We start from the raw sequence: 56,873 nt of genomic DNA, 5'->3' as shown, positions 1-56,873 counted from the left end.
TTTTGAGCCGTTCTAAAATGTTTGTAGTGCGTGATCCATATGGGATAAGACCCCTTAGCATCGGTAGATTAAAAGATGGTGGATATATAGTAGCTAGTGAGAGCTGTGCCTTTGATCTAGTGGGTGCTACATTTGTGCGTGATGTGGCTCCTGGGGAGATGATTATCTTTGAAGAGGGTAAGAGTGCGTTTAAGAGTATTGAGCTATTTGAGCCAAAAGATCCTAGAATTTGCGCATTTGAATATATATATTTTGCTCGTCCTGATAGCATAATAGATGGCAAAAATGTCTATGAGATTAGGAAAAAACTAGGTGAAATTTTAGCCGATAAATCAACCTGTAAGTCTGATTTTGTCATTCCGGTGCCTGATTCTGGTGTGCCAGCGGCCTTAGGATATGCAGCTAGGAGTAAAATTCCATTTGAGATGGCAATAGTTAGAAATCACTATGTGGGTAGGACTTTTATAGAGCCAACTCAAGAGATGAGAAATCTTAAGGTTAAATTAAAATTAAACCCTATGAGTAGCGTTTTAAAAGGTAAAAGCATTGTGGTTATAGATGATAGCATTGTGCGTGGGACAACTAGCAAGAAGATTGTAGAGCTTTTACGCAATGCTGGAGCTAGAGAAATTCATATGAAAATCGCCGCTCCAGAGATCAAGCACCCTTGTAGATATGGCATTGATACTCCAAGCTATGAAGAGCTCATTAGCGCTAGAATGGACGCTATGGATGTTTGTAAATTTATTGGTGCTGATAGTTTGGAGTTTTTAAGCATTGATGAGCTAACTAGCGGTCTAGGAAATGAGCGTAAATATTCGCTTGTAAGCTTTGATGGGGATTATTTTGTAAGTTAGCTTTAAAGTAAATTTGGCTATCTCTAGCCAAATTTGTAATTAATGCTTTGATAGATAGTTAGTATCATACAAGTTATTTACGAAGTCATCATTATTCATCATACCTATATGAAAATCTTTAGTTGTTTTAATACCTTGGATAATTAACTCATCTAAAGCAACCTTCATCTTAGCAATAGCTTTATCTCTATTAGCATCATAAACTATTAGCTTACCTATCATACTATCATAATATGGTGGGACGCTATACCCTTCATAAATATGGCTATCCATTCTGACATTTCTACCGCCAGGGGCTACATATTTTGTGATTTTACCAGGATTTGGAGTAAAACTCTTTGGATCTTCAGCAGTTATCCTACACTCTATAGCATGACCGCTTAGTTTAATATCCTTTTGGTCTAAGAGCTTCTCGCCTTGGGCTATGCGGATCATCCACTCTATAAGGTCTAGCCCACTACACATCTCGCTTACGCAATGCTCGACTTGAAGTCTTGTATTCATCTCAATAAAATAGAATTTATTATCCTTTTGATCATATAAAAATTCAAATGTCCCAGCACCAGCATATCCGATAGCCTTAGCCGCTTTTACTGCTGTTTGGTGTAATTCATCTCTAGTTTTTTCATCTAAAATTATAGCTGGGCTCTCTTCTATTAATTTTTGGTGGCGGCGTTGCATTGAGCAATCCCTTTCGCCTACATGGACTACATTACCATACTCATCGCCTAGGACTTGAACCTCTATATGGCGAGGATTTGAGATATATTTTTCCATATACATTGTGCCATCACCAAAAGCACTCATAGCCTCACTTTCAGCTGACCAAAAGTTTTTTTCTAAATCCTCTTCTTTTTCTACCACTCTCATACCGCGACCGCCACCACCTGCGGCTGCTTTTATGATAACTGGATAGCCGATTTGAGCGGCTAATTTCTTAGCTGTTTCTATATCTTTTATCGCACCATCACTACCTGGAACAACTGGAATTCCAGCTCTCATCATAACTTGCTTAGCTTTGCTCTTATCACTCATTAAAGCCATAGCTTCCACGCTTGGGCCGATAAATTTGATATTGTGCTTATCACAAATTTCTACGAAATTTTGATTTTCGCTTAAAAATCCATACCCTGGAAATATCGCATCAGCCTCGCTAATCTCACACGCTGTGATAATAGCTGGAATGTGTAAATAGCTCTCGCTACTTCTAGCCCCACCTATACAGATACTAGCATCAGCGTATTTGACATAAAGGGCGTCCTTATCAGCTGTAGAATGCACCACAACTGCCTCTTTACCCATCTCTTGTATAGTTCGAAGTGCTCTAAGAGCTATCTCTCCACGATTTGCTATTAAGATTCGCTTAATCTCTCTCATAGTTTCTCAACCTCAAATAGCGCCATGCCAAATTCCACTGGCTGACCATCTGCGATTAAAGCCTTTGTAATCCTACAATCAAACTCCGCTTCAATCTCATTCATAATTTTCATAGCTTCTATAATGCCGATAATATCGCCTTTTCTAACTGTTTGACCTACTTTTACAAAACTTGGCGCACCTGGGCTTGGAGCTATATAAAATGTGCCTACCATCGGTGCATTTAGGGTATCTGTGGCTGATGTGGTTACTGTTTTTTCATTTACTACCACATTAATTGGTGCTGGTGCTGGGATTGGAGGACAAACTGGAGCTGGAGCTACTTGTTCGCAAGGTTCATATTTTTCTAATTCAATTGCAAAATCGCCATTTTTAATTTTGATTTTATTAATGCTTGTCTCATCAAAAAAGCTCATAAGCTCTTTAATTTCATCTTTTGTCATAAATTCTCCTTAAATTGAGTAAAATCTCATAATTTTACCTAAAATATATAAATAATAAGCTAAACTTTAGTTTAAAGTAGAAATTGATATAATGTAGTGATTTAAATTTAAAAGGAAAATTATGGGTTTAAAAAGCGATAAATGGATACGTCAAATGAGTTTAGATCACAAGATGATAACGCCATTTTGTGAAGAGAATATAGGTCGTGGAGTCGTAAGCTACGGGCTTTCAAGCTATGGGTATGATATTAGAGTTGGTAATGAGTTTAAAATTTTTACAAATGTAGGTGGGACTGTGGTAGATCCAAAAAATTTTGATGAGAAAAATGTGGTGGATTTCGTAGGAGATATCTGCATTGTGCCTCCAAATTCATTTGCGTTAGCTAGGACTGTGGAGTATTTTATAATGCCTAGGGATACTCTAGCTATATGCCTTGGCAAAAGCACATATGCAAGGTGTGGAATAATTGTAAATGTAACCCCATTTGAGCCTGGATTTGAAGGTCATATAACGATAGAAATTTCAAATACAACCCCACTTCCAGCTAAAATTTACGCCAATGAAGGGATAGCTCAAGTGCTATTTTTACAAGGTGATGAGATTTGTGAGGTAAGCTACGCTGATAAAAATGGCAAATATCAATCCCAAACAGGAATAACCCTACCAAGAATATTACAATAAGGGCTTAAAATGATGGTTTATAGCAGACAAAAGATAGATGATGATGATATACAAGCTGTGGTAGAAGCACTAAAGAGCGATATGCTTACTTGCGGTAATAGAGTGAGTGAATTTGAAAGTGCTTTGTGTGAGCTTACTGGGGCGAAATTTGCTGTGGCGATGAACTCAGCTACTTCAGCGCTCCATGCTGGTTATATCGCACTTGGTGTGAGTAAAAATGATGAAGTAATCACCACGCCAATTACCTTTGCGGCTACGGCAAATGCGGCTATAATGTGCGGAGCAAATGTCAAATTCGCTGACATTTTACCAAATGGAAATATAGACCCAAAATCTATAAAACCTTTGATAAATGATAAAACAAAGGTTATTACCGCGGTTGATTTTGGTGGTTATCCAGCGGATATAGATGAGATTAAAAATTTGACTAAAAATAGCCAAATCAAAATCATCGATGACGCTAGCCACGCCCTAGGAAGTAGCCGTGATGGGAAGATGGTAGGGAATCTAGCCGATGTGAGTATATTTAGCTTTCATGCGATTAAACCAATTACTACATTTGAAGGTGGGGCGCTGCTAACTAATGATGAAAATATCGCCACATCAGCTAAACTCACACGCTCACATGGCATTATCAAAAAACAGGCTTGGAATATGGATATGATAAAGCTAGGATACAACTACCGCTTAAGCGATGTAGCGTGTGCTTTGGGGCTTAGTCAGATTAAAAAACTTGATAAATTTATAAATAGGAGATATGAAATTGCTAAGATATATGATGATGCTTTTAAAGGCTCAAAATATCTAAAAACTATAGAGATACCAAGCAATATAAGAAGTGCTAGACATCTATATCCAGTGCTTTTAAACTCAAATTTATGGTGCGTAAAAGAGGATATTTATAATGAGCTTCACGCTAGGGGAATTGGCGTACAAGTGCATTATAAACCAACTTATCAATTTAGCTTTTATAAGAATTTATATGGAGAGATTAGGCTTAATGGGGCTGAAGATTTCTATAGGGCTGAGCTTAGCTTGCCATGCCACCAGATGATGAGCGATGAAGATGCTAGATTGATTATATCAAATTTAAATGAAATAATGGAAAAATATAGGTCTAGATGTGCGATTTAACTAAATTTAGGATTAAACTAATCCTAAATTTAAACCGCACTACTCTCTAGCGTCTGCTAAAACTAAGCCAAAAAGCACATTTATCCCAGCTTTTGCTAATACCTTTTTAGCCTCTAGCATACTAGAGCCAGTAGTTATAATATCATCTACTAAGATTACAGGATATTTAATCTGCTTTAAAAGCTGAAATTTGCGTGGATTTTTACGGCGAAACTCTAGAGATTTTCCAGCATATTTGACTTCATTTGTAGCTCGTAAAGCTCTATAAATAGGGGATAATTCTGAATTTGATAGGGCTTTGGCTAAAATTGCAGTGTGAGAGTAGCCACTTTTTATATTATCATCAAGCGCTACTACTGCCACCTTACTCCCAAAGCTAAACTCACTAGCAAATTTAGCTAAACTAAGACTAGCCAAATGCGAAATAACAAAAGAGCCATGCAAATGGTGCTTAGTAGCTAGCAACTCCTTAATATCGCTATATTTATAAAAATAATATACCTTAAATCCATCTACTAATCTACAGCCTTGCTCATACTCGCTAAGTATATTTTGGCAATCTTTACATATCATTTTAAACGATATTTTAGCACATTTAAGGCATCGCATCAACTAGATAAAATAGCCTTGATACTAGCTTCTACCATATCTCTTAACATATCATTAATAAATGGCTCAAATGCCGATGGAATAGGAAGTGGAGTATATCGGCTTTGGGGTTGAGAGATTGTCTTAGTGATAACCTTATCGCCATTTTTAATCTTGATTATCACCTTACTTTGACCTTTTAAATTCTCCCCACTATAGCCACTTAGATTAGCACTAAATTGCACTATCTCTATATCCACGACAATCTCATCGCCATCGCCATTTTTTCCTAATGCTTGATTTAACGCTTTAGCAAAGCTATCTTCTAAGCTTTGAGAGAGTATCACACTATGCTCTACGCTCCCTTTAGAATCTGTAATGGTGGCTACTATACTTTTATTTGGTCTTGTGTCAGTTATGCTATTTATAAGCACTTTTTTATGTATATTCTCACTAGTAACACTATAATCTTTAAGTGTTAAAACCGAGCTAGAACTAGTACAACTTGCTAAAATCAAGATAAAAATAGCAAAAATAACCACTCTCATATCTTAACCTTTAGAAATTTGATACCTCTTGGGCTACTTTATTAGCCGATTGTTTGATAAGCAAATTCATAAACATATCAAAATCGGATGATTGACTAGCATTTAGGTCGCTCACACTCTGAGTTGTAGTGATTAATATCGTTCTTTTTTTATTTATATTTTTGATATTTAGCGTTCCTGATAGCTTGGAATTTAAATAGTTCGCCCCTGGGCTATATGTGCTTCTTATATCGGTAAAATCAAAATCCACTCTATAAGTATAAGGCGATTTGCTGCTATTTTCTACATAAATTCCACGAGATTTTAACTCAGTTGTTAACGCCGCGTAAAAAACTGAGGCGAAATTTTTATCAAATTTAACATTTTTGCCATTTATTTTAACAGATTTTTGCGAATCTGCTAAATCAACCACTTTGTGGATATAGACCTTTTTTAACGCTGCTGATGTATCGATAGTGCGGCTATTTTCACAACAATTAAGCGCTATATCGCTTCTATATAATCTACCATCTATAGTAGTCTCATAGCCCTTTTGTGAGCATGGTTCGCACTTGGTATTTATGCGAAATATCGTATCATAAGACTTCGCACTCTCTGTCCTAGCCGTGCTACTATTCATAGCACAACCACCAAAAATCATCGCCAAAACCAAAATCAAAATTTTTCTCATTTGCTCTCCCTTATAGATTTTATACTTTTAGCCCCTAAGCCGTAATTTTCCATATCTATCTCATCAATGATTACTACGGTGTTAGCTTTGTTTCTACCTAAAATTTGACTTACTAAATCCGTTACGCCCTCTATTAGCTCCGCTTTTTGCTCGGTTGTGGGTTCGCCATTTTCTTTAGTAACCCTAATATTAATATATGGCATTGCTCTCCTTAATCAAAATACTTAGCAAATTCCGTGCCATTTAAATTTAATCTATCTTAAGCACGCTTAAAAATGCCTCACTAGGCAAAGTAACCTTGCCAATAGCCTTCATACGCTTTTTACCCTCTTTTTGCTTTTCAAGGAGCTTTCTTTTGCGAGTTATATCGCCACCATAGCACTTTGCGGTTACATTTTTACCCATTGATTTGACTGTCTCTCTAGCAATTATCTTGCTACCTATACTTGCTTGGATAGCCACCTCAAAAAGCTGTCTTGGGACTATCTCCTTCATTGCTTTTACAAAGTCTCTACCCTTGCTCATCGCCTTTTCTTCAGGAACTATGATGGAGAGAGCATCGACTGTCTCGCCAGCTACTTTTATATCTAGTTTAACTAAATTTCCAACCCTATACTCGCCTAGCTCATAATCAAAACTAGCATAGCCTTTTGTAGCACTCTTTAGCTTATCATAAAAGTCCATAACTATCTCATTCATCGGTATATCATACTCTAAAAGAACTCTTGAAGTGGTGATATAATCCATCTTAGTTTGGATAGCACGGCGTGAATTTAAAAGAGTGATGATATTGCCTAAAAACTCACTTGGAGTGATAATAGTAGCCTTGACATATGGCTCTTTTATATGCTCTATTTTATTAGTTGGTGGTAGTTCGCTTGGATTTTGGATATTTAGCGTAGTCCCATCAGTGCATACTACTTGATAGGTTACAGTCGGAGCTGTGGCTATGAGATCAAGATTAAACTCACGCTCTAATCTCTCCTTTACCACCTCCATATGAAGTAAGCCCAAAAATCCAACTCTAAAGCCAAAGCCAAGAGCTGCTGAAGTCTCTGGCTCATAACTTATAGAGCTATCATTTAATTTAAGCTTATCTAAAGCATCCCTTAAATCTTCAAATTTATCTGTATCTATAGGATATAATCCAGCAAATACAAACGGCTTAGCCTTCTCAAATCCACCTATTGGCTCTGTGGCTCTATTTTTAGCTAGTGTGATGGTATCGCCCACACTCACACTTGCTACATCTTTTAGACCTAAAACCACTACCCCTACTTCTCCAGCTTTTAGCTCATCTGTTTTAATAGGTAAAACTGGATTTGGATACATCAGATCTAATACAATATGCCTTTTATCTGTTCCCATCACATAGACTTCATCGCCCTTTTTAACGCTTCCATCATAGACCCTTACAAGAGCCAAAGCACCTAAATAATTATCAAACCAACTATCGTAAATTAACGCTTTTAATGGCAAATTCAAATCCGCTTTTGGTGGTGGAATTTTGCGAATTATAGTTTCTATTAGCTCTTTTATCCCAACTCCGCTTTTTGCACTCACCTCTAAAGCATTAGAGCAATCAAGCCCAATTATATGCTCTATCTCATTTTTTACTCGTTCAGGATCAGCTGCTGGGAGGTCTATTTTATTTATAACTGGAATAATTTCAAGATTATTTTCTAAAGCTATATAAACATTTGCTATAGTTTGAGCCTCAACACCTTGAGAAGCATCCACTACAAGAAGTGCCCCCTCGCAACTTGCTAAACTTCTACTAACTTCATAGCTAAAATCCACATGCCCTGGAGTATCAATCAAATTTAAAATATAATGCTCTCCATCAAGGGTATAGCTAAGCCTTACAGATTGTGCTTTTATGGTAATTCCACGCTCTTTTTCTATATCCATTGTATCCATTACTTGAGAGCTCATAGATCTCTCATCTACAGCACCGCACTGGCTAATAATGCGATCAGCTAGAGTGCTTTTACCATGATCTATATGGGCTATAATGCTAAAATTTCTTATATTTTTCATAATATTCCTAACTATTTGATATAATTTCTGGCTCCCCAAATAGCCGTTTTAACTCTTTTAAATTTATCTCTTCTTGGCTTAATGATGATTTTAAACTCAACACACCACTTGGCTCATTAATGGCTTTTGGCCCACTATTTTGCGTTTTTGGCTTGTTAATTTGCTGGGTTATTGGTGGCATTGGGGCACGACTTAAAGCGCCAATCTCTTTTGGGGCAACTTTTTGCACATTGAGCTTTATAGAGTCTCCATAAGACGCCTTAACAGCTGGTAAAATCACATCATTATAGTGCTTTCTAGCAAGATCCAGCTGCTCATTACTCATAGCAAATTCAAGCGTCAAAACGCCATTTTCTAAACCTTTTAAACTAACGCACTCATCAAATAAAATACCCAAATCATAGCTTTTATCATATAAAAAATCTACAAAATTTTGATAATCACTCTTTGGCTGGATTGGAGTAGATCTATTTTGTGGCTCTAAATTTGGAGTTATGGGCTTATTTTTTAGCTCCGTTATAGCATCATCTATACTTCTTAGATTAAATGCTTCAACCATCATAAATAAGGTGATAAATAGCACAAATTCAGGATCTGCTAGATTGCTTAGCATTGATTTTGCTTCGCTTAAAATTCTAAAAAATCTCTCAAATATAAGCAAAGAGTATTGGCTATTTTGATGGATAAATTTATATTTTAAATTCTCTATTAACTCATCAATTATCGAGCTAGAATCATAATTTTGTAACTCATTTAAAAGCTTTAAAAGCTCATTTTTATCCCTTGAATTTACCACAGCAAATATCTCATCAATCTTATCTGGATCAAGTAGCCCTAGCATATCTACAATGACCTTGTGTGTAAGCTTTTCGTGTGAATAAATAATCGCTTGATCAAGCAAGGTAAGAGTATCTCTAAGGCTCCCACCGCCACTTCTAGCTAATACTTCTAAGGCTCTTTCTTCAAATTCAATTCCCTCTTTATTTAGTATAAATTCTAAATGCTTAACCACACTAGCTTTAGCTATAGAGTGAAATCTAAAGTGCTGAGTCCGTGATAAAACAGTAGCTGGAAGTTTTAGCGGATCAGTAGTCGCTAAAATAAATTTAACATAATCAGGTGGCTCTTCAAGCGTCTTTAAAAGCGCATTAAAGGCCTCTTTGGTTAGCATATGAACCTCATCAATGATAAATATCTTAAATCTCGCACTACTTGGTGAGTATTTTGTCTGCTCGATTAACTCTCTGATATCATCGATTTTACGATGACTTGCTGCGTCCATCTCTATGATATCCATATGTCGATTTTCATTAGCCATTATACAATTTGGGCAAACTTCGCACGGATGAGCGCTTATACCCTTTTGACACAATAAAGCCTTAGCAAAAATCCTAGCACTACTAGTTTTGCCACTCCCTCTAAGCCCCGAAAATAGATACGCATGGCCTAATCTATTAGAGTCTAAGGCGTGAGATAGGGTATTTGCCACCACATCTTGACCTATTAATTCATCAAAGCTCTTTGGGCGATATTTGAGTGCTAAAGCTTTCAAATTTAGTCCTTATTCGTTCATTATGCTTAAAAGCTCTTTATTGTTCTTGGTTTTTAACATTTTAGAGTATAGAAATTTAAGAGCCTCTATATCATCCATAGTAGCTATAATATTTCGTATAGCCCAAATTTTGCCTAAATCATCGCTACCTTGTAGCAATTCATCTTTTCTAGTGCCAGATTTGAGTATATTTACAGCTGGATAAATTCTGCGATCTGAAATGGTGCGATCTAAGATAATTTCGCTATTACCCGTGCCTTTAAACTCTTCAAATATCACATCATCCATTCTAGAACCTGTATCAATCAAAGCAGTCGCTACTATCGTTAGACTTCCGCCATTTTCTATATTTCTAGCTGCACCAAAAAATCTCTTTGGCTTATGAAGAGCATTGGCATCCACGCCACCGCTTAAAACTTTACCGCTACTTGGCGTTACTGTGTTATACGCCCTCGCAAGGCGGGTTATACTATCTAGCAAGATTACTACATCTTTACCCATCTCTACTAGCCTTTTGGCCTTTTCGATTACCAATTCAGCTACCCTTACATGATTTGACGCTGGTAAGTCAAAAGTAGAGCTAAAGACCTCGCCACGCACGCTGCGTTGCATATCTGTAACCTCTTCTGGACGCTCATCTATTAAAAGCACTATTAGCTCAACTTCTGGGTGATTTCTAGTAATGCCGTGAGCTAACTCTTTCATAAGCTCGGTTTTACCCGTTCTAGGTGGTGCTACTATTAGACCTCGTTGCCCCTTGCCAATTGGAGTAAAAAGATCAAGCACACGACCTGTAAGCTTCATTGGATCATACTCTAATTGAATTTTTTGATTTGGAAATAATGGAGTTAGGTTATCAAATAATGGCCGCTCTTTTGCTTCGGCTATGGATTTATAATTTATAGCTTCTATTTTTAATAGAGCATAATACTTCTCTTGCTCTCTTGGTTCTCGCACCTGCCCTGTGATAATATCGCCAACTCTTAGGGCAAATTTTTTAATCTGGCTTAGGCTGACATATGTATCATTAGCAGAATCGCTCAAATTCGCATCAGTAGAGCGTAAAAAGCCATATCCGCCCTCTACAATCTCTAAAATTCCAGTAAATAAGATAAATCCACCTTGCTTGGTTTGTGCTTTTAAAATTTCAAATACAAGCTCTTGGCGACGAAATTCTCTAGGATTTTGCACACCTACTTCTTCAGCGATTGCTACTAAGCTATCTAAATCTTGAAGTCTAAGCTCTTCTATCTTATAGCCATCAACTGGCGTATGGGTGCGAGTGTGCTGTTTTTTGGTTTGTTGAGTAGTTTCCTTGCTTTCCATTAGTCCTCTTTAAATTATGAATAAATAGCGGTTACAACGAATAGAATTGTAGTTTTAAAGCCTTAATTTTATACAAATTTTATTAAATTGTCAAGGCAAAATTTAAAAATAAAATTTATATATTTTTAATATAATTATTTTTATATTTTATATATCTTTAAATAAAAAAATTTTTTAATTATATTCACAATTAAGCCAAATAAGGATAAAATGCCACACAAAAAGGAGAGAAAATGGCATACTCCAAAAAAGATCTAATCTCTACAAAAGATCTTAGTAGCGATGATATATTTCAAATTTTAAATTTAGCCAAACATTATAAAAATTTAAATCTACAAAATGAGAAAAAATCCCCACTTTTAAAGGGCGTTACGGTTGTAAATTCATTCTTTGAAAACTCCACTAGAACTCGCACAAGCTTTGAAATCGCAGCCAAAAGGCTCTCAAGTGATGCTATTAATTTTACCGCTAGTAGCTCAAGCACCAATAAAGGAGAGACGCTAATTGATACAATCAAAAATATAGAATCTATGAAAACTGATATATTCATTATGCGTCATAGTAGCTCAGGCGCTGCTAAATTCGTAGCTTCTCACACTCCAAGCTGCGTTATAAATGCCGGCGATGGATGTAATGAGCACCCCACTCAAGCCTTGCTAGATCTATTTACTATCTATGAAAAATTTGGCTCATTTGACAATTTGAGTGTATCGATAATCGGCGATATAGAGCACTCTAGAGTAGCAAGGTCAAATATCTATGCTATGCAGACTCTAGGTATCAAAGTTAAGCTATTTGGCCCACCTCAAATGATGCAATATGCTAGAGTTTTTGGCTGTGAAATTTGTAAAGATATGGATGAAGCGGTGCGTGATAGTGACGCTATTATCATGCTTAGAATTCAGCTAGAAAGAAGCGATGATGAGACGCCTTTTCCTAGTATTAGAGAGTATAGTAGATATTTTGGCCTTAGTAAAAGCAGAATGAAACAAGCCAAAGATAACGCTATAATCCTTCATCCAGGCCCAATAAATCGTGGAGTAGAGCTAAATAGCGATGTAGCAGATGATACTAGAATTTCTAATATCTTATCCCAAGTAGAAAATGGCGTGGCGATTAGAATGGCAATATTAGATATAGTATATAAAAATCTCAAAGGATTATAATGAGAACTTTGATTAAAAATGGAATGATAATCAACGCCAATGATAGTAAAAAGGCAAATGTATTAATAGAAAATGACAAGATAGTTGATATTACTCTAGATGAGCCAAAGGCTGATAATATCATTGATGCTAATGGCAAACTCATAATGCCTGGACTTATTGATATTCATGTGCATTTTAGAGATCCTGGATTTGAGTATAAAGATGATATTATAAGTGGTTCTGAAACTGCTGTAGCTGGGGGTGTAACTGCTTGTTGCCCTATGGCAAATACAAATCCAGTAAATGATAACGCCACAATCACTAGAGATATGATAAAAAAGGCTAAAAAACGAGGCCTAATAGACCTAATGCCAATAGGAGCCATAACAAATGGTATGAAAGGTGGCGGTATCACTGAGATGGGCGAGATGAGCGAGGCTGGATGCGTGGCATTTAGCGATGATGGATTGCCAGTAAGCTCTAGTGATGTTATGCGAGCTGCGCTTGAGTATTCAGCATTTCATGGCTCATTTATTATAAACCACTCTCAAGATTGCTCACTATGTAGAAATGGACATATGAATGAGGGGTTAATGTCTATGAAACTAGGCATAAAAGGTATGCCAAGAGAGCAAGAGGAGATTATGATAAGCCGCGATATGCTCCTAGCTAAGCTAACTGGCGGACATATTCACATAGCTCATGTAAGTAGCGGATGGAGCTTAAAACTCATCGAAACTGCCAAAAAAGAGGGTATAAATATAACTTGTGAAGTCTGTCCACACCACTTTACATTTGATGATAGCTACCTTGAAGGCTATGATACAAACTACAAAATGTCTCCACCACTTCGCACTAAAGATGATGTCAAGGCGATGAGAGAGGGGCTAAGAAATGGTATAATAGATATAATCTGCACAGATCACGCTCCACACCATTTAGATGAGAAAGAGAGGGAATTTGATAAGGCTCCATTTGGAATTTTAGGTCTTCAAACCTTAATTCCGCTTACTTTAAATTTAGTTAGAGATGGAGTTATAAGCTTAAATAAGATGGTAGAGCTTACAAGCCTAAATCCAGCTAAGCTATTAAAACTCAATGATAGGGGCAAAATCGAGATAGGATATTTGGCTGATATTGCCATAGTTGATCCTGAATTTGAGTATATTTATGATGAAAATTTAAATAAATCCAAATCCAAAAACTCACCACTTTTAGGCAAAAAACTAAAAGGAGCCGCTATAAAAACTATAAAATCAGGAAAATTAGTATATGATTTTCCAAATGTGGTGGCGTGATGAGAAGTGCATTTACTATGATTGAGCTGGTTTTTGTGATTGTGGTACTAGGGATTTTAGCTAGTATTGCTGCGCCTAAATTTATAGCTACTAAAGATGACGCAAGTGCTATGGTCTCTGCTACTTTGCTAAAAGATACCATTGTTCAGCTAACAGCATACTATACGATAAATGGCAAACTTCCATCTGGTGAGCTAAAATCTCAAAGCAATTTAGATAAACTAGCCCCAACTTACAAAAAATCATATGATAAAAATGAAGCTTGGATAAGGTGCCTAAATATCACGCTTGCAAGCGATACTATTAGTGTTGATGATGCTAGTAATTCAAGCGAGCCATTATGCAAAACTTTAGTTAAAATTCCAGCTGTTAAGGATTGGATTGATAATAATATCACGCTAAGTGGTGGTGGAATATTTGATTAATAATCTGCGTAAATGGCTATAAATTTTAATAAATTTCTAACCATTTAGCCTTTTGGCGAATTTGCTCTTATTACCTAAATACACAAATGTCAGCACCTCAGCTACTGCTTTAAATAGATTAGCTGGAATTTGATCATCTACATCGCACAAGCGGTATAATTCACGAGCTAGTGGCGGATTTTCCACTATTTGCACCCCATGCTCAATCCCAATTTGCCTAATACGAAGTGCCAAATGATCTGCTCCCTTAGCTAATACAATAGGTGCAGACTCCTTATCCTTATCATAGCGGATCGCCACAGCATAGTGGGTTGGGTTGGTGATAATGGCATCGGCTGCTGGGATATTTTGCATCATACGCTTTTTGGCTGCTTGCATCTGTAGCTGACGGATACGTCCCTTAACTCTAGGATCTCCATCCATCTGCTTATACTCATCTTTTACCTCTTGCTTAGACATTCTAAGCCCTTTGAAATATTGATACCTTACTATAAATATATCAGCAACTGCAATAATCAAAAAAAGCAATAGCATAATCCCAGCTAAAATAAACATCTTATCTCTAAGCCATACAAGCTGGTCAAACATCGTATAAAACATCGTATAAGGAAGCTCTGTGATAAACTGCAAAAATACATAAAAAGCACAACCTAATATGGCTGAAACTTTAATTAAAATTTTTGCTGTTTCAACTGCCTTTTTAAGCGAAAAGAGATTTCCAAGACCTTTGATTGGATCAAGCTTAGAAAAATTTGGCATTAAAGGCTCAGTGGTAAAAATAAAACCAAACTGCATAACATTTGAGATAATCCCAGCAATCATCACGCAAATAAGCAAGGGCAAAAGTATAAGCAAACATTGAAAAATAGAGTGGATAACAATTTTAAAAAATAGCTCTCTAGTAAGTGGTGTGCCGATAAGATCTTGATAATATAGATATAAATTCATCACCCTATCGCCCATAAATCCCATCAAAGCAATAAGAGCTACGCACCCCACAAGCAAGGTGACAAATCCACTAACATCTTGGGATTTAGGGACATTTCCTTTATTCCTAGCATCCTCAATCTTTTTAGCGGTGGCTTCTTCGGTTTTTTCTTGATCGTCTGCCATCTAGCCTACTTAATTTCTATTAGCATAATCTTCATACCCAAATTCACGCCAAACCACCACATCACCACTCTCATCAATCATAGCTAAGCTTGGGAGTTTAACGCCATTAAAAGTGGTGTTTTTTACTATTGTGTAGTGAATTTGATCTTCAAAAATTATCTTATCGCCAATATTTATAGGATTATCAAATTTATAAATTGGATCCCCAGCTTCAGCTCCGACAATATCCCCAGCTAAGCAAGTTGCCCCACCAAATCTATAGCTAAATTTGCCATTTTGGCTCTCATTTCTAATCTTTGGACGATATGGCATTAAGATAGTATCTGGCATATGGCACTCAGCTGAAGCATCTATAATGCAAATTTTTTGCTCATTATCAACTATATCTAGCACAGTGGCAATCAAAAATCCACACTCCCAGCCCACAGCTTCACCGGGCTCGATATAGACTTCAACATTATACTTTTTAGAAAAATTCTTAATAAGCCTAATAAGCAATTCTACATCATAACCAGCCTTTGTGATATGATGACCACCTCCAAAATTTACCCACTTCATACGCGATAAAATCTTACTAAACTGCTCTTCAAAAGCCTTTAAAACCATCTCCAAGCTCTTAGCACTCTCTTCACAAAGTGCGTGAAAATGGAGCCCATCAATCCCATCTATATTATCAAATTCAAAATTCTCCCTAGTAATACCCAATCTAGAAAATCTACCACACGGATTATACATATCAGTTGGGCTAGCTGAGACATTTGGATTTACTCTTAGGCCTATACTTGCGTTACTATTTTTAGCCTTTGTAGCAAAGTGTCTCCACTGGTTAAAACTATTAAAAACCACATGATTACTAATGCTTAGCACCTCATCGATCTCATCATCTTTAAAGGCTGGAGAGTATGTGTGTATCTCCTTAAAACCATGCTCTTTGGCATATTGAGCTTCGATTAAGCCACTACAAGTAGCACCACCTAATATAGATGAGGTAAGTGGCATACCAGGAGAAAATGCAAAACCTTTAAGAGCACAAAGCACCTTAGCTCCGCTTGTTTGAGCGACATAATTAAGCAGATTTAAATTTGATTGAAGTTTGCTCTTTTCACAGACATATGCTGGAGTTTTGATATCTTGTAATCTCATATTATTCCTAAATTTAATTGGGGTATTATATCAAATTTAGATTAAGATATTTTTAAGCCTTAAGTGTAAATTTAGATGAGATTGCCACTATATCTTTTGAATTTACTAAAGCCAAAATAGCCTCTTTAGCATGAGATAATATCCCATCAAGCTTTTTCATCTCATCGCTATCAAACTTGCCTAAAACATAATCAATCACGCTTTTATCACTACGACCTATACCTATGCGGACTCTATCATAGCCATTGCCTATTAGTTTATCTATGGATTTGATGCCATTGTGGCCACCACTACTGCCACCATTTTTAAATCTCATCGCCCCAAAAGCTATATCAAGCTCATCATGAACGACAATAATCTGGCTAGGCTTATAAAAATCATTTACAGCTTTTAAGGAGTTACCACTAGCATTCATATATGTAGATGGTTTAAGAAGGAGAAGGGAGCCTTTTTTATATAGCTCACCTTGAAATTTAGCTGAACTTACATCGCTATAACCGCCATCTTTAAGCATAAGGTCAATTAGCATAAATCCAACATTATGGCGAGTATTTTCATACTCTTTGCCAATATTGCCTAGCCCAGCTATTAGGGTCATTACTTAGCTTTTACTACACCTAAAACGGCTACACGACCCGCATCTATAATGCGAACATTTTGTGGAGCCTTAATATCACGAACTAATATTGTATCATCTATATCAAGTGGAGATACATCTACTTTAAAGCTATCTGGAAGGTCTTTGCCTTTACATTTGACTTTTAAACGCTTTTTAGATTGTAGTAAAACACCTTTGTTTTTAATACCAGCTGGAGTGCCAACAGGAATAACTGGGACTAAATATTTTGATTCAACATCTGGTAAGACAACTTTTAAATCAACATGTTTTAAAATACTTGTTACTGGGTGTTTTTGATAATCAACCACTACAACATTATAGGTTTTACCACCTACACTTACATCAAATTTCAAACCGCTTTTAGCCTTTACAGCTTTGATAAAATCATTTACTTTAAAAGCAGCATTGATATTTTCAATACCTTTTGCGTAAATGTTGGCGATTAGATAACCATCTTTTCTAAGAGCTTTAGTGCTTCTTTTGTCAATACTCTCTCTAACAATGCCTTCTAACATTATCTTTCCTTAAAATAAAATAGTTGGCAATTATAGCCAAAAAATATAAATTTAAACTTATGATAGCGACGCTAAAATCTCATCAAAAGCCGTTACAAACGCCTCTAAACCATCATCTAAAAGCTCTGAACAAACTCTATTATAATCTATACCAAGCACCTTTGCATTTGCCATAAATTTAGATATTTCATCATCGCTTGGCAAAGCTTTAGCCCTAAAATCGCCACTAGCGATAAAAGCTTTGATGGTATCAAGTGGCGCTGTATTTATAGAATTTGGATATAAAAGCTCTTTGATATAGTAATCTGCTGGCAAACTCCCATCCTTAACGCCTGTGCTTGCAAATAGAGTTCTTACATTACTCTGATTTGCATTTTGGATTTGATTATATATGCTTGTTGCGTTATAAATCCCAAATTTAGCTCTATCTTCGAGCCTATCATCAAGCAATCTATCAAAGCGACTTACAAATACGCTAATTACCCCTTGTGGCAAAGTGGTTTGCGGAAATCTTTTGCTATATTTTTTCGTTCCTTCTTTAAATGCCTCTAGGCACTCTTTGGCTTGAGAATTAGAAAAAATAAGCGTAGCATTGACATTAATTCCTTTTTTCATTAGCTCACTCATCGCTTCAAATCCAGATGAAATAGCTGGGATTTTAATCATCACATTTGGCATTTTAATTGTATTATATAGCCTTTTGCCCTCTTCTACAATATCGCTTGTTAAAATTAAATTTGGATCTATCTCGATACTGACAAAGCCATCATCGCCTCTTGCGTAATTACCAAGCAACTTAGTAGCTGCCATTTTAATATCATTTGTAGCTAAAATTTCATATAGTTTTTTTGGATCTTTTTTTCTAAATTTATCCTTTAACTCACTATAGGCTTTTGAGCTACAAATAGCATTTTTAAATATGCTTGGATTGCTTGTAGCGCCGTTAATTACGCTATTTTGGATTAGCTCTGTAAAATTTGAATTTATAAAATCACGCTCTAAAAAATCACACCAAAGAGAGAAATTAATCTCTTTCATTTTCTACCTTTATATAATCTTTTTAATCTCGTTTAAGTCTTTAATATCTATTATATGAGTAGCAGCGTCTTTTAATACCTGATTTGCACAAAAGGCAATACCGGTGCTAGCTTCTTTAAACATAGATATATCATTTGCCCCATCGCCCACACAAGCTACTTCATCTTTATTTAAACCTAAAAAATCTTTAAGTCTTTTAAGCATCTTACCCTTAGAGTCGCCAAACATCATCTCTCCGCCTACATTGCCAGTTAAAATTCCATTTTTATGGTGGAGTTCATTGGCAAAATTTATATCAAAGCCTAGTTTATTTTGTGCTATATCTGTTGCTATATGAAATCCACCGCTAAATACAACTATCTTAATATTTTTGGATTTTAAATATGAGATAATATCACTTGCACCAGTGATAAATGGTAAATTTGAAGCAATTTCTAAGGCTCTATTAAGCTCTAAGCCCTCAATCAATCTAACTCTTTTTATAAGACTTTCATAAAAATCAAGCTCACCTGCCATAGCTCTAGCAGTGATCTCGCCCACCTCTTTTTCTTTACCCATCGCTCTTGAGAGGATGGTAATAGTCTCACCATCCATAAGAGTAGAATCAAAATCAAAAACACAAAGTTTTATCATTTAAATGCCTTAAAAATCACGCTTTAATAAAGATTCAACCTTTAATATAGTTAAGATATTATTATCTCTTTTACCGATACCTTGTATCATTCCTTTATCTTTAGCTAGAGTTTCAGGCGGCTGGTCTATTTGATTTGTATTTATTCTAATAGCCTCTGTAAGCCTATCTATGACAAAACCAGCGATATTTTCGCTATCTTGCATAACGATATATCTGGTATTTGCTGTCATTTTACTAGGTTCAAGATTAAATCTAATTCTTAAATCTATCAAAGGGATAACACTACCCCTAAGATTAAACACACCAAGCACATATGGTGGCACACTAGGAACTCTAGTGTATTCAATTGGCTTGATAATCTCTTTTATATATAAAATTGGAATAGCAAACTCCTCATCACCAACGATAAAGCCTACGAGTTGTTCTATCTCTTCTCTATCTTTTATATTTTCAGGTTCGCTTATTTGCTGTTTTTGCCTTTGTAAAACTTCACCTAATTTATCGCTCATTTTACTTCCTTACACTAGCTTTATATTTTTTCTTACGACATTTTCTAAGTATTCTGGAGAGTATGGTTTAGTAATATACTCAGTCATACCTACTTCTACGCCCCTTAAGCGGTCGCTTTTACTTGTTCTACTTGTAACTGCAATTAGTGGCAAATTGCGATATTTAGAGTATTTTCTAATCTCTCCAGCCAATGTATAACCATCCATTCTAGGCATCTCAATATCTATAAGCATTGCATCTATGCTGTGATCTCCTGATTTGACAATATTTAACGCTTCAATACCATTTGTCGCTTCTATCACAGTTACACCAATTGGTTCAAGTGATTTTTGCATAATTGTCCTATCCATCTTAGAGTCATCAACAATTAAAACTTTATAATCACTTGGTTTTTCTTTTTTAGCCATTTGAGCGTTTGATTCCATACTAGCTCTAATATCTATTTTAATCTCTTTTGCCATATCCATTATCATACCAACATCGACAATTAGTGTTACCTTACCATCACCCCTAATGGTACCACCAGCAATTCCGCGAATATTTTGTAAATAATTTCCAAGAGATTTAATAACGATCTCCTCTTGACCAATCAAGCTATCAACTATAATACCAAGCTTACTATCAGCAACATTAATTACAACTACATATGTTTGATCGCCGCTTTCAAATATCTGCTTAACACCGAATAGATCACTAAGTCTAACAAGGCTAAGAACTTCATCTCTAAGTCTAAGGACATTTTTACCCTCGATTGTATAGATATTATCTACTGGGACTCTTACTGTTTCTTTAACGCTTGCTAGTGGGATAGCATAGAATTCCTCTTGAGAGCCTACTAATAGGGATTGTATAATTGCTAGAGTTAGTGGAATTTTAAGCTTCATAATTGTGCCTTTTCCAACTTCGCTCTCTATATCAATTATACCATTTAATTTCTCAATATTTGTCTTAACGACATCCATTCCCACGCCACGACCGCTAACATTGGTAACTTGCTTAGCCATAGAAAATCCTGGCTTAAATATAAGCGAATATGCCTCTTTATCGCTCATACTATCTATTTCTCTTTCTGTGATTATGCCTCTTTCAAGAGCTTTCATCTTCACAGCTAAAGCATCAATCCCTTTACCATCATCTACTATCTCAACAACGATATGATTTCCCTCATTATAAGCTTTTAGTTGGATTACGCCTTTTTCAGGTTTTCCAGCTGCTAACCTATCTTTAGGATCTTCAATGCCATGGTCGCAAGAATTTCTAATTATATGAACAAGCGGATCGCCGATCTCTTCGACAATTGATTTATCAAGTTCTGTCTCTTCACCGCTTATTTCTAGATCAATTTGTTTGCCTAGCTCACGGCTTAGATCACGCACCATTCTTGGGAATTTATTAAATACCTTAGCAATTGGTAGCATTCTTGTTTTCATAACAGCAAGTTGAATATCAGTAGTTACTAAGCTTAATTGGCTTACAACTTGATTTAACTCTTCTAAGAACTTCTCTCCTTCATATCTCTCTTCTACATCATCATAAATTTTAAGGAGTCTATTTTTGCCAAGAACTAATTCACCAATCAAATTCATCAAATTATCAAGTCTTTTTACCTCAACCCTAATAGTTTGCTCTACTGCTGATGAGCTAGAGTGGGCTGGAGTTTGCTCTTTTGATGATTTTGGAGCTTGTGGTTTAGGCGATTGGGCTTGCTCTTTTGGAGCTGGTTGCTCACTGCTTTGCTTTTGTTTTTCTCTTCTGGCTTGATCTTCGGCTTTGCGAACTTTAAGAAGTCTTTCAATTTCAGCTTCTACCTCATCTTCGCTTAAGCTATTTACATCTACTTCTGGCTCAGCTTCTTGCTCTTGTGCTGGAGCTTCTTTTGTTTGAGCTGGGAGCTCTTCTTTTGGCTCATCTTTAGTAGTAGATGCACTGCTAACCTCTGGAGTTCTACCTTCGTTAATGACTGTAAGTCTATCGCATATATCAGATATACTCACACCAGCATCAGTATCATTTCCACGCTCTCTAATACTTCTTAAAAGTGCTTTCATCATATCAACTGATTCTAAAACCACATCCATAATATCTGGAGTAATCTTTAACTCCCCATGGCGAGCTTTATTTAACACATCTTCCATATGGTGAGTAAGTTTTGTTAAGACATCAAAATTTAAAAATGATGAGCTACCTTTTACTGTGTGAGCAACACGGAAAATACGATTTAATAGCTCTAAATCCTCAGGATTAGACTCTAGCTCAACCAAATCATGATCTATTTGCTCAATAAGCTCAAATGCCTCAACTAAAAAGTCTTCTAGTATTTCTTGCATATCATCCATAAATCACCTCTTAACTAATATATTTTTTGCGTGATTCAATCACTCTTGAAACAGCTGAATAAAACTCTGTGGCATTAAATTTGGTTAAGAATACATCTCCGCCAGCATCTTTGCCATGAATTTCGCTAAATTCATTACTCAATGATGAGTTAAAGATAATAGGAATATTTGTAAATCTCTTATCATCTTTTACATTTGCAGCGAAGTGGAATCCATCCATTTGTGGCATCTCAACATCGCTTATAATCACACGAAGATTATCTTCTAAATCATCTTTATACATTGAGTATAGGTCGTTTAGTTTCTCTAGCCCTTCTACGCCATCTTTGGCCTCAACTACTCTTAAGCCCATCTTAGTAAGTGCTTCGCTAACAAGCCTTCTAGCAGTCAAACTATCATCTAAGATAAGAGCAACGCCACTAAATTTATGTATATCGCCAACTTCAACTTCCATTTTTGGCTGATAAATTCCAAGCTCTTCTACAATGCTCTCAAGATCTAAAATCAGCAAAACATCATCATTTTCTATTCTTGTTACGCCAGTAATTTTGGATTTATCCAATGTCCCAGTACCGGCACTTCCAGCAAAATTAGCTGGCTCTATATCTTTCCAATTAATGCGTCTAATTCTCTTTGCTTCATGGACGATAAAACCGATAAAAATATTGCTAAATTCAGCAATGATAACTCTAGGTTTTAAAATTGCCTCTTTTGGCTCTTCAATCTGCATCCATTTAGCAAGATTGATAACGGGGATAACAACTCCACGAAGGTCAAAAATCCCCTCAATATAATCAGGCACACCTGGTAGTTCGGTGAGATTTGGCATCTTTATGATCTCTTTGACCTTAGCGACATTAACGCCATATATACCTTCATATATAGCATCTTTGCCTTGTTTTAAGATACGAAAATCAACAAGCTCCATCTCATTCGAACCCGTTTTTAAGATATTATCATCAAACATTTGGGCTCCTTATAAGTTGAAATTTAATTTCATCGGCGTATTCTACAATAAAATATCTACGCTCAGACGCAAAACAAGGTAAATTTATATAATCTTTTGAATTTATCTTAAATTTAACACCTTGATGATAGTGCCCCTCGATAATAATATCAGCCTTATATTTATCTATTTTTTGAGTTATAATCTCTTTGAAATTTGGTATTTTATAGGATAAATTCTTATCTTTTTGAGTAGATAAAATCCACTTAGTTATCTTAAATTTAAAAATCCCATCAAGAAAATCCATAAATTTTAAAAATATACAATTACGCAAAAATTTCAATATATTTTGCGTAAAAAATCCCAAAAATATATCCCCATGAGCTATGGCCACACGCTTATTATCAAGGGTAAAAATAGCTGGTTGCGATGAGATAGGATATAACATAATATTTGGGAAAATTGAGCCAAGATTAAAGTCGTGATTACCCTCAAAATAGTGTATTTGCGTCTTTGTAGAGAGTAAATTTAACTCATCAATCCACTCCTTATAAACCACTTGAGTATGGCGCGCAGAGCTTAAAAAATCAAAAATATCACCAACTAAAAATATCTGCGGTGGTATCTTTAAAATGCCTTTATTAAAGGCTTTAATGAGTTTTAAAAACTCAAAGCGTTTTATATTTTCATGAGCATCAGCTATAAAAATCGCCCCATCTAAAATTCTCATATAGAATTCCCAATAACTGGCAAAGCAACCGCCTCATCTATCCCCATTATCAAATTAGCATTTGCTAAGGCCTGAGATGAAGCACCACGAAGTAGATTATCTATGCTAGAATTTATCCAAATTTTCCCATCTTTATTCATAGCAAAAATATCGCAAAAATGCGTCCCAGCTACATCTTTTATAGATACTGGCTCTGTGCGAATGCGTATAAATCTCTCATCTTTATAAAAATCTTTTAAAACACTCAACGGATCAATACCCTTAAATTCAGGTTTTAAATACCCATAGCTACTTACTAGCATTCCACGACTAAGCGGGATTAAATGCGGCACAAACATCACATCAATATCAGTATTATAAGCCAAATTTAAATGCTCCTTAATCTCATCACTATGCCTGTGAGTAAGTGGCGAGTAAGCGTTCATATTCTCATTTACGCTGATGAAATGGCTACTAGGCTTTAGGCTTTTTCCAGCTCCGCTTAGACCACTTTTAGCGTCTATCATCACGCCAAATTTACTATCAATCATATTAGCAAATGGCAACAAAGCTAAAAGCGAACAAGTAGGATAACACCCTGGATTTGCTATTAAATTTGCGTTTTTGATCCTGTCTCTATTTATCTCCACTAGTCCATAAACGGCCTCTTTTAGCCCATCTAAATCGATATGAGAGCAGTAATTTTTCTCATAATTTTCCTGGCTTACTCTATAATCAGCTGAGAGATCTACTATCTTTACGCCACTTTTTCTAAGTTTGCTAGCTAAACTCATAGCCTCTTTATGCGGCAAAGCCAAAAATACCAAATCGCATCTAGCTTTTATCTCATCAGCATTTGCCACCTCAATTGGCATATCGATCACGCCTTTTAAACTACTAAAGCTATCAGATAACTTCCCGCTACTACTAGTCCCAGCATAACAAAGCTCAAAATTTGGATGAGCCACCAGCATTTTAACCAGCTCAAGCCCGGTATATCCGCTAATACCAACTACCCCTACTCTTATCATATTCTACCTTACTCAAAAACTATATCTTGATATTTTACTTCGACTATCTCTATTTCACTTTTACCATTTGGTAAGGTCAAAACCACCTCATCGCCCTCTTTTTTGCCTATTAGCTGCTTAGCAATTGGGGTAGATATTGAAATTAGCCCACGGCTAAGATTACTCTCTGTTATGCCTACAATCGTGTAAGTTGTCTCTACCTCGCTATCAATATCCATTATAGTTACAGTTGAGCCAAATTTGACCTTATCATGCTCATACTCGCTTGGATCTATGACCTTTGCTCTGCTTACTATATCGCTAAGTTCAGCTATGCGATTTTCTATAAAAGCTTGCTTCTCTCTAGCGGCGTGATACTCGGCATTTTCTTTTAAATCCCCATGGCTTCTTGCTATATCTATCTCTTTTACTATTGCTGGTCTTTGGACCATTTTTAGATCTTTTAGCTCAGCTGTGATCTTCTCATATCCATAAATTGTCATTGGCTCAGTCATAAATTTTCCTTACAAATATTTAAATTTAGGATTTTATCCTATTTTATCTTAAAAGCATATCAGCCACGCCCTTTGCACTTCCATGCTTTAAATATCTCCTAAGCTCATTACAAGCGTTTAGAAATTTAGCCCCATCGTAGCATTTATAGCTATTAAGCAAATTTTGCGGTGTAACTTGCTCTTGGATTAATTCATCATGTAAAGGCTCTTTTCCTATAAAATCAAATATTATATTTGCAAGTCCTGCGTGTTTTAGCTTCACAAGCTTTCTAGCAAGCCATATATCGATCGCTTTTGCCTTGTAGCATAGCACAAATGGTGTGCCTATAAGAGCCGCTTCAAGCGTAGCAGTCCCAGAGCAGATAAAAGCAAATTGACTTTGTAAAAGGGCTTTATGAGTATCAAAAACCACTTCAAACTCGCTAATATCGCCATAAATTTCATCTATATCATCTTTTAAATTTGGTGGGATAACTAAGAGTTTTTTATGCTTTAAGCTTCGTGCAACCTCTTTATAAATAGGCATTAAACGGCTAATCTCGCTCCTTCTAGACCCTGGCATAAAGGCTATAACTTCGCTATTTAAAAGCTCTGTTTTTTGCACCTTTATCTCATCAAGCAAAGGGTGGCCTACATATACGCTTTTAGTGTAATATCTCTCATCAAAAGGCAAAATTGAGGCTAGATTATCGCAATATCTCTCCACCTTAGCTACTCTTTTCTTTTTCCATGCCCAAACCTGTGGGAGTATATAGTAGGTTATCTCGCATTTTAGTCCAGCTTCTTTTATAGCTTTTGCTAAAGGTAGGTTAAAAGCTGGGCTATCAATTAGCAAGACTTTATCGCAGTTTTTAGCTAGTTCTACCATCTGTTTTAAAGCTCTTTTAGCTTTAAAAATCAGTGGCAAAATCTCCACAAACCCCATTGCGCTAAATTCCTTACTATCATACAAAGCAGCGCCAAATCTCCTATCAAATATCCCGCAAATTTCGCTATTATCTAAATATTTTAGCACCTCCGCTAAATGCAAATTTGCTGATGCTTCCAGTGATGAGACTAAGATTTTCATAAATTTCCTTTTAAATTTAACCAAAATTATAGCCAACAATTTAAAAATTATAGGTAAAATTTAGCAAAAAAGGATATATGTGAAAGATATTTTAATAACAAACGATGATGGATTTGAAGCAGCTGGGCTACTAGCTTTGCGTGATACACTTAGCAAAATAGCTAATGTCGTAGTCGTCGCTCCAAGTAGCGAAAAATCAGCTTGTTCGCACTCTATTACTCTAACTCGTCCGCTTAGATTTATCCAGCTTGATGATGGATTTTTCAAACTTGATGACGCTACGCCTAGTGATTGTATCTACCTTGCGCTTGAGACGATGTATAAAGATAAAAAGCCAGATCTTATCATAAGCGGTATAAATCACGGCGCAAATGTAGGCGAAGATATAACCTACTCAGGCACTTGCGGTGGCGCTATGGAGGGGACACTTCAAGGGGTTTGCTCCATTGCGGTTTCGCAACTATATAAAAATGATAGTTTGGATAAATTTGGCTTTGATTTAGCTTGTGAAATCACATTAGAATTAGTCAAAAATATATTTGAAAATGGCTATCCGCTAAGTGGTAGAGAGTTTTTAAATTTAAATATTCCTGCTGTGCCAAAAAGTGAGTATAAAGGGCTAAAAATAGTCCCAGCTGGTCAGCAAAGCTACAACACAAACGCCCAAATCCATCGCAATCCAAGAGGGCTAGAGTACTACTGGCTAGGGACACCTGGGATTAGATATGCTGCTAATTTAGGCTATGAGTGTGATATATCGGTGCTTGATGAAAACTACGCTAGTCTAACGCCAATTAAGCTTGATATGACCGCTCACAAAAGCATAGAAACTATAAAAAAATGGATTTAAAATGGTTGATAGATTTACTAGAAGTCGCTGGATTTTTGGCGATAAATTTGAAAAACTCCAAAGCTCAAAGGTACTAGTATGTGGCTGTGGGGGCGTAGGTGGCGTGTGTATCGATGCCTTGTATCGCAGTGGGGTTGGGCATATCACCGCAATTGATTGTGATAAATTTGATATAACAAACCAAAATCGCCAAATAGGAAGCGACTTTGTAGGGGAGCTTAAAACCGATGTATTTGCTAGGCTCTATCCTGGTATAAAAACGATGAATTTAAAGCTAACGCCAAGCGTGATAAGTGAGTTTGATTTTGAGCCTTTTGACCTTGTTATTGACTGTATAGATGATATACCAGCTAAGGTGGCGATGGCTCAAATTTGCTATAAAAAACTACTTAGCTCAATGGGTGGGGCTAAAAGGCTAGATCCAACAAAAATAGAAGTCGCAAGTATCAAAAAAACTACAAACGATCCATTTGCTAGGAAAATTAGATATGAGCTTAAAAAAGCTGGATTTAAGGGAGATTATAAGGTAGTTTTCTCAACAGAAGCACCAAATTGCGTAAATTTAGGAAGCTTTATAGGCGTAACAGCAAGTTTTGGCTTAAATTTAGCAGCACTTGCGGTAAATAGGCTCACTAAATGCTAAAAAGCTTTTGGCAAAACTATAAACTCGTCTCAAAGCCAAATATAACTCCGCCTAATATGATAAGCCGTGTTGGGAATTTAGCAGAGAGTGAGTTTTTTGATATTATTAGTCAAATCAATGGATTAAATATCTATAAAAATAAACGTGTTAAGGATTCTAATGCTGGATTACATGAGATTGATTTTATCATCGTAGATGGATTTTATCTCTATCTTGTGGAGTTTAAGCACTGGGTTGGGAGCATTGATATTAGCGGTGATGGGTGGATACAAACTACTAAAAAACGAACCATAATACACCAAGATCCACTGGCTAAACTACTTAAAAATACTCAAATTTTCAAAGATTTTTTAACCAATAATGAATTTGATCTAAGTAGCTATAAAATACTTAGTTTTGTCGTTTTTGATAAAACAAAAATTAGCATACCAAAGCAAATTCGCAAAAATAGATATATATTAACCAAACACAATTTTTTAAATCTTTTACATAAAAATCACAGCAAAATCCGCCCAGATAGCAATAGTCAAAATCAGCTTAAAAAAATATTAACTTCTATGACTATATGGTCTCGCTTGCACCTATATGGCGGTGAGGTACTAACTGGGTCGATTAGATATTTTTTAATCGGTAATAAAAAGAAAAAATTACCAAAGCATTTTAGAGTAAATTTAGACTTAAACTGGCAAAGAAATAATACAATAAGCTTTATAAATGCCCTATTTGGTAGACGAAAAAAGCTAAAAATCAAATCCAAAATATATAAAATTCATCCAAATGATAGCGTAGGATTTATACAAGCTGGGGAATTTGAGATTAAACATATCAAATTTGGACTAATAGAAAAAATCGTAAAAGATGATGAGATTATCTGATTTTTTTAATATTAGTTTTTGATATTTTATAAATTTTTGAAGCTGGGGCTGGGGTGAATTTTGTATCTATAATTATATCAGCATTAGCTACCGCAAATTCGATATTAAATGCCTTTTTATGAGGGTTTGCACTAGTAGAATATGCCCACTCTAGCTTATCTAATAATCTAGCGTGCGGGTGATCTTTTACCACTCTAATGGCTTGCGAATTTGGGTATATGAATGTTGTTTTTTTAGATCTGCGGACTAAATTTCGATATTTTTTAGGAACTCTTGAGATATTTTTTAAGATGCTAAATTGACTAACACAAATCAAACAAGGCTGATTTAATGGGCGGTTTTTTACTCTATTTAACTTCTCTAAGTCTTGGCTTAAAAATCCAGCCGTGGTATCAGTCTGAGCCAAATAAATCATAAAAGCCCTATCCTAGCCTTAAGGTCAGCCACGCCCCTATAAATCGCACTTTTGACTATGGCGTTTATGCTAGTTGCGATACCATACTCAAGCAAATTTTGAATGCTCTTATACACAGCATAAAGATCGCCAATCACGCTTAAAATTTCAGTATTGCTTTTAACTTTTGAGTTTGTAAAATCAAACCCAAGTTCCCTAAGCCTACAAATCTGATTTATCGCTTCTAAAGAGCTAATCTCACCACTTAAGACTAAACGAAGCTTAGCCTTAACTTCCATAAGCTCGGTAGTAAGATCGTTAAAGGATATATCGCTATTTATGAGCTCAAAATTGCTAAATTTAACCATTCCAATGCCTATAAAATTTGATTTATTGGCGCAATTTTATTTAAAAATTTTAAATCCGCAATCTTGCTTTTTAAAAATTCCATTTTTTCGCTAAGCTCGTTTTTTCTCTGTATTGATATTTCTACAAATTCATCTTCTTTCTCAATGCCTATAAAATCTCTACCTAATAGATTTGAAGCAATTCCAGTCGTGCCACTTCCGCTAAATGGATCACAAACAATGCTATTTTCATTAGTTGCCATCAAAATCAAACGCACTAAAAGTGCAAGTGGCTTTTGAGTTGGGTGCTTCCCACAACTTTTTTCCCAAGGGGCAATAGCTGGGAAACTCCATACATCTTTCATCTGCTTATCATTATTTATTTTTTTCATAAGTTCATAGTTATAAATATGCTTATGATTTTTGCTTTTTCTAGCCCAGATAATCTGCTCTGTTGAGTGGGTAAGATATCTACAACTAAAATTTGGTGGTGGATTTGTCTTTTGCCAAGTGATGATATTTAATATTTTATAATCTAGCTTTTGTAAAGCTCTACCTATAGAAAATATATTATGATAAGTTCCACTAATCATAATACTACCATTATTGCTTAGTGAATCTTTAGCTAGTTGAAGCCATCTAAGATTAAAATCATCAATTTCATCGATATCAGTGCCTTTATCCCACTCACCTTTATTTACACTTACTATTTGACCGCTTTGAATACTAAGTCCATTATTTGAAAGAAAATAAGGTGGATCAGCAAAGATAAGATCAAATTCAAATTTAAACCTAGGTAAAATTTCAAAGCAATCACCTTGATAAAGATTGAATTTCTTATCTTTACTTATAAAATTAGACATTTTTTACCTTATTTATAAAAATATTTAAATTCGATAAATTATAAATTTCTACACTATTATATGCTTCTTGAAGTTTATTTTTTGCTTGAAGCCAGCCTTGTCCATCTGTAATCCAAATAAATTTAAAATTATTTTGTTTAGATATTTTCTGTGATAATTCTATATAAGCCCTAGCAACTTCATTTAATTTAGAACCAGCACTATTATAAAAATTTGTTTCTATTAGATATGTAATATTTTTATTTCTTATAATAAAATCAAATTTTTTAATATCTACGCCTAAATTTATATCTAAATTATCAGTTTTTACTTGTTTATCAAATTTTATTTGATTATTTTGAAAAATATTAGATATCAATATTTCCATAGCCGTTCCACTACGATTTTTACGAGCATTTGTATCTAATCCAACCTCTATACCAAACACATAATCGCATAAATTTGTTATTTTACCACCAGTAAAAATTTCCATAAGTCCAGTTTGAATAAAAAAATCATATATTTTTTGTGAATTTTCAAAATAACTATCTAATGATACTAAATTTCCATCCATATCTAAAATATTTCTATTTTCATTTCTAACAGCAATCAATAAATTTAATACACTAAAACACTCTTTATTTTCATTAAAAAGAGTATCAATAGCAGTTTTTAAATTTGGTTTATTTAATAAAAAATTAAGCGTATTTAATTTAATTTCAATTTTTTGGATATTCTCGCTACACTTTTGAAAATTACAAAAATACGCCAAATTTTCATTTGTTGTTTGTAAAGAATTCATAAAATCTGTAAATTTCGTGCTATTTACCATTATTTAGATACTCTTGTAAGCTTTTTACTTCCAAAGCCGCTTCATTTGAGCTAATTGAGCTAGCGGCGACTAAGGCTGCGTTCATATTTGTAAAATATGGAATTTTAAATCTAAGCACGGCTTGGCGGATTTTAACAGCGTCGCTTGTGCTTGACTTGCTATCGCTAGTATTTACCGCTAAGGCTATCTCGCCATTTTTTAATTTATCTTCTATATTTGGGCGACCTTCGCTAATTTTATATACCATTTCGCACTTAACTCCAGCTTGAGACAAGGCTTTATAAGTGCCACCAGTAGCCACTATCTCAAAGCCTAACTTATCAAATTCCTTAGCTAATAAAATTCCACGCTCCTTATCTGCATCAGCTAAGCTTATAAAGACCGCACCACTACTTGGGAGTATATTTTTAGCTGATATTTGAGACTTGACAAAGCTCTTAGCAAAGCTATCGCTAATCCCCATAACCTCGCCTGTGCTCTTCATCTCTGGACCCAAAATCAGATCGGCTCCGCTTAATTTATTAAACGGAAATACGCTCTCTTTTACACAAACTACCCCATTTAAATCTGGTTTGTAAATTTGCCCATCAAATTTAACCACTTTAAATTGGTCATAAAACTCAAGCGCCTCTTTTAAATTCCCTTGCCACATAACGCGCGTGGCGACTTTTGCCATCGGAAGACCTGTAGCCTTACTTACAAATGGCACCGTGCGGCTAGCTCTTGGATTAACCTCAATAATATAAAGTTTATCATTATATACCGCAAATTGTATATTCATAAGCCCTATTACGCCAAGCTTTAGGGCTATATCTTTGGTGCATTTTTCTACTTGATCTATGATTTTTTGCGATAGATTGCGTGGTGGGAGTATGCTAGCACTATCGCCACTATGGATTCCAGCCTCCTCTATATGCTCCATAATAGCACCGATATAGACATCTTTGCCATCGCTAATTGCATCCACATCAAGCTCGGTAGCATCTTGTAGGAATTTATCTAAAAGCACTGGTGAGTTATTACTTACTTTAACCGCCTCCCCCATATACTCTTTTAACTCAATTTGATTATGAACTCTTCTCATAGCTCGCCCACCTAAGACATAGCTAGGACGCACCAAAACAGGATAGCCGATTTTATTTGCTTTTTCTAAGGCTTCAGACTCGCTAGTAGCGGTATCATTCTCAGGCTGAGCCACATCGATTAAGCGTATAAACTCACTAAATTTCTTTCTATCTTCTGCTACATCGATTACTCTAGCACTTGTGCCTATTATCTTAGCTCCTATCATTGATAGGCGTTTGGAGAATTTAAGAGGGGTTTGACCACCAAAATGAACTATAACGCCATCTGGATTTTCACGCTCTATCACGGCTCTTAAATGCTCAAAATCAATTGGCTCAAAATATAAAATATCGCTAGTATCATAATCAGTTGAGACGGTTTCTGGGTTGCAATTATACATTATAGTTGTAATACCAAGGTCTTTTAGGGCATAACTCGCATGAACGCAACAATAATCAAACTCAATCCCTTGACCTATTCTATTTGGCCCCCCACCGATGATAAGGACCTTTTTATTAGCGCTATTTACTTTTAAACTTGGTAAATTTGGTGTGATATTTGTGCTACTATAAAGATATGGAGTAAGCGCTAAAAACTCGCCACCGCAAGTATCAACCTCATTATACTCTAAAGCGATATTGTGACGCATTCTAGCGTAATATATATCATTTTGACTTAATTCTAGATTATCTTTGGAGTTGATTAAATATGCTATCATCTTATCGCTAAAGCCCCAAGTTTTGGCTTTTCTTAAAAGCTCTTTATCATTTAAGATATCCATATCTACACTTTTTTCAAACTCAACTATCTCATAAATTTGATTTAAAAACCATCTATCAATCTTAGTTAATTCATAAACTTCATCAACGCTTTTGCCACTCCTAAAAGCTTGAGCGATATATAAAATTCTATTTTCATGAGCGTTTCTTAACCCAAATACAAGCTCATCATCACTTAGGCTTAGATGATTAAATCCGCTATAATCCTTCTCTAAGCTACAAAGGGCTTTTTGGATACTCTCTTTAAAGCTTCTGCCAATTGCCATTACTTCACCCACGCTTTTCATCACTGTGCCTAGATATGGATTAGAGCCTGGGAATTTCTCAAATGTAAATCTTGGAATTTTAGTAACTATATAGTCAATTACTGGCTCAAAACTAGCCGGAGTGCCTGTAATATCGTTTTTAATCTCATCAAGGGTAAAGCCCACTGCAAGCATAGTAGCAACCTTAGCTATCGGATAGCCTGTAGCCTTACTAGCTAAAGCTGAGCTTCTACTAACTCGTGGATTCATCTCAATTACAGTCATTCTACCATTTTTAGGATTTATGGCAAATTGCACATTACTACCACCTGTATCTACGCCAATCTCACGCAATATTTTAAAACTCGCATCACGCATATATTGATACTCTTTATCAGTTATAGTAAGGGCTGGGGCTATGGTTATGCTATCTCCAGTATGCACTCCCATCGGATCTAAATTCTCTATTGAGCATACAATAATGCAGTTATCAGCTCTATCTCTGATAACCTCCATCTCATACTCTTTCCACCCAAGAAGACTCTCTTCGATTAAAATTTCATTTATAGGACTAGCCTCTATCCCGCTTTCTGCAATATCTCTAAATTCATCAAGATTATATGCCACGCCACTACCAGCACCGCCTAAGGTGTAGCTAGCTCTAATTATAAGTGGAAATCCTATCTCATTAGCCGCATTTAAAGCCTCTTGCATATTATAAGCATACATTGACTTTGGCAAGTCCATACCTATCTTTATCATCGCCTCTTTAAAAGCTACTCTATCTTCGCCTTTTTTTATAGCTGCGGGATTAGCACCTAGAAATTTGACATTGCCAAGCATATCATTCTCATATAGCTCCATAGCCACATTTAACGCTACTTGACCACCCATAGTAGGCAAGATGGCATCAACGCTCTCTTTTTTGATTATGCGACTTATGCTCTCTTTGGTAATTGGCTCTATATAGGTTGCATCGGCAAAATCTGGATCTGTCATAATCGTAGCTGGATTAGAATTAATAAGCACAACTCTATAGCCAAGCTCTTTTAGCGTCTTAGCTGCTTGAGTGCCACTATAGTCAAACTCACAGGCTTGACCGATGACTATAGGTCCGCTTCCTATAAGCAAAATTGTCTTGATATCTTCTCTTTTTGGCATACTCTACCTCTCTTATTTTCACACTTTAAGGGATACTAAGATTACTTAATTTTTAGCAAATTTAAGTGTAATTATATTGAATAATAGATAAAAAACAGCATAAAAAAGGGATAAAATTCTGTTGTAAATTGTTGATTTATAGAAATTTGAATGAAATTTGAGTATTATTGATTTGTAACCACATATAGGTAGCTTGGAACTTGGATTTTTAGCATAGTCTCTACAACTGCACTCTTATATAACTCCTCTTCATAGACTTTAATAATTCTACCTACTGGCACTCCACCAAAAAATATCCCATCAAGTCCGCTAGTATAGACCTCATCGCCTACTTTTGGATTGAGCCATTGGGCTATAAATTTAACCGTGATATTCTTGCCATTTCCAGTAGCGATACCTGCTATACGCTGCTCTCCGATACTTACAGAAAATGTCGATTTGGGGTCAGTTTGAAGTAAGGCTAGTGGATTTCCATCTTTATTTACTACTATACCTGCTGTTTTACCTTGAGAGATTAGACCATAAATTTTATTCTCATCAAATTCATCAAAATCAATCCAAATTTTATCATGATCCCCAATATTCATATACGAAAGCGCCCTAACAAGCCTAATATCTGGGTTAAATCTAGTTGAATTTTGCTCGCTCAATAGTGTATCAAGCTTATAAGCAAACGCCGAAAGCAAGGTAGCTGAGTACTCCAGCTCAGCATTTTGCTCTCTAAGCGCTCTTATCTCATCTGCTTGGTTAAAATGCTCATCAATACTATTAACTATAAAATCCCTTGTATCTTGATATAGTGATAATATAAAATTTGTGCTATTTATCACTATACTTCTAGCATAATCGCTTAGATAAAATGATGTAAAACCCAAGCAAATAATTATTAAGATAAATTTAATTTTATTCATTTATTAATTGCTGTAATAAACCTATCTCTTCTAAGGCCTTACCAGTTCCTCTAGCCACTGCAAGAAGTGGCTCATCAGCTACATAAACTGGTAGTTTTACAATATCAGCCAAATACTTATCTAGCCCTCTAATCAGCGCTCCACCACCAGTAAGCACCACACCACGCTCTACTATATCTCCAGCTAGATCTGGTGGCATATTTTCTAAAACGGTTTTTAAAGCATCGGCAATCTCTTTTAAAGGCTCTCTCATCGCCTCTCTAATATCCTCGCTAGTAAGCTCTATACGGCTTAATAGTCCGCTTACTTGATCCCTACCTTTTACTACCATAGATAGCTCTTTAGGTAGCTGAATGGCTGAGCCAATCTTGATCTTAATATCCTCGCCATTTCTCTCGCCAATTAGCAAGTTATACTTCTCTTTTACATAGTTCATAATGCTAGCATCAAGCTTATCTCCAGCCGTTCTAATGCTTTTAGATATAACCAAACCACCCAAAGATACCACGCCAATCTCAGTTGTGCCACCACCAATATCCACTACCAAACTACCTTGAGGCTCACGGATTGGCAAATTCGCCCCAATGGCTGCAGCCATAGGCTCTTCTATCAAAAAGACCTCTCTAGCCCCAGCTGAAAGCGCACTCTCCCTAACGGCTTTTCTCTCGACTTGAGTTAAGCCATATGGGACAGAGATAATGATTCTAGGGCGTAAAAATGTCTTTCTTCTATGGGTTTTTTCGATAAAATGCCTAATCATCTTCTCAGTCATATCAAAATCAGCAATAACCCCATCTCTCATAGGTCTAATCGCCTCTATATCCCCTGGAGTTTTACCCACCATCTCTTTAGCATCATGTCCAACTGCTAGTATCTTTTGCTTACCATATTTCTCTCTTTGGACAGCTACAACACTTGGCTCATTTATCACAATGCCTTTATCTTTTACCAATACCAATGTATTTGCAGTGCCTAAGTCTATTCCCATATCGCTAGAAAATAGCCCTACTAATTGGTCTAAAATCATATATCTCCTTTACTTTGCTTTCATTAATAGTGGCTTTGCATCACCATCAATCACATTTTTTGATATTATCACATCATAGCCATTTAACTCTGGAAGATCATACATAATATCTATCATCACATCTTCCATTATACTCCTTAAACCTCTAGCTCCAGTTTTACGCTTAATGGCTTGATTTGCCACCTCTTTAATAGCCTCATCTTCAAATTTAAGCCTTGCTCCATCAATGGCAAAGAGCTTTTCATACTGCTTTAAAAGAGCGTTTTTAGGCTGGGTTAAGATATTTACCATATCATCAATTGTAATCTCATTTAGGGTTGTAATAGCGTGCAATCTGCCAATTAGCTCAGGAATTAGCCCAAAATGCACCAAATCATCAGGCTCTACAAGGCTTAGCAAATTTGACTTCTGGCTTTTACCACGCTTCTCTTGATTAAATCCTAAAACATTCTTACCAAGCCTACGCTCAATAATATCCTTAAGCCCATCAAAAGCCCCACCGCAAACAAATAAAATATTTGTAGTATCAATCTGAATAAAATCTTGATTTGGGTGCTTTCTACCGCCTTTTGGTGGGATATTTACCACGCTACCTTCTATTATCTTTAATAGTGCTTGCTGGACGCCCTCACCGCTTACATCACGAGTAATTGATCTATTCTCACCCATTCTAGCAATCTTATCTATCTCATCGACAAATACAATCCCCTGCTCAGCTCTTTTCACATCGCCACCGGCTGCATTTAATAATTTTGTAAGGATATTTTCTACATCTTCACCTACATATCCAGCCTCAGTTAAGCTTGTAGCATCGCAAATAGCTATTGGAACATCTAAAAATCTAGCCAAAGTTTGAGCCATTAGCGTTTTACCACTCCCTGTAGGGCCAATTAGCAAGATATTTGATTTTGAAATTTCAGTATCATCTTCAATGCTATGTTGCTTAAATATTCTTTTATAATGATTATAAACACCCACGCTAAAGACCTTTTTAGCTCTTTCTTGACCTATTACATAATCATCTAAAACAGATTTTAAAATCTTTGGAGTTATATCTTTATAATCTATAGCCTTATGAGTATTTTGCCCTGTTTCATCGCCATGAACTGCACTATATGCTGCATCAACACAGAATTCACATATAAATGAACTATCACTCTCATTAGCTAAAAGTTTTCTATCATTTGCTTCGCTCTCACCGCAAAAACTACACTTTCTAGCCATTAATCTCTCCCCTTATCAAGCGGTATTCCTCTTTTTGTATTTATGATAAATTCGCACATCTTCCTAGCCTCTAAAGTAGGATTTTGATCCAAAAGCTCTAATGCTCTATCTTTTAATCCGCCACCACTTCTAAATAGAAATTTATAAGCTTTATTGATCTGTTCTACTATCTCTTTATCAAATCTTCTGCGAATTCCAACTAAATTTAAACTTCTTATATAAGCCCTATTTCCTTCAGCTAAGCAAAATGGCACCACATCTTGACTAAGCGCTGATGCCCCAGCTATCATACAGCTCTCACCAATATGGACAAACTGATGCACAGGCGTAAGACCGCCAATCACAGCATAATCATCGATCACCACATGCCCTGCTAGCGTCACGCCATTGGCTAAAATAATCCCATCACCCAAGAGGCAATCATGAGCTATATGGGTATATGCCATTATAAAATTATTACTACCGATATTAGTGTATCCATCGCCCTTTTTGGTGCCTGAATTTATGGTAGCAAACTCCCTGATGGTAACATTTTCTCCTACTCGAACTCCACCAGCATCCTCTATAGAGTAGCTAATATCTTGAGGGATATCGCCCACAATTGCGTAGCTATAAATTTTACTACCGCTACCAATATGCGTATCTCCGATAATCCTAGCACCTTGCTTGATTATAACATTATCACCCAAAACGCTCTTTGAGCTTATGAAAGCATATGGCTCAATAACACATCCATCACCTAAAATAGCACCATCTTCTACAACTGCTGTGTTATGAATTTGCATATTTTGCTCTTAATTATTTATCTACAATCATCGCTTTTAGCTCAGCTTCAGCCACTAATTTCTCATCTACATAGGCCTTAGCACTCAAAGCCCAGATATTTCCCTTGCGCTTTAAAACCTCTAATCTATACTCTAATCTATCGCCCGGGCGAACAGGAGATCTAAATTTCGCCCCATCAATACTCATAAAATAGACTACCTTATTCTCTACGCTAATTTGCTCCTCTTCGCCCAAGCTTTTAAAAGCTAAAATTCCGCCAGCTTGAGCCATTCCTTCAATAATCATAACGCCTGGATATATAGGATGACCTGGAAAATGACCTTGAAAAACCTGCTCGGCAATTGTAACATTCTTATACCCTTTGATATGTTTGCCAGGCTCTAGCTCAACAACTCTATCAATAAGCAAAAATGGGTATCTGTGCGGTAATATCTTTTGAATTTCAACTACATCTATCATAAAATACCTTCTGAATACAAAGTGCTAGATTGTATCTAAAATTAGCAAAATATTAGTTGAATTTTTAAAAAATATCAATAATTTTATCTAAATTCAGATAGATATTAAATTTTTTCTACCACCTCTACGCTTGCTGGAAAGATTTGGCTATTTGCTTCTACTATGTATTTAGCCTTTTTAATCTCATCGACTACAATTATAGGGCTTAGATTAGATTTAGTAATCTTTTGACGCACCTTTAGCTCTTGCTTTAATTTTGGTGGATTATAGATTAATTCTAGGGTATTTTTATATTTAAATTTGCCAAGTTTATTAAATTTAGATAGGCTTATAAGCTTAATATCATCTTTATTTGTATTGATAAAATCTCCTTGCTTTTCAATGATAAATTTAGAGCTTAAAAGCCTAAAATGTGAGTAAAATAAAAAATAGCTAGGTATAGCGATATTATCCATCTTTACACGAGCAAATCTCAATCTATAATTTAGAATTTTCTCTCTAATTAAGCTAAATTTAATCTTTGATCTCTCAAGCTTTCTTACCTTTTTATATAGCTTTAATCTATAGCCTATGGAACCTGGCCAAATCTGCCCTCCAAGTGGCTCACAAAGCTCATCTATCACCTCTTCATTATGGCGTTGCTTAATAAGCCCATATATACAACCGCAATAATTTTGGTGATATAATTTATCATTTTTTGCTAGTTCAAACTGCTTTTGAGTGCCACCATTTTTTCTTAAATCCACAGCAACAGCTTCTAAATTCGTCCCTTTTATAGCATTATTTAAGGCATCTTCTAACTGGGTAAAATCTTTTTTAGGGCTCATTAGCAAGGTTGTAGTGATCTTTTTACACCCTAATTTTACGGCCTCTTTAGCACTATTTCCTACACGAAATTCAAAGCAATACGCACATCTTTTGCCCTTTTCAGGCTCATCTTCAAGCCCCTTAGTTCCCTTTAGCCACTCTTCATACTCATACTCACCGCAAATAACCTCTACACCAAGCTTCTTACAACTTCTTTTGACATCTTGAAATCTTAGCAAAAATTCACTATAAGGGTGGATATTTGGGTCGTAAAAATACCCTATAATACGCTCATTTGGATATAGCTTTTTAAGCTCGCCAATGAAATAGTGGCTATCAACACTACAGCATATATGAACTAGCAAATTCGCCTACTTTACAAGATCTGCTAGCACCTTAGCGGCGTGGCCAGCTGCTTTTACGCTCTTATAGACTTTTAGGATTTTTCCATCTTTATCTATGACAAATGTCGTGCGGACAATCCCTAAATACTCTTTTCCATAATTTTTTCTAACTTGCCAAACACCATAAGCTTTAGCTACCTCTTTATCTGGATCGCTAAGCAAAATATGCTTTAAATTTTGCTTATTTATAAATCCGGCGTGAGATTTAACGCTATCTGGGCTAATGCCTACAATCACGCAATCATTAGCGATAAAATCATCATAATTTTGACTAAATTCACAAGCCTCAGTCGTACAACCTGGAGTATTATCCTTTGGATAGAAGTATAAAACCACATTTTTACCCGCAAAATCTCTTAAGCTAATGCTTACTCCATCACTATTTTCTAAGGAGAAATCAGGTGCTATATCTCCAGCTGTTAAGGTAACTTTACGCTCTAAATCCTCTTGAGTGAAATTTGGATTTTTACTCTCCATCATTTGCCCTCTTTCATAGCTTGGACAGATTTAGCACCAAAATATGTCGCATCACTTCTAATCTCATCAAAATTTATAACCACACGCTCAGGCTTTTTACCTAGATCATTTACCATAATATCAGTGATTTTGACTGCGATTTCATCTAATTTTTGGCGACTTGGCATAGGGTCAGCTAGTTTAATATTTATAATTGGCATATTTTTCCTTTTAAATCAAATTAAAACCAAAATTATACTCAAATTTAAGTTAATATCATATATTTTTATATATTTACACTATTTTTCTCTCCCAAGCAAGGGCTGAAGCGATGATGGTCTCTAGGCTATCTTTTTTAGGTTTCCAAGAGGTAAGACTTCTTAATTTTGATGAATCAGCGATCAACACAGCCGGATCGCCTAGGCGTCTTGGTGCGTCCATAACCTCAAAATCTACCTTGCTTACCTTTTTAGCCATATCAATCACTTCAAGCACGCTAAATCCATGCCCATACCCAACATTAAATATATCACTATCACTGCTATCAAGATAATCAAGCACCGCTAAATGCGCATCTGCTAAATCCTCAATATGGATATAATCCCTTATACAAGTCCCATCTTTAGTATCATAATCCCTGCCAAAGATACTCATATTGGTTCTTTTTCCAGTTATTGTTTGCGTGGCTACTTTTATTAGATGGGTGGCGTTTGGATAGTTTTGGCCAATTAAAGAGTCGCTTGAAGCGCCTGCGACATTAAAATATCTTAAAATTCCATATTTAAAACTGCTATTTGCTGCGGCTGCATCTTTTAAAATTTGCTCGCTCATAAGCTTGCTATTGCCATATGGATTTATAGGATTTTGTGGGCTATTTTCGCACACTATGCCATTTTTAGGCTCACCATATGTAGCGGCTGTGGAGCTAAATATAAACTTTTTAATCCCAAATTTAATTGCTAAATTAATGAGATTTGCGGTATTTGCGGTATTGTTTAGATAATATTTTAGCGGATTTTGCATACTCTCAAATACCTCGATATAAGCCGCAAAATGTATAATCGCATCAAATTTATGCGTAGAAAAAATCTCTTCTAATAACGCAGTATCGGCTAAATCACACTTGATAAACTCAAATTTCCCCACACTCTCAAGCGCTATTAAAGCCTCTCTTGATCCACTATAAAAATTATCAATTACGGTGATTTTATCGCTATTTTTATGTAAAAGTGCCTTTAAAACATGTGAGCCTATATAACCAGCTCCACCGGTGATTAGGATATTCATTTTTACTCCTTAATTATAATCCAAATAATTTAAGCAATCTTAAAGATTTATAGCTAACATTATATTTATTTTAGCGCAAGATTTTGCCTTCTTATCCCTTTAAATTTACTTAAGGTGGTAAAAATTTATGATAATAAATGCAGCTAAACAAGTTAAATTAAAAATTAATTTTTATTAATATTTAATTTACTTATTCTAGAATTGCAAAAACTATCACATAAAAAAATGAGACTAATAATACCTAAAGAAAACAAGCAAGCAAAAGCAGCTAAGAGTGTGGTAGATAAACTAAAGCGCTCTAGCTCCCTCTTTGCTTACGCTATTAAAGATTTTGAGTATTTTGAGGGCAAGGTAGAGAACTACTACGCACTAAGAGAAGAAGCTTGGGAAGCTTGGCACGAATACAACAAAATAAGAAATAGGCTCATAGAAGCCATAGAACGCCTATAAAATCGCTTAAGTAGCCTAAAAAGAAATAAGAGTAGTAAATAGTATTAATAAGATTGTGTAGAAATGGCTTAAAAGGTTAAGCTAAGCTAGGGTTTAGTATAGAAATGGATTTTAGATAGCATTGCCATCCCAGAGTTAGCACTTGTCCCTTTGTGCCTAAAAGCTCACTTAACACCTTGCCACTTCTGCATATTTTATTTGAGTCATAGCCGTGAATATACGCAAATTATGTTTATTCTTTTAATTATTTTTTATTATATTTTGAAGTCTTCTCATTGCTATTTCATAGGCTCTATTTTGATAATCTGTGCTATGGAATTCCAAAGCTCTTAAAAACTCATCATAGAACCTGATTTCTGATTTATATTCACTAAAAAACTTAAAAAGTTTTTTATAGGTAATAATTTCGTATTCTTTATTAGCCACTTCTTTTTTGGCGTTATCATTTCTTAAAATATCGTGGTGATCTGGCACAAGTAAAATACATTTTACTTCTCTAGCTTCAGCACCTTTATCTTTAATCTTGGCAAAATCACGATACTTATCAAGCTGGTTTTCTATTTCTTCATTCATTTTTTCATCATATTTTTTGCCATTTACTCCAGATTTGATTTTATTTTCTATAACAATAGCATGTTTATCATCTTTTATATAAATATCTATATTTTCATCGGTTTCTCTTGTTATTACAGCCATTTTACTATCCATTTGAAATTTTGCGAATTCAAGGCAAAATTTAGCCAATAATTCTCTATCTTCATTAAGAACATAACTTATAATATTTGAAAATGCTAATTCATCATACTCTTTGCCTATCACTTCAAAAAAATTTACATCTTTTATATCTTCATTATTTTTCATTATTTCATCAACACTTTGGCAAGGTTTTTCATCCCAAAATTCTTTTTTATCTAAAAACTCTTGTAGTTTTGAGTCCTTAAGTTTTTCTTCATCTAAATACTCAATTAACGATTGTTTTGCTCTAAAATTAACATAACATTTATTATCGCTAACTTCGTTTTCATTTACAATATAAATTTTTTGTTTTGGCTTTTTAAAAGAACCAACCTTAAAAGTTACATAGACGGTATTTTTTTGTTCGTTAAATAACTCATTTAATGCTTTTCCACCATATTTTATTTTTTCTTCTTTAATGAGTTTTATTTGTTTGTCTTGTTCTTCATCCATAAGCTTATTTCTAGACCCTTTCATAAACTCATCGCTAATCAAACATTCCAAATCGCTGGCATATCCCAAAATTTCCATATGCCCTTGTCCAACACTACGCACCATAAGAACAGCAGCAGCATTTTTTGCTTTAATATTTATTTTTCCATAAGGTGTTATGTAAATATAATGCTCACCATTGTCAGCTTTAAAAAAATTTATAACTTCATGTCCTAGATTATCATTTAGATAGCCACCACTAAAAACTCTGTTTAAAATTATCATTTTTACCTCTTTTGATTTTTAAAGAATTTTTGAACTCTATCCTTAGTTTTTTAATATAATTTTATCTCACTAAAAACCGCCTATTTTAAAGTAGGAATTTTAGTAAAACTAGCATTTTATGTTGTATTGTTAAATTTAAAAAATTTTTCAAAACAAAGGAATAAAAATGAGATTTTTACAATCAATCTACGAAAGTGAGCAAAAGATAGCGATATAAACATTGATTTAAAAGACTTTAACGAGTTTTTAGGGATTGGTAAGATATCTTTAGAGTAACTTGATGGTTGCGAGAGAGGGACTTGAACCCCCGACCCTCGGGTTATGAGTTTTTTGAGCTTATATAATTAGCTATTAAGCTGCATTTTTATATACTTTTACTATGGAAATAAAATATACTAAGCAGTTTGAAAAATGGTATCTTTCTTTATCAGATTATAAAGTCAAAGCTGCTATATTGCGTAGATTTGACAAGATAAAAAATAATGATTATTTGGGCGATTTTAAAAGTATAGATATTGATTTATATGAGCTTAGGATTTTTGTTTCAGGTGGGATAAGATTGTATTATACTATTCAAAATGGTGTTTTAGTTATATTTCTTTGTGGTGGTGATAAATCAAGTCAAGATAGAGATATACAAAAAGCTAAAAATTTATTAAAGGAATTAAAATGTTAGAGTTAAGAGAATTTGACCCTATTGATTTTTTAAATAATTCAGAAATGAGAAAAGAGTATTTAAATCAAGTTTTAGCAGATGGCGATATAGAAGAACTTAAAAGAGCTATATTTTATATTTCCAAAGCCGAAGGTGTAGAAAATATAGCAAAAAAAGCAAATTTAAATAAAGAAAGTTTTTACAATATGTTTAAACCTAATTCTAAACCTAGATTTGAAAGCATATTTAAAATTTTAAATGCACTTGATTACAAACTTAGTTGTAATTAATTTTCTTTAATTTGTAAAAAATTACACTCCACTTTATGCTGTTTAAAATATAACTCACATCCTTTATCCATATTTGAATTAGAAACTATCGCTCTTTTTATAATTTTATTATTTAAATACCTATTGTTTTCTTTTTCATACATATGGCAATCTCCTATAAATTTTCTTACTATATCTTGCTTTATTGGATATATTGAGTTTTTGCATTGTATTAATAACACTTCTTTATCTTTATACCCTATTATGTCTATTCCCATATCTTTTTTTCCTTCTTCCATTCCTTTCATATATATTTTGTATCCCAATCCTTTAAAATGTCTTCCTATTTGAAATTCATATTTAGCACCTTTGTCTATATTTGCTTGTTTTAATTCTTTTATATATTTTTCTTTTTCTATTTTTTCTTGCTCTTTTTGTTTTTTTAGCTTTTTTATCCCTACATAAAAATATCCGCTCGTTAATATACTTCCAAGACAGAAACATATAATATGTGTAAACATTTACTCTATTTCCTTTTTTAGTAGTCTTGTTTTGATATCGGATATATAAAATTCTTGTTCTTTGTCGCTTAATCTTGAAAAATATTCATTTAATTCTTTGATTTTTGAATTACTTTCATTTTCTTTTTGAAAATTTTTTATTAAAAATTTATATAATGCTGGTCTATTTTTTTCCCAGTTATACAATGTTCTAATCTCTATTTGTAGCTCTTTTGCTAATTCTGTTTTATTTACCATTATATGAAAACTTTTCATTATTTTATTTTAAATTAAGCTTATTTATGAAATAATTTCATTGTGATATTTGAATATATTTCATATTTGTTAAATTCTATCATAAATATGAAATTTTTACAAACCAATCAAAATTTTAAGGCGCAGTCAGAATAAGAGAAATGAGAGTAAGTCGCCTTTTTTGTAACTTGCGTTTGGCGTTACGATAATACGCTGGAGCTGAAATCTCTATAAACTTACTCCGCCCTAGTTTTTTTATCGGTAGATCTCTAGGGTGTAATTATTACCGATGATATTAAAATTTTAAAGGATTTACCGTGATTTTACAAGAACAATTTCGTATCAGTTACGAAGTTACCAAAGGCTTCGTTAAGGCTTCTGGCTCAGGTCAGATAAAAATGATGATGGTGAGCTAATTAATTACTCAGCTAGCGTTCGTATTTTTTCTACTAATATTTATCAAAGCAACACTGAAAACGATAAGACAATGTTTGCCAACTCCTATGATAGACAATTGGCTTTTAAGATAGCTTGCGATTCAGATCTTAAAGCTGGTAAATTGGCAAATTTGATTCAATCTACTTTGATTAGCTCTCAGCCTATATTTATAAGCGGTGATATACCAGTTCGCAAGACTGATGGCACTTATGAAGTAAATGTATTTGAGATTAAAGGCGTTGATATGGATAATTTAGATAAGGTTGCGATTAAGAAGTAAATTTGAAAAAAGCCCTAACTAAAATTTAGGGCTTGATTGAGATTTACTATCTCGTAATTTTTAGAAAGGGATTGAGATGAAAAAAGGATTGCTTACTAAAGCTTCTATCGGTGCTTTTGGCTTAATGTCTATGGCTTCACTTGCTAACGCTGCGGTTACAGTCGATTCAAGTACTGGTGCTATTAGCGGTAGTATTGATTTAAGTATAGTCTATGGCGCTTTTGCTATTGTTTTATCTGCAATTGCTACAATCTGGGGACTAAAAAAAGTTTTCAGAATTTTTGGTTTTTAATTTCTAAACCCTTTAATGGGTTTATTTTCTTAAGCCACAAAAAATGCGTTTATTTTTCTTGAAATTTTAAGAACGCTCCGCATTTTTTGTGGTGCAGCGCGAATAATAGAGTTGGCTGGGCTAAGTTGTCTTTTTCGAGCGCTGTCAAAAATTGTCTTGGTGGCTTTATGGATATAGATATTCAAAATTTGATTTTATTTGAAAGCTCTTTTTTGGTGTCGTTCTTGTTGCTTTGTTTGCTGTTAAATCACTTCTATATGTTTTTAAAATATTTGATAAGGAATAAAAATGATGACTGGGCATATCACTGGCTTATCTTTCGATGATTATAATTTTCTAATGGGTTTTACTGGCATATTGTGCGGTTTTTCAATTTTCTTGATTACTTTGTTTGTTATCTCTAATTTAAGGGCTTAATATGGATATTTTAACAATTACTGGCTCTGCTTCATTTGATTATTTCTTTTCTATATTTTTCTATTTTACAATTACTGCCGTTCCGTTTTTACTCGCATTTGTATTAATAGCTAATAAGTCGTTACGATGAGATATATATATTTATTATTGTTGCTACTTACAAATTTATACTCTTATTCTTATAATGTTATAACTAGCGATACTTTCAATCCGGTAAAAGATGATACATATAACCCTAATGATATATTGAGTAGTAAAAAAAGATTATTTGTTACTGATTATGGTGATTATATTTATGAAAATTCGGTTATAGATTTTAAAGTAAATTCTAATTGTTATGATGTATTGAATTCTAAAAATTCGCCTTGTTTTTATAATCCAAATGGTCATGAATTTATAATGCTCGATCTTAGCGATTTTTCTACATATTCTATGGCTAAATCCGTTAATTATGATTATGATGGAGCTCCTAAAAATGATGGCGCTTTTTATGTTTTGTATGGTTCAAATAATTTTCGTGATCCTTGGTATATATTTTATATGGAAGGTGAATGTGGTTCAGATTGTCCTCAAGAGTATATAGATGAAATGCAAGAAAGTTTTAAACGCAGCTATGATTTAGTTATGAAAGTATCTGATCGGCTTTTTTATATCGAGGAACACTCTAATTCACTTTATCAAGGATATTATTTTGCTTATTTTTATCCTTATCAAACCGAAGAATCTATTAATAATAGTGGACTTTTTGATGGAATGGATAATTTTTTTACTAGCGTTCAGTATAAATTTACTCTAAATAACTCTTATCGTCACACTTGCCCCGTGGGTAGCAAATTTAATCCTGATACTGGCTTATGTTTTGAAGATTGCACCGATTACGATGTTAGCGATTCAGAATTTAAATTTCAATTCAATGATGGTAAATGTTTAGTTGTCACTGGTGCTACTAGCAATTATGATATCGCAAAAGCCTATTGTGAATTTAAAGACTCAAATTATACTATTACCGGTGCTGATCCATATGCTCCTGGCTCTAGTTCTATAATGTATTTTTGTGATAATTATATCAATATGATTCAATTGCCAGATGATTTATTTCAAAAAGCTCCAGAATTCGATAATAAAGATGATAACACTGATAATTCTATCGGTGGTTCTACTGATAATGGGAAGAATGGCTCTACAACAAATCAAGGAGATAGCGAAACTTCAAGCGGTGGGGGTTCTAGTGGCGGAAGTTCGAGCGGTTCAAATATTGGCGATAATGATGATGAAACGACTGGTGGCGGTAATGGCTCAAGCGAATCTAACTCTACTAGCGGTAATAATCCAGGTGGCGGTAGCGGTTCTGGTGGCGTTGGCACTGATGGCACTGATGGCAATGGAGCAGATCAAGGCGGAGATTCAGAAGGTGAAGGTATAGGCAATACGGATAAAGAAGCCGTTGAAGGCGCTCTTGGTGGTTTAGGTGGCTTATTTGATGATGTATTTGATAGCTTTTTTGATCTTGGTAACTCTTTAGATGAAATGTTAGCAAATTTGGAAAATAGCGTTAATTCCGCCAAAGATTCACTTAAGCCTTTTGGTAGTATCTCTGCTACTACTGTTACTACTTGTCCTTTGGATTTTTCATATAGTAATCCTTATCCGATTAATTTTTCAATCGATTTATGTTCGCCTTTGTATTCCGTAAATGGCTTGGTTTATTCAATAATCTTTTTGTCTATTTTATCGCTTAGCGTGATATTTTTCATAAAAATATTAATAATGCTACTGGCTACATTCTAGGAGATTTAAATGGTTGCAGCTATTCAAGCTTTGATAAGTTTTATAGGATTTATATTTACTTCCGTTGTTGAATTTATAGCTGGTTTCTTTGGCAAAAAAGTTGTTTTACTTACTATTTTATACCCTATTATCATAGGTTTTGCTACATATGTTTTTACATATGTATTTATAGAATTTTTAAATTTGCTTTTAGGACTATTTAATTTAGTAAATATTGTTAATGAGAATATGCTTGATATGATTCGTAGCTCTGATAAAAATTTGCAATTTTTCTTATCGGTTATGTCGGCTAGCGGTGTTTGGAAAGCCTTTGTTGATGCCTATAATATAGTAAGCCCTTTGTTTTATTTATTGCTTGTATTTTTGACTATTGTTTTAATTTTTAAAGCTAAAAATTTAGTATTTAATCAAATCAAATATCTTTATGATCTGCTTATAAAAACTGGTGTTGGGAAAAAATAATGGCAATTCATTATATAGTTGGCAATCCAGGTAGCGGTAAAACCTATTATGGCGTTTATATACTATATGATAAATTTATACGCATTAAAAAGACAAATTTTTTCTCTCGCTTTGCTAAGCAAAAAGAGCAAAAGCAGTATGATTTTGGATATACCAATATTAATGAGTTTAATTTTGATTCTAGTGATAAGATACGCAAATTAGAGCTTGAGCCTTTAAAAGAGAAGCTAAGTCTTTTATATAATATGTATAAGCTTAATGCTCCAGATTCTGAGCTGATAGAGACTGCGAAATCTTTTGATTTTTTTAATGTTATATTTGTTATAGATGAAATTCATAATTTTTTTGTTAGTAAAGATGAGATATTGATATGGTGGCTTACATATCATAGGCACTTACACCACGAGCTATATTTAATTACCCAAGATTTATCTTTAGTTGATAATGAGTATAAAAGAATCGCAGAATTTTTCTATAGAGCTATCGATAGCTCAAAAAGATTTTTTAGCAAGAAATTTAGATACTTCCAATATACCAGTTATAGGTTATATGAAAAAGATTTAATTCGTAGATTTCACATTGATTTCATTTAAGAAGTTTTTAATTTATATCATAGCGGTGATGATAATATAAGAAGTAGTTATTTGAGAAAATTTTTTATATTTCGTGCTTTTTACTTATTTTTTCATTTTTTCTATTCTATATGCTTAAATCTTTTGTTACTCCACCAGATGATACTAGCAAACCAAGTCAAAAATTTACTGATAGCAATAGAACCAAAGTAAGCTCTAATATTAGACAAAATTTGCCTAGCGATAAAATAGATGATACTTTAGGTTTTTATTATAAATATACTTGTGTTGGGTTTGATTGTAAATTTGATAATAGTGATGACTTGTTTGATGTAAGGCTCTTAAGCTATCTTTTAAGTAAAACTGAAATTTTGTATAAGATTGATTCTAGTAAATCTAAAAATAGCGTTGAAACTAACATTATCATTAAAGATGATGTTTTTAAAGTATTAAATATTGCATTTAATACAAATAAAAATTCTAAAGGACTAACCGATGATTTTAAAAACCCTTCGTTTGCCAGTGGTTCTAGCAGTTTTTTGCCAACTCTCTCAAGCCGCAATAATTAAGAATAGTTTGCTTGATTTTGCCAATATAGCTTCTACAAATTCAAAGATAGAAATTTTGATTAGCGGTGATATAAAAGCCAAGGACTTTTATTTTTTCTCGCCTTATTCAAATTCTGAAATTGATTTGCCAGTTTTTAAAAAGATGATAGAAGTATCGGGCTTTAGGCTTTTAAAATTTGATGACTTTTATTATGTTGATAGGGTAGATGGGAATCTAACTGCTAGCAACAATCAAGAGCTTTCAAATTTGTTCTATATCAAACTTCAGAATAATAGTTTTGATGAAGTAAATAGCATAATCAATATGTATGATAGAAATGCTACTTATATTAGCCAAGATAATGCCGTTGCTTTTAAGGCTACTGATAAGGAGTATAGCGAGATATTATCAGCAGTGTCTATGTTAGATGAAAAGGACTTCGAGCAAGTAAATTTTAAGATTACCATTTTAGAGACCAATTTAGATGAGTTACGTTCTAGGGGAACTGAGATAAATTCATTGCTTAAAGGTGTCGATAGTGTAGATTTTAGGTATTTTTTTAATTTGCTGACTGTTCCTTATACTGCCAATACTAATGTTAGTAATCAAAGCTCTAATTTTTATGGCGTGTTAAAATTTTTAGATTCTAATGCTATTACCAAGATAAAATCTAGCCCTTTTTTGGTGGCTAAGAATAATACTTCCGTTTATTTTTCCAATGTTAGAAATATCCCTTTTCGCACTTCTATTAGGCAAGTTCAAGACTCACAAAGCTCTACTCAAGAGAATTTTGAATATAAAGATGTCGGTTTAAAGCTTACCTTAAAGCCTAGAATTATTGATGAATTTGTATATACGGATATATATTTTGTATATGAGAATTTGATTAATACGGATAATTTAACGCCTACTACGACTAAAAAGGAGTTAAAGTCTAATTATAAGCTAAAAAAGGGAGATATTTTAGTTCTTAGCGGAATTAACGAGCAAATAGAAAATACAAATAGAACCGGTATCCCAATCTTAAAAGATATATGGCTCTTAAAGTATCTATTTTCTACCCAAAAAGTTGAAGTTAGCAACTCTATTATCTCTATATCTATTGAAGTGTTTTAAGCGAGTGATTCAAAATGCTAAGGTCAAATTTTTTAATGACTGCCGCCGCTAACGCCGACTATGAGCGCAGCGCGAGTAACGAGCGCGGCGCGAATAAAGCGGCGGCTTGTCAAATTAATAAAAAAGTCTTACCTTTAAGCTTTGGAATTAGCGAAGCTGATTTGGAGCGCGCGAACGCCAAGCTACAAAGCCAAAGATTATGGCTCAAATCTCAAATTTATAAAGTAGATGATGAGAGTGGCGAAGTCAAAACTTTGCTTGATTGTTCTTATTCTGCTAATTTTTCTAGTAGGTATTATGCTGAGTTAAATAATCGTGTAAATACAATTAATGATTTTTCATTTAACCAAGGTTTGCAGTCTAGCTTTTTGACAATTACGCTTAATGGTTGCTTTAGAGATGCCCTTATGGGTGATTTTAGTAGGTTTAAGGCTAAAGATAGGGATTTACTAAGTGAAGAGTTTAAATATAAGATGAAAAATTGTCCTAATGATATAAATATTAAGGATTTGATAAATTTGCTTAATTACCAGTGGAATTTATTTATAGTTCGCATACACCGCAAATATAAGAATTTTACTAAGTATTATATCCGCTCTTTTGAGCCGCACAAAAAAGATGGCGTTCCGCATATTCACGCTTTAATTAGTTATCCGCAATATGCGCATGAATACATACTCAAGGCTTTTAAAGATATATTTTATGCTCCGCAAAATTTAAGGCAAAATTATTTAACAAAAGAGCAGATAGCCAAGGGCGAAATTAATGGCTTTCAATGGACTTTAAGCAATCCTACTGGCTATATTCTAAAGTATATCAATAAGACTTTTATAAATTTTAATGAGCGTGACAATCTAGACTATAATACCGCTTGGTATGTTAAATATAAGGTTCGCCGTTTTATCAGCTCTAAGCACCAAATTCCGCTATGGATATATAGAAAAATCAACTTTTTTTATAAGGATTTTTATAATTTATGCAGTATAAAATCAATGTCTGAATGGCACTGCGAGTGGAATTTTGATGAAACTTATTTTTTGCTTCAAAATATCCATAGTGGCGAGACTATATCTTGCGTTGATGGAGTTATAAAGCACTCTATAAGCGATAATATTATTCACTACTACCATAAAGAAAAACCCCAAGATATAGATAGAATTTATCGTGTATATGAAAAGCCGACTATAAAAGATAAATCCAGCAAAATTTTGTTTGAGAGTAAGCCTATAATTACAAATATGAAAGATTATACCTTGCTAAGCTATTATCGCAGCCTTGATAGCAATACTTGCAATTTGCAGCACCTTGCATATGTAGAAAACGAGCTTATAAAAAGAAAAATGGGTATATTCTGCGGTAAAAATAGCCCAAATGATTTAAATACCGTGTTTGAAAATTTTGGCGTTGATTGCGATGGAGTGATTTACTATGATTTTAAATGAAGTTTTTGAGAAGTATTTGATATACTATGAATTCTTACTGCGTCCATCTACCTTAAAAAGCGATATAGCCACATATAATAAGCACATTAAGCAAGGTTTGGGTCTTAATTATATTAATGAGATTGTCTTTTTAGATATTCAGAGTTTTTGTAATAACTTGATAAGATCTGGATATAAAATAAAAACAGTTAAAAACATACTAACCAAATTAAAGGTAGTTTTTAAATTTGCTATTAAGCTAGAGTTGATAACAAAAAACCCTTGTGATTTTGTAGAATTACCTAGATTTGATAATAAAATTTACTTTAACTACTCTGTAAAAACGCAAAAGAATATCATAAGGGCTATCATTAATAACGATTCTCCAACTAGCGATATATTTTATTTTTTATTGCACGGTAGGAGAAAAAACGAAGTATTATCTTTGAAGTGGTCTGATATAAATTTTAAAAATAAGACTTATTCTATACCTTTTCAAATCAATAAAGCTAAAAGAACTATGATATATTTGATGAGCGATGGTTTATATCATAGACTTTATAAAAGATATGTATCGCTTGTGAAATCTGGCTCATATTCTCTAGATAATTATGTTTTTGTCAATCCAGCTACTAATAATAAATATGTTGATTTGCGTAAATCTTGGCATAGATTGTTAAAAACCAATAATCTACCTAAGCTTAGATTACACGATATAAGGCACTTAATAGCAACTTATTCTATAAATCATTTAGGATCATCTGTTGAATTAGTTAGTTACTGTTTAGGGCATACTAATATTGCCACTACTCAAAGGTATATAACTAAAGATATGAAAATGTCGCTTGGCGTGATTGAAAATATGCTTAAATCCGTAAAATAAAAATTAATAATTGTATAAGAATAAATTTAGATGGCTAAGAATTTGATTTTATGATTATTGGTTGCGAGAGAGGGACTTGAACCCCCGACCCTCGGGTTATGAGACCTAATAAGCATAAAACCACTAAGGATAAGGCTAATGCACATATCAAGGATAACCTAGGCAAAGTTGTAAGTAAGCTTACAGAAAGTGAGCTAGGCGTAGCTACAAGATTTATATATAAAGAAGCTGAAGCTACCCAGCAGCTAGCTATGAGAGTTCTAGCAGTAAGAAGGGTAGTCTATCAATTCTCTAATACTCTTAAATTAGAGATAGATGATTATCTAGCTAAGGCAGCTCAAGGTAAAGAAGATATCCCTGAGCTTCTAGAGCTATATGCTAAGCTAGGTCAGGTATATTCTATGAGATTAGCCCTAAGGGGGCTTAGTGCAAATGTAGGTAGAGCCTTAAACGCCCATAAGATAAAAGTAGGTGCTAGTGAAGTTGATATAAAATCACTCACTGAGTATGAGTTAAAAAATCTAATGGGAAGAGCTGGTGGGCACGATGATATCTTAAATGCTTTAAAATCTTTCTCTAAAAAGATTGAAGAAGGTAATATCAAAGATGGTCTTAATGAAGCAGGAGTTATCAGATTTACCACTTTTAATAGTGTGTATGCAGGTTTTTTGGGTAGTATCTTATCAGGATATCCTACACACCTTATAAACATTGGCTCAAGTGTTCTAAACATAGCTATGCATATAGCTACACAACATATGGCTATATTTGGTAGGGCTCTATCTAAAAGAGATATAAATGAGCTATCACAGATACAAGCAGCTTATAAAGGATTAGCAGCAGGTATAGCAGATGCCTTTAGATATCATAAGGGTATCCCTGAAGATAATATGGGTTATTTTTGGCGTTCATTTAAAGATAATGAGAGTTATATAGATATTAATATCAAGGTTGAACACTCAACATCTAAATTAACACCTAGCCACTACTCTAAAGTAGGTAGAGAATACTGGGCTACTAGAGACTGGAAACAGCACCCTGTAGCTTGGACTGCTGGATATCTAATGGATTTTATGACACTTCCACTTAGATTTTTACAATCTACTGATGAAGCTATGAAAGCCATAGTATATAAGAGTGAAATATATAGGCTTGGTATTAACTATATCAATGAAAGCCCTTTGTATGCTAATGCTTCTAAAGAGCAGAAGCTACAGGCTCTTGAAGATATAGTTTTTGACCCAACAAATGTTCCTGTGCAAGGTAAGGATATATCTCAAAGATTTATAACTAAACTAGGTCTAGATAAGCAGAATTTAACTGAAGCAGAAGATAAGCTAGTAAAAGATATCAAATCAATCCATAGCTTAGCTATAGGGACAGCTAGGTCTATGACCTTTACAACACCTTTAAATAAAGATGGTGTAACTATAACAGACCTTAGCCCTAATCCATCTTTAAAAAAATGGGGTGAGACTGATAGGTATTTTTTAGATAACGCTAGGATAATAGCTAAAGATGTTAAAGATAACTACCCTAAATGGATACTAGGTGGTGTGGGTGCTGGACTAGATAAAGTAGCTATGTCTATTACAGATATAAAGCATCTAAACAACCCATTAGGTGTTGTTATGAAATATACCATACCTTTTGTAAATACTCCTTTAAACTTAGTTAAAGGTGCAGGGCGTATGACACCTTTAGCTATCTTAAGTAGAGAGTTTCAAGCTGATATAGCAGCAGGTGGAGTAAGGAGATGGACTGCTTTAAATAAAGTTGCTCTAGGTTCGTTTATGATGTGGCAAACTTGGGAGCTTATGGAAGAAGGAAGGTTAATAGGTAGTATCCCTAAGGAGTTAAGGGGTGCTGCAGGTATGCCACCTGAGAACTCTATAAAGATAGGTGATACTTGGTGTAGCTATGCTAGATTTGACCCTGTGGGTATTTTAATAGGTGTTGTGGCAAACTTAGGACAAGCCTTGCATTACAATGAAGCAGAAGAAGAGGATAAGAGAAATGCTTTTGCCGCTGTTATGATAGCTCTTTCTAATACAGTCATTAGCAAGTCTTATATGACAGCTCTATCAGGGTTAGTAGAAGCTATGACTGCTGATGCAGTAAATGAGAAAACTCTAACGCAGACAATATCTAAATCTGTTACTGCTTCTATAGTGCCTTTTAGCTCAATGCTTAGGGAGGTACTTGGTGAGACTGACTATGTAAGAGAGTTAAGACCTGATGCCGATGGAGTAGCAGGTTTGTTCGAGGCAGTAGGTAATCAGCTACAAGCAATTATAGCCCCTGCTACTTTAGAGCCTAGGTTATCAGTACTTGGTGAGCCTATAGCTCAGCATAGTAAGGTTGCTGGTATTAGATACTCTAATTTTACACAAGACCCTGTATATTTAGAGCTTATAAATGTAGGCTACAATGGTAAGGGGGTTAGTGATACCTTTAGTTTAAATGGTGTTACATTAGACCTAAAACCTAGCCAAGAAAACGCTATAAGAAAGATAGCTGGAGAGATGGGGATAAAAGATGCACTACAACAGCTTATAAGCGACCCTAAATATCAAGCCTTACCTATTGAACTAAGAAAAGATGAAATAGTTAAGGTTGTAAATAGGTTCTATAGCAAGGCTAAGAGAGTGTATGTGCAAAATAACCCTGATATGTTTGCTGAGTATAAAGAGGGTCGTGAAGAGAAAATTAACCTATTAAAGGGCGATAGCTCTAAACCTCAAAAACATAGAATACCAGCCATTGAAATGCAAATAAAAGAGAGAGAAAATCCTGTGGGGTCAAACCTATTTTAATAACATAAATGAAAGGAGGTAATTTATGAGTAGTGAAGTATTTAATTCTACTAGTATCTTAGAGACTTCTAAGGTGCTTAGGTTGGTAGATACTGGTCTAGAGAAGCTTGTGGATACAGGTGGCTCTAGGCTAACCTATCTAGCAGCACCTAAGGACGCTAAAGATGCTGTAAATAAAGAGTATTTAGAGCAAAGTTTTGAAGAGGCTAAAGAGGCTTTTGAGAACATTAAAACACAAACTTTAGCTATTAAAGATGAAGCAATAGAACAAACTAATGCTATAAAAACAGCTACTAATCAAATCAAAACAGGGGCTGAGCAAATCAAATCTCAAACCCAGCAGATAAAAACTGAGACTAATACTATCAAAACTCAAACTGAGCAAATTAAAACTCAGACTGAGCAGATAAAAACTCAAACCCAGCAGATAAAATCTCAAACTGAGCAAATCAAATCAGAAACCCAACAGATAAAGCTAGAGCTAGTAGCTAAAGCCCAAAATCTCTCTGAGCTAATTGATGCTTTAGAGCAGATAAAGCAAAGTAATGGGGTTAGAGTTGATGAGATAATCCAAAGCCTAATATTATCTGATAAAGAGTTTTTAGTTAGGGCTATGGAT

General features: G+C 34.5%; 62 protein-coding genes (1 of these 62 running past the window's edge). 23 read left to right on the top strand and 39 right to left on the bottom strand.

The genetic code is table 11. The features are described from left to right. Positions 1–857, top strand: partial view of an amidophosphoribosyltransferase gene (gene purF / locus CSUIS19072_RS06465; RefSeq protein ID WP_086236957.1) — the 3' portion only. 484 nt of this gene lie to the left of the window's left edge; only the last 857 of its 1,341 coding nucleotides appear in the window; its start codon lies off the left edge, out of view; the stop codon is at positions 855–857. Positions 858–896: 39 nt separating this feature from the next. Here the strand turns inward: purF and CSUIS19072_RS06460 are convergent, their stop codons facing one another. Together CSUIS19072_RS06460 and accB are read right to left on the bottom strand one after the other, a co-directional pair. Then, positions 897–2,234, bottom strand: a complete 1,338-nt coding sequence (locus CSUIS19072_RS06460) for an acetyl-CoA carboxylase biotin carboxylase subunit (RefSeq protein WP_086236958.1) — start codon at positions 2,232–2,234, stop codon at positions 897–899. Further along, the gene (gene accB, locus CSUIS19072_RS06455) at positions 2,231–2,677 is read right to left on the bottom strand and encodes an acetyl-CoA carboxylase biotin carboxyl carrier protein (protein WP_086236959.1); all 447 of its coding nucleotides are present in this window, start codon (positions 2,675–2,677) and stop codon (positions 2,231–2,233) included. Before accB ends, CSUIS19072_RS06460 begins: the two co-directional genes overlap by 4 nt. Positions 2,678–2,798: 121 nt before the next feature. On the opposite strand from accB, the gene dcd reads away from it, so the two are divergent. Together dcd and pseC are read left to right on the top strand one after the other, a co-directional pair. Then, positions 2,799–3,359, top strand: coding sequence for a dCTP deaminase (gene dcd, locus CSUIS19072_RS06450; protein ID WP_086236960.1), 561 nt, complete (start codon positions 2,799–2,801; stop codon positions 3,357–3,359). A gap of 9 nt (positions 3,360–3,368) precedes the next feature. Next, a complete protein-coding gene (gene pseC / locus CSUIS19072_RS06445; RefSeq protein ID WP_086293624.1) occupies positions 3,369–4,493 on the top strand; it encodes a UDP-4-amino-4,6-dideoxy-N-acetyl-beta-L-altrosamine transaminase in 1,125 nt (374 codons plus the stop codon). Positions 4,494–4,532: 39 nt separating this feature from the next. On the opposite strand, the gene CSUIS19072_RS06440 is transcribed toward pseC, so the two are convergent. From CSUIS19072_RS06440 to rho, 7 genes are read right to left on the bottom strand one after another with little or no spacing between them, the layout of a single operon-like run. After that, positions 4,533–5,102 (bottom strand): ComF family protein, encoded by a 570-nt coding sequence (locus CSUIS19072_RS06440; protein ID WP_086236962.1) that lies wholly within the window; start codon positions 5,100–5,102, stop codon positions 4,533–4,535. Next, a complete protein-coding gene (locus CSUIS19072_RS06435) occupies positions 5,102–5,629 on the bottom strand; it encodes a hypothetical protein (RefSeq protein WP_086236963.1) in 528 nt (175 codons plus the stop codon). The genes CSUIS19072_RS06440 and CSUIS19072_RS06435 overlap by 1 nt, the downstream gene beginning before the upstream one ends. 10 nt (positions 5,630–5,639) lie before the next feature. Continuing rightward, positions 5,640–6,299, bottom strand: a complete 660-nt coding sequence (locus tag CSUIS19072_RS06430; protein ID WP_086293626.1) for a hypothetical protein — start codon at positions 6,297–6,299, stop codon at positions 5,640–5,642. Next, the gene (locus tag CSUIS19072_RS06425) at positions 6,296–6,502 is read right to left on the bottom strand and encodes a 2-hydroxymuconate tautomerase family protein (RefSeq protein WP_086293628.1); all 207 of its coding nucleotides are present in this window, start codon (positions 6,500–6,502) and stop codon (positions 6,296–6,298) included. Before CSUIS19072_RS06425 ends, CSUIS19072_RS06430 begins: the two co-directional genes overlap by 4 nt. Positions 6,503–6,548: 46 nt before the next feature. Further along, on the bottom strand, positions 6,549–8,339 hold the full coding sequence (lepA, locus tag CSUIS19072_RS06420; RefSeq protein ID WP_086236966.1) for a translation elongation factor 4: 1,791 nt from the start codon (positions 8,337–8,339) through the stop codon (positions 6,549–6,551). A gap of 7 nt (positions 8,340–8,346) precedes the next feature. Then, complete coding sequence (locus CSUIS19072_RS06415; protein WP_086293631.1) at positions 8,347–9,891, bottom strand: DNA polymerase III subunit gamma/tau; 1,545 nt, start codon at positions 9,889–9,891, stop codon at positions 8,347–8,349. 9 nt (positions 9,892–9,900) lie between these two features. Further along, a complete protein-coding gene (rho, locus tag CSUIS19072_RS06410; protein ID WP_086293634.1) occupies positions 9,901–11,217 on the bottom strand; it encodes a transcription termination factor Rho in 1,317 nt (438 codons plus the stop codon). Positions 11,218–11,450: 233 nt separating this feature from the next. On the opposite strand from rho, the gene CSUIS19072_RS06405 reads away from it, so the two are divergent. Genes CSUIS19072_RS06405 through CSUIS19072_RS06395 form a run of 3 tightly spaced genes read left to right on the top strand, consistent with a single transcriptional unit; the run spans position 11,451 to position 14,088 of the window. Continuing rightward, on the top strand, positions 11,451–12,383 hold the full coding sequence (locus CSUIS19072_RS06405) for an aspartate carbamoyltransferase catalytic subunit (protein WP_086293635.1): 933 nt from the start codon (positions 11,451–11,453) through the stop codon (positions 12,381–12,383). Further along, a complete protein-coding gene (locus tag CSUIS19072_RS06400; RefSeq protein WP_086236970.1) occupies positions 12,383–13,663 on the top strand; it encodes a dihydroorotase in 1,281 nt (426 codons plus the stop codon). Before CSUIS19072_RS06405 ends, CSUIS19072_RS06400 begins: the two co-directional genes overlap by 1 nt. Next, entirely contained in the window at positions 13,663–14,088 is a 426-nt protein-coding gene (locus CSUIS19072_RS06395; RefSeq protein WP_086236971.1) for a type II secretion system protein, read from the top strand. The genes CSUIS19072_RS06400 and CSUIS19072_RS06395 overlap by 1 nt, the downstream gene beginning before the upstream one ends. Positions 14,089–14,124: 36 nt before the next feature. Here the strand turns inward: CSUIS19072_RS06395 and flhB are convergent, their stop codons facing one another. Genes flhB through lpxB form a run of 13 tightly spaced genes read right to left on the bottom strand, consistent with a single transcriptional unit; the run spans position 14,125 to position 26,245 of the window. After that, positions 14,125–15,201: a flagellar biosynthesis protein FlhB gene (gene flhB, locus CSUIS19072_RS06390; RefSeq protein ID WP_086236972.1), complete on the bottom strand. Its 1,077-nt coding sequence runs from the start codon at positions 15,199–15,201 to the stop codon at positions 14,125–14,127. A gap of 9 nt (positions 15,202–15,210) precedes the next feature. Next, positions 15,211–16,344 (bottom strand): carboxynorspermidine decarboxylase, encoded by a 1,134-nt coding sequence (gene nspC, locus CSUIS19072_RS06385; protein ID WP_086293637.1) that lies wholly within the window; start codon positions 16,342–16,344, stop codon positions 15,211–15,213. A gap of 52 nt (positions 16,345–16,396) precedes the next feature. Next, positions 16,397–16,942 carry an aminoacyl-tRNA hydrolase gene (gene pth / locus CSUIS19072_RS06380; RefSeq protein ID WP_086293640.1) on the bottom strand — a complete coding sequence of 182 codons (546 nt, stop codon included), beginning with the start codon at positions 16,940–16,942 and terminating at the stop codon, positions 16,397–16,399. Next, positions 16,942–17,478, bottom strand: coding sequence for a 50S ribosomal protein L25/general stress protein Ctc (locus CSUIS19072_RS06375; protein ID WP_086236975.1), 537 nt, complete (start codon positions 17,476–17,478; stop codon positions 16,942–16,944). The genes pth and CSUIS19072_RS06375 overlap by 1 nt, the downstream gene beginning before the upstream one ends. Positions 17,479–17,535: 57 nt before the next feature. Further along, complete coding sequence (locus CSUIS19072_RS06370) at positions 17,536–18,516, bottom strand: transaldolase (protein ID WP_086293641.1); 981 nt, start codon at positions 18,514–18,516, stop codon at positions 17,536–17,538. 9 nt (positions 18,517–18,525) lie between these two features. After that, positions 18,526–19,149, bottom strand: a complete 624-nt coding sequence (gene serB, locus CSUIS19072_RS06365) for a phosphoserine phosphatase SerB (protein WP_086236977.1) — start codon at positions 19,147–19,149, stop codon at positions 18,526–18,528. A gap of 9 nt (positions 19,150–19,158) precedes the next feature. Further along, positions 19,159–19,659, bottom strand: coding sequence for a chemotaxis protein CheW (locus CSUIS19072_RS06360; protein ID WP_086236978.1), 501 nt, complete (start codon positions 19,657–19,659; stop codon positions 19,159–19,161). Between the two features lie 9 nt (positions 19,660–19,668). Continuing rightward, positions 19,669–21,996, bottom strand: a complete 2,328-nt coding sequence (locus CSUIS19072_RS06355) for a hybrid sensor histidine kinase/response regulator (protein ID WP_086293643.1) — start codon at positions 21,994–21,996, stop codon at positions 19,669–19,671. A 10-nt stretch (positions 21,997–22,006) separates the two neighbouring features. Then, positions 22,007–22,963, bottom strand: coding sequence for a chemotaxis protein (locus tag CSUIS19072_RS06350; RefSeq protein WP_086236980.1), 957 nt, complete (start codon positions 22,961–22,963; stop codon positions 22,007–22,009). Next, positions 22,956–23,672, bottom strand: a complete 717-nt coding sequence (locus CSUIS19072_RS06345) for a UDP-2,3-diacylglucosamine diphosphatase (protein WP_086293645.1) — start codon at positions 23,670–23,672, stop codon at positions 22,956–22,958. The genes CSUIS19072_RS06350 and CSUIS19072_RS06345 overlap by 8 nt, the downstream gene beginning before the upstream one ends. Further along, a complete protein-coding gene (argC, locus tag CSUIS19072_RS06340; protein ID WP_086293647.1) occupies positions 23,669–24,682 on the bottom strand; it encodes an N-acetyl-gamma-glutamyl-phosphate reductase in 1,014 nt (337 codons plus the stop codon). The genes CSUIS19072_RS06345 and argC overlap by 4 nt, the downstream gene beginning before the upstream one ends. A gap of 8 nt (positions 24,683–24,690) precedes the next feature. Next, positions 24,691–25,176, bottom strand: coding sequence for a transcription elongation factor GreA (gene greA, locus CSUIS19072_RS06335; protein ID WP_086293649.1), 486 nt, complete (start codon positions 25,174–25,176; stop codon positions 24,691–24,693). 43 nt (positions 25,177–25,219) lie between these two features. Then, positions 25,220–26,245, bottom strand: a complete 1,026-nt coding sequence (lpxB, locus tag CSUIS19072_RS06330; RefSeq protein WP_086236984.1) for a lipid-A-disaccharide synthase — start codon at positions 26,243–26,245, stop codon at positions 25,220–25,222. A 79-nt stretch (positions 26,246–26,324) separates the two neighbouring features. Here lpxB and surE point away from each other — a divergent pair, with 79 nt between their 5' ends. From surE to CSUIS19072_RS06315, 3 genes are read left to right on the top strand one after another with little or no spacing between them, the layout of a single operon-like run. Next, positions 26,325–27,095 (top strand): 5'/3'-nucleotidase SurE, encoded by a 771-nt coding sequence (surE, locus tag CSUIS19072_RS06325; RefSeq protein WP_086236985.1) that lies wholly within the window; start codon positions 26,325–26,327, stop codon positions 27,093–27,095. Position 27,096: 1 nt separating this feature from the next. Continuing rightward, on the top strand, positions 27,097–27,738 hold the full coding sequence (locus CSUIS19072_RS06320) for a tRNA threonylcarbamoyladenosine dehydratase (RefSeq protein WP_086236986.1): 642 nt from the start codon (positions 27,097–27,099) through the stop codon (positions 27,736–27,738). Continuing rightward, positions 27,732–28,613 carry a nuclease-related domain-containing protein gene (locus CSUIS19072_RS06315; RefSeq protein ID WP_086293651.1) on the top strand — a complete coding sequence of 294 codons (882 nt, stop codon included), beginning with the start codon at positions 27,732–27,734 and terminating at the stop codon, positions 28,611–28,613. The genes CSUIS19072_RS06320 and CSUIS19072_RS06315 overlap by 7 nt, the downstream gene beginning before the upstream one ends. Here the strand turns inward: CSUIS19072_RS06315 and CSUIS19072_RS06310 are convergent. The 14 genes from CSUIS19072_RS06310 to galE all read right to left on the bottom strand — a co-directional run bounded on the left by CSUIS19072_RS06310 (position 28,606) and on the right by galE (position 41,639). Then, positions 28,606–29,028: a Sua5/YciO/YrdC/YwlC family protein gene (locus CSUIS19072_RS06310; protein ID WP_086236988.1), complete on the bottom strand. Its 423-nt coding sequence runs from the start codon at positions 29,026–29,028 to the stop codon at positions 28,606–28,608. The two genes, CSUIS19072_RS06315 and CSUIS19072_RS06310, sit on opposite strands and share 8 nt — an antisense overlap. Continuing rightward, entirely contained in the window at positions 29,025–29,375 is a 351-nt protein-coding gene (locus CSUIS19072_RS06305) for a hypothetical protein (protein ID WP_086236989.1), read from the bottom strand. Before CSUIS19072_RS06305 ends, CSUIS19072_RS06310 begins: the two co-directional genes overlap by 4 nt. An 8-nt stretch (positions 29,376–29,383) precedes the next feature. Next, complete coding sequence (locus tag CSUIS19072_RS06300) at positions 29,384–30,217, bottom strand: DNA-methyltransferase (RefSeq protein WP_086236990.1); 834 nt, start codon at positions 30,215–30,217, stop codon at positions 29,384–29,386. After that, positions 30,210–31,028: a type II restriction endonuclease gene (locus CSUIS19072_RS06295; protein WP_086236991.1), complete on the bottom strand. Its 819-nt coding sequence runs from the start codon at positions 31,026–31,028 to the stop codon at positions 30,210–30,212. Before CSUIS19072_RS06295 ends, CSUIS19072_RS06300 begins: the two co-directional genes overlap by 8 nt. Beyond that, complete coding sequence (gene carB / locus CSUIS19072_RS06290) at positions 31,018–34,278, bottom strand: carbamoyl-phosphate synthase large subunit (protein WP_086293653.1); 3,261 nt, start codon at positions 34,276–34,278, stop codon at positions 31,018–31,020. Before carB ends, CSUIS19072_RS06295 begins: the two co-directional genes overlap by 11 nt. Before the next feature lie 164 nt (positions 34,279–34,442). Then, positions 34,443–35,189: a rod shape-determining protein MreC gene (gene mreC / locus CSUIS19072_RS06285; RefSeq protein ID WP_086293655.1), complete on the bottom strand. Its 747-nt coding sequence runs from the start codon at positions 35,187–35,189 to the stop codon at positions 34,443–34,445. Next, on the bottom strand, positions 35,182–36,216 hold the full coding sequence (locus CSUIS19072_RS06280; RefSeq protein WP_086236994.1) for a rod shape-determining protein: 1,035 nt from the start codon (positions 36,214–36,216) through the stop codon (positions 35,182–35,184). The genes mreC and CSUIS19072_RS06280 overlap by 8 nt, the downstream gene beginning before the upstream one ends. Before the next feature lie 9 nt (positions 36,217–36,225). Next, positions 36,226–37,440: an ATP-dependent Clp protease ATP-binding subunit ClpX gene (gene clpX, locus CSUIS19072_RS06275; protein WP_086236995.1), complete on the bottom strand. Its 1,215-nt coding sequence runs from the start codon at positions 37,438–37,440 to the stop codon at positions 36,226–36,228. Beyond that, positions 37,440–38,225 (bottom strand): acyl-ACP--UDP-N-acetylglucosamine O-acyltransferase, encoded by a 786-nt coding sequence (gene lpxA / locus CSUIS19072_RS06270; RefSeq protein ID WP_086236996.1) that lies wholly within the window; start codon positions 38,223–38,225, stop codon positions 37,440–37,442. The genes clpX and lpxA overlap by 1 nt, the downstream gene beginning before the upstream one ends. Positions 38,226–38,238: 13 nt before the next feature. Continuing rightward, a complete protein-coding gene (gene fabZ / locus CSUIS19072_RS06265; protein WP_086236997.1) occupies positions 38,239–38,685 on the bottom strand; it encodes a 3-hydroxyacyl-ACP dehydratase FabZ in 447 nt (148 codons plus the stop codon). Positions 38,686–38,789: 104 nt separating this feature from the next. Continuing rightward, positions 38,790–39,857, bottom strand: coding sequence for an epoxyqueuosine reductase QueH (locus CSUIS19072_RS06260; RefSeq protein ID WP_086236998.1), 1,068 nt, complete (start codon positions 39,855–39,857; stop codon positions 38,790–38,792). Positions 39,858–39,863: 6 nt separating this feature from the next. Next, positions 39,864–40,373: a thioredoxin-dependent thiol peroxidase gene (bcp, locus tag CSUIS19072_RS06255; protein WP_086237272.1), complete on the bottom strand. Its 510-nt coding sequence runs from the start codon at positions 40,371–40,373 to the stop codon at positions 39,864–39,866. Then, complete coding sequence (locus CSUIS19072_RS06250) at positions 40,373–40,573, bottom strand: tautomerase family protein (protein WP_086236999.1); 201 nt, start codon at positions 40,571–40,573, stop codon at positions 40,373–40,375. The genes bcp and CSUIS19072_RS06250 overlap by 1 nt, the downstream gene beginning before the upstream one ends. 73 nt (positions 40,574–40,646) lie before the next feature. Next, complete coding sequence (galE, locus tag CSUIS19072_RS06245; protein WP_086293657.1) at positions 40,647–41,639, bottom strand: UDP-glucose 4-epimerase GalE; 993 nt, start codon at positions 41,637–41,639, stop codon at positions 40,647–40,649. Between the two features lie 225 nt (positions 41,640–41,864). On the opposite strand from galE, the gene CSUIS19072_RS06240 reads away from it, so the two are divergent. After that, positions 41,865–42,089: a hypothetical protein gene (locus tag CSUIS19072_RS06240; RefSeq protein ID WP_086293659.1), complete on the top strand. Its 225-nt coding sequence runs from the start codon at positions 41,865–41,867 to the stop codon at positions 42,087–42,089. A gap of 240 nt (positions 42,090–42,329) precedes the next feature. Here CSUIS19072_RS06240 and CSUIS19072_RS06235 read toward each other — a convergent pair whose 3' ends face one another. Further along, positions 42,330–43,541: a PD-(D/E)XK nuclease family protein gene (locus CSUIS19072_RS06235; protein ID WP_086293661.1), complete on the bottom strand. Its 1,212-nt coding sequence runs from the start codon at positions 43,539–43,541 to the stop codon at positions 42,330–42,332. 379 nt (positions 43,542–43,920) lie between these two features. On the opposite strand from CSUIS19072_RS06235, the gene CSUIS19072_RS06230 reads away from it, so the two are divergent. Next, positions 43,921–44,217, top strand: coding sequence for a type II toxin-antitoxin system RelE/ParE family toxin (locus CSUIS19072_RS06230; RefSeq protein WP_086237003.1), 297 nt, complete (start codon positions 43,921–43,923; stop codon positions 44,215–44,217). Beyond that, a complete protein-coding gene (locus CSUIS19072_RS06225) occupies positions 44,211–44,486 on the top strand; it encodes an addiction module antidote protein (RefSeq protein ID WP_086237004.1) in 276 nt (91 codons plus the stop codon). The genes CSUIS19072_RS06230 and CSUIS19072_RS06225 overlap by 7 nt, the downstream gene beginning before the upstream one ends. On the opposite strand, the gene CSUIS19072_RS06220 is transcribed toward CSUIS19072_RS06225, so the two are convergent. Together CSUIS19072_RS06220 and CSUIS19072_RS06215 are read right to left on the bottom strand one after the other, a co-directional pair. Next, positions 44,483–44,986, bottom strand: a complete 504-nt coding sequence (locus CSUIS19072_RS06220) for a restriction endonuclease (RefSeq protein ID WP_086237005.1) — start codon at positions 44,984–44,986, stop codon at positions 44,483–44,485. The two genes, CSUIS19072_RS06225 and CSUIS19072_RS06220, sit on opposite strands and share 4 nt — an antisense overlap. Further along, entirely contained in the window at positions 44,987–45,223 is a 237-nt protein-coding gene (locus CSUIS19072_RS06215; protein ID WP_086237006.1) for a cobalt chelatase, read from the bottom strand. Positions 45,224–45,707: 484 nt separating this feature from the next. Between CSUIS19072_RS06215 and CSUIS19072_RS06210 the strand changes: the two genes are divergently transcribed. The 11 genes from CSUIS19072_RS06210 to CSUIS19072_RS06160 all read left to right on the top strand — a co-directional run. Beyond that, the gene (locus CSUIS19072_RS06210; protein WP_086237007.1) at positions 45,708–45,938 is read left to right on the top strand and encodes a hypothetical protein; all 231 of its coding nucleotides are present in this window, start codon (positions 45,708–45,710) and stop codon (positions 45,936–45,938) included. A 76-nt stretch (positions 45,939–46,014) separates the two neighbouring features. Continuing rightward, complete coding sequence (locus CSUIS19072_RS06205; RefSeq protein WP_086293663.1) at positions 46,015–46,230, top strand: hypothetical protein; 216 nt, start codon at positions 46,015–46,017, stop codon at positions 46,228–46,230. A gap of 543 nt (positions 46,231–46,773) precedes the next feature. Beyond that, positions 46,774–48,435, top strand: coding sequence for a hypothetical protein (locus CSUIS19072_RS06200; protein WP_086293665.1), 1,662 nt, complete (start codon positions 46,774–46,776; stop codon positions 48,433–48,435). A gap of 9 nt (positions 48,436–48,444) precedes the next feature. Continuing rightward, positions 48,445–48,897: a hypothetical protein gene (locus CSUIS19072_RS06195; RefSeq protein ID WP_086293667.1), complete on the top strand. Its 453-nt coding sequence runs from the start codon at positions 48,445–48,447 to the stop codon at positions 48,895–48,897. After that, a complete protein-coding gene (locus CSUIS19072_RS06190; protein WP_086237011.1) occupies positions 48,897–49,490 on the top strand; it encodes a zonular occludens toxin domain-containing protein in 594 nt (197 codons plus the stop codon). Before CSUIS19072_RS06195 ends, CSUIS19072_RS06190 begins: the two co-directional genes overlap by 1 nt. A 110-nt stretch (positions 49,491–49,600) precedes the next feature. Further along, positions 49,601–50,038 carry a hypothetical protein gene (locus CSUIS19072_RS06185; protein ID WP_086237012.1) on the top strand — a complete coding sequence of 146 codons (438 nt, stop codon included), beginning with the start codon at positions 49,601–49,603 and terminating at the stop codon, positions 50,036–50,038. Further along, positions 49,965–51,134: a type II secretion system protein GspD gene (locus tag CSUIS19072_RS06180; protein WP_086237013.1), complete on the top strand. Its 1,170-nt coding sequence runs from the start codon at positions 49,965–49,967 to the stop codon at positions 51,132–51,134. The genes CSUIS19072_RS06185 and CSUIS19072_RS06180 overlap by 74 nt, the downstream gene beginning before the upstream one ends. Before the next feature lie 35 nt (positions 51,135–51,169). Beyond that, positions 51,170–52,576, top strand: a complete 1,407-nt coding sequence (locus tag CSUIS19072_RS06175; RefSeq protein WP_086293669.1) for a replication endonuclease — start codon at positions 51,170–51,172, stop codon at positions 52,574–52,576. Continuing rightward, positions 52,563–53,438: a tyrosine-type recombinase/integrase gene (locus CSUIS19072_RS06170; RefSeq protein WP_086237015.1), complete on the top strand. Its 876-nt coding sequence runs from the start codon at positions 52,563–52,565 to the stop codon at positions 53,436–53,438. The genes CSUIS19072_RS06175 and CSUIS19072_RS06170 overlap by 14 nt, the downstream gene beginning before the upstream one ends. 98 nt (positions 53,439–53,536) lie before the next feature. Further along, positions 53,537–56,254 (top strand): hypothetical protein, encoded by a 2,718-nt coding sequence (locus CSUIS19072_RS06165; protein ID WP_086293671.1) that lies wholly within the window; start codon positions 53,537–53,539, stop codon positions 56,252–56,254. A gap of 25 nt (positions 56,255–56,279) precedes the next feature. After that, the coding region (locus CSUIS19072_RS06160; RefSeq protein ID WP_337212133.1) for a hypothetical protein at positions 56,280–56,873 on the top strand (594 nt) is incomplete at its 3' end.

This window comes from Campylobacter sp. RM19072 (assembly GCF_024723485.1).
In the GTDB taxonomy this organism is placed as follows: Bacteria; Campylobacterota; Campylobacteria; order Campylobacterales; family Campylobacteraceae; genus Campylobacter; species Campylobacter porcelli.
Note: the sequence above shows the minus strand (reverse complement) of the source record. Positions and strands in the feature narration are given on the sequence as shown.

What these genes read in the sequence shown, in the direction of transcription:
- CSUIS19072_RS06460 (WP_086236958.1), bottom strand. Translation starts at nt 2,234, where the DNA reads ATGAGAGAGATTAAGCGAATCTTAATAGCAAATCGTGGAGAGATAGCT.
- accB (WP_086236959.1), bottom strand. Translation starts at nt 2,677, where the DNA reads ATGACAAAAGATGAAATTAAAGAGCTTATGAGCTTTTTTGATGAGACA.
- dcd (WP_086236960.1), top strand. Translation starts at nt 2,799, where the DNA reads ATGGGTTTAAAAAGCGATAAATGGATACGTCAAATGAGTTTAGATCAC.
- pseC (WP_086293624.1), top strand. Translation starts at nt 3,369, where the DNA reads ATGATGGTTTATAGCAGACAAAAGATAGATGATGATGATATACAAGCT.
- CSUIS19072_RS06440 (WP_086236962.1), bottom strand. Translation starts at nt 5,102, where the DNA reads ATGCGATGCCTTAAATGTGCTAAAATATCGTTTAAAATGATATGTAAA.
- CSUIS19072_RS06435 (WP_086236963.1), bottom strand. Translation starts at nt 5,629, where the DNA reads ATGAGAGTGGTTATTTTTGCTATTTTTATCTTGATTTTAGCAAGTTGT.
- CSUIS19072_RS06430 (WP_086293626.1), bottom strand. Translation starts at nt 6,299, where the DNA reads ATGAGAAAAATTTTGATTTTGGTTTTGGCGATGATTTTTGGTGGTTGT.
- CSUIS19072_RS06425 (WP_086293628.1), bottom strand. Translation starts at nt 6,502, where the DNA reads ATGCCATATATTAATATTAGGGTTACTAAAGAAAATGGCGAACCCACA.
- lepA (WP_086236966.1), bottom strand. Translation starts at nt 8,339, where the DNA reads ATGAAAAATATAAGAAATTTTAGCATTATAGCCCATATAGATCATGGT.
- rho (WP_086293634.1), bottom strand. Translation starts at nt 11,217, where the DNA reads ATGGAAAGCAAGGAAACTACTCAACAAACCAAAAAACAGCACACTCGC.
- CSUIS19072_RS06405 (WP_086293635.1), top strand. Translation starts at nt 11,451, where the DNA reads ATGGCATACTCCAAAAAAGATCTAATCTCTACAAAAGATCTTAGTAGC.
- CSUIS19072_RS06400 (WP_086236970.1), top strand. Translation starts at nt 12,383, where the DNA reads ATGAGAACTTTGATTAAAAATGGAATGATAATCAACGCCAATGATAGT.
- CSUIS19072_RS06395 (WP_086236971.1), top strand. Translation starts at nt 13,663, where the DNA reads ATGAGAAGTGCATTTACTATGATTGAGCTGGTTTTTGTGATTGTGGTA.
- flhB (WP_086236972.1), bottom strand. Translation starts at nt 15,201, where the DNA reads ATGGCAGACGATCAAGAAAAAACCGAAGAAGCCACCGCTAAAAAGATT.
- nspC (WP_086293637.1), bottom strand. Translation starts at nt 16,344, where the DNA reads ATGAGATTACAAGATATCAAAACTCCAGCATATGTCTGTGAAAAGAGC.
- pth (WP_086293640.1), bottom strand. Translation starts at nt 16,942, where the DNA reads ATGACCCTAATAGCTGGGCTAGGCAATATTGGCAAAGAGTATGAAAAT.
- CSUIS19072_RS06375 (WP_086236975.1), bottom strand. Translation starts at nt 17,478, where the DNA reads ATGTTAGAAGGCATTGTTAGAGAGAGTATTGACAAAAGAAGCACTAAA.
- CSUIS19072_RS06370 (WP_086293641.1), bottom strand. Translation starts at nt 18,516, where the DNA reads ATGAAAGAGATTAATTTCTCTCTTTGGTGTGATTTTTTAGAGCGTGAT.
- serB (WP_086236977.1), bottom strand. Translation starts at nt 19,149, where the DNA reads ATGATAAAACTTTGTGTTTTTGATTTTGATTCTACTCTTATGGATGGT.
- CSUIS19072_RS06360 (WP_086236978.1), bottom strand. Translation starts at nt 19,659, where the DNA reads ATGAGCGATAAATTAGGTGAAGTTTTACAAAGGCAAAAACAGCAAATA.
- CSUIS19072_RS06355 (WP_086293643.1), bottom strand. Translation starts at nt 21,996, where the DNA reads ATGGATGATATGCAAGAAATACTAGAAGACTTTTTAGTTGAGGCATTT.
- CSUIS19072_RS06350 (WP_086236980.1), bottom strand. Translation starts at nt 22,963, where the DNA reads ATGTTTGATGATAATATCTTAAAAACGGGTTCGAATGAGATGGAGCTT.
- CSUIS19072_RS06345 (WP_086293645.1), bottom strand. Translation starts at nt 23,672, where the DNA reads ATGAGAATTTTAGATGGGGCGATTTTTATAGCTGATGCTCATGAAAAT.
- argC (WP_086293647.1), bottom strand. Translation starts at nt 24,682, where the DNA reads ATGATAAGAGTAGGGGTAGTTGGTATTAGCGGATATACCGGGCTTGAG.
- greA (WP_086293649.1), bottom strand. Translation starts at nt 25,176, where the DNA reads ATGACTGAGCCAATGACAATTTATGGATATGAGAAGATCACAGCTGAG.
- lpxB (WP_086236984.1), bottom strand. Translation starts at nt 26,245, where the DNA reads ATGAAAATCTTAGTCTCATCACTGGAAGCATCAGCAAATTTGCATTTA.
- CSUIS19072_RS06320 (WP_086236986.1), top strand. Translation starts at nt 27,097, where the DNA reads ATGGTTGATAGATTTACTAGAAGTCGCTGGATTTTTGGCGATAAATTT.
- CSUIS19072_RS06315 (WP_086293651.1), top strand. Translation starts at nt 27,732, where the DNA reads ATGCTAAAAAGCTTTTGGCAAAACTATAAACTCGTCTCAAAGCCAAAT.
- CSUIS19072_RS06310 (WP_086236988.1), bottom strand. Translation starts at nt 29,028, where the DNA reads ATGATTTATTTGGCTCAGACTGATACCACGGCTGGATTTTTAAGCCAA.
- CSUIS19072_RS06305 (WP_086236989.1), bottom strand. Translation starts at nt 29,375, where the DNA reads ATGGTTAAATTTAGCAATTTTGAGCTCATAAATAGCGATATATCCTTT.
- CSUIS19072_RS06300 (WP_086236990.1), bottom strand. Translation starts at nt 30,217, where the DNA reads ATGTCTAATTTTATAAGTAAAGATAAGAAATTCAATCTTTATCAAGGT.
- CSUIS19072_RS06295 (WP_086236991.1), bottom strand. Translation starts at nt 31,028, where the DNA reads ATGGTAAATAGCACGAAATTTACAGATTTTATGAATTCTTTACAAACA.
- carB (WP_086293653.1), bottom strand. Translation starts at nt 34,278, where the DNA reads ATGCCAAAAAGAGAAGATATCAAGACAATTTTGCTTATAGGAAGCGGA.
- mreC (WP_086293655.1), bottom strand. Translation starts at nt 35,189, where the DNA reads ATGAATAAAATTAAATTTATCTTAATAATTATTTGCTTGGGTTTTACA.
- CSUIS19072_RS06280 (WP_086236994.1), bottom strand. Translation starts at nt 36,216, where the DNA reads ATGATTTTAGACCAATTAGTAGGGCTATTTTCTAGCGATATGGGAATA.
- clpX (WP_086236995.1), bottom strand. Translation starts at nt 37,440, where the DNA reads ATGGCTAGAAAGTGTAGTTTTTGCGGTGAGAGCGAAGCAAATGATAGA.
- lpxA (WP_086236996.1), bottom strand. Translation starts at nt 38,225, where the DNA reads ATGCAAATTCATAACACAGCAGTTGTAGAAGATGGTGCTATTTTAGGT.
- fabZ (WP_086236997.1), bottom strand. Translation starts at nt 38,685, where the DNA reads ATGATAGATGTAGTTGAAATTCAAAAGATATTACCGCACAGATACCCA.
- bcp (WP_086237272.1), bottom strand. Translation starts at nt 40,373, where the DNA reads ATGGAGAGTAAAAATCCAAATTTCACTCAAGAGGATTTAGAGCGTAAA.
- CSUIS19072_RS06250 (WP_086236999.1), bottom strand. Translation starts at nt 40,573, where the DNA reads ATGCCAATTATAAATATTAAACTAGCTGACCCTATGCCAAGTCGCCAA.
- galE (WP_086293657.1), bottom strand. Translation starts at nt 41,639, where the DNA reads ATGAATATCCTAATCACCGGTGGAGCTGGTTATATAGGCTCACATGTT.
- CSUIS19072_RS06240 (WP_086293659.1), top strand. Translation starts at nt 41,865, where the DNA reads ATGAGACTAATAATACCTAAAGAAAACAAGCAAGCAAAAGCAGCTAAG.
- CSUIS19072_RS06235 (WP_086293661.1), bottom strand. Translation starts at nt 43,541, where the DNA reads ATGATAATTTTAAACAGAGTTTTTAGTGGTGGCTATCTAAATGATAAT.
- CSUIS19072_RS06230 (WP_086237003.1), top strand. Translation starts at nt 43,921, where the DNA reads ATGGAAATAAAATATACTAAGCAGTTTGAAAAATGGTATCTTTCTTTA.
- CSUIS19072_RS06225 (WP_086237004.1), top strand. Translation starts at nt 44,211, where the DNA reads ATGTTAGAGTTAAGAGAATTTGACCCTATTGATTTTTTAAATAATTCA.
- CSUIS19072_RS06220 (WP_086237005.1), bottom strand. Translation starts at nt 44,986, where the DNA reads ATGTTTACACATATTATATGTTTCTGTCTTGGAAGTATATTAACGAGC.
- CSUIS19072_RS06215 (WP_086237006.1), bottom strand. Translation starts at nt 45,223, where the DNA reads ATGGTAAATAAAACAGAATTAGCAAAAGAGCTACAAATAGAGATTAGA.
- CSUIS19072_RS06210 (WP_086237007.1), top strand. Translation starts at nt 45,708, where the DNA reads ATGTTTGCCAACTCCTATGATAGACAATTGGCTTTTAAGATAGCTTGC.
- CSUIS19072_RS06205 (WP_086293663.1), top strand. Translation starts at nt 46,015, where the DNA reads ATGAAAAAAGGATTGCTTACTAAAGCTTCTATCGGTGCTTTTGGCTTA.
- CSUIS19072_RS06200 (WP_086293665.1), top strand. Translation starts at nt 46,774, where the DNA reads ATGAGATATATATATTTATTATTGTTGCTACTTACAAATTTATACTCT.
- CSUIS19072_RS06195 (WP_086293667.1), top strand. Translation starts at nt 48,445, where the DNA reads ATGGTTGCAGCTATTCAAGCTTTGATAAGTTTTATAGGATTTATATTT.
- CSUIS19072_RS06190 (WP_086237011.1), top strand. Translation starts at nt 48,897, where the DNA reads ATGGCAATTCATTATATAGTTGGCAATCCAGGTAGCGGTAAAACCTAT.
- CSUIS19072_RS06185 (WP_086237012.1), top strand. Translation starts at nt 49,601, where the DNA reads ATGCTTAAATCTTTTGTTACTCCACCAGATGATACTAGCAAACCAAGT.
- CSUIS19072_RS06180 (WP_086237013.1), top strand. Translation starts at nt 49,965, where the DNA reads ATGATTTTAAAAACCCTTCGTTTGCCAGTGGTTCTAGCAGTTTTTTGC.
- CSUIS19072_RS06175 (WP_086293669.1), top strand. Translation starts at nt 51,170, where the DNA reads ATGACTGCCGCCGCTAACGCCGACTATGAGCGCAGCGCGAGTAACGAG.
- CSUIS19072_RS06170 (WP_086237015.1), top strand. Translation starts at nt 52,563, where the DNA reads ATGATTTTAAATGAAGTTTTTGAGAAGTATTTGATATACTATGAATTC.
- CSUIS19072_RS06165 (WP_086293671.1), top strand. Translation starts at nt 53,537, where the DNA reads ATGAGACCTAATAAGCATAAAACCACTAAGGATAAGGCTAATGCACAT.